This is a genomic window from Phaeobacter sp. B1627, from assembly GCF_006265095.1.
GTDB lineage: Bacteria > Pseudomonadota > Alphaproteobacteria > Rhodobacterales > Rhodobacteraceae > Epibacterium.
The window spans coordinates 285,510-331,940 of record NZ_VCNK01000001.1 but is presented as its reverse complement, the minus strand read 5'-3'; the positions used below and the strand labels follow the sequence as shown (position 1 = coordinate 331,940).

The following is a 46,431-nucleotide window of genomic DNA, read 5'->3' as shown; positions in this document are numbered from 1 at the left end:
GCCTGCGGCGCGGGTGTGCTCCCGTCCGGACCACGCTGCCCTGGCTATGCCAGAGAAGCGGGTCCCGTTGGGCCGGGCGCCGCGCCTTGGCGCGGCGCCCGGCCCAACGGGAGGAAGGGTTTTGTCAAAAACCAAGACGACGGGCGGGAGCTCCCCCGGTTCCTGCTGCTGCCGCAGGACAAGAGGCGTGCACAGCACGAGTGGCGTGCAGACGCACTTCATGCCAACCCGGCCCTCACCACCTGCACAAGCAAGTCACGTTGCACGCGGCTCAGAGCGGCCCCGTCGTTCAGCGTCAGCTGCTCTGGGGGCCTGCCTGCTGCAATCTGCCGCCCTGCCGGACCATCTCCACCCGTTTGGCCACTCCGGTGCGATCATCGGTCTCTATGTAGACACCGGACAGGGTCGCGGCCTCGGTCGCCGGCGTGAACCGCCCCTTCGGCATGCCGGTCAGGAAACGGCGCATGGGTTCGGCCTTCTCCATCCCGATGACCGAATTGTAGTCACCACACATGCCCGCATCCGTCAGATAGGCGGTGCCGCCTTCCAGAATTTGCGCGTCCCCCGTGGGAATATGGGTGTGGGTCCCCACCACCAAAGAGGCCTTTCCATTGCAGAAATGCCCCATTGCCATCTTCTCGGATGTGGCTTCGCAATGCATGTCGACAATGATGGCCTGCGCCAGCCCGCCTCTGGGATGGGATTTCAAGACGCTTTCAACCGCGCCGAACGGGTCGTCAAACGCCCGTTTCATGAAGACCTGCCCCAGAACCTGCAGCACGAGAACCTTCTGCCCGCCCCGCGCCGTGAACAGACGATGGCCGCGCCCCGGCGCGCCTTTTGCAAAATTCAGCGGGCGGATCACCCGGCTGTCCTGCTCGATATATTGCAGCATGTCCTTTTGATCGAAGGCGTGATCGCCCAGCGTGACACAATCGGCCCCCGCATCGAACAAGAGCTTGGCATGATCACCCGACAGCCCCATGCCGTTGGAGGCATTCTCGCCGTTCACCACGACAAAATCGAGCCGCCACTCCTCACGCAGGCGCGGCAGGGTTTCGGTGATGGCTGCACGTCCCGCGCGGCCCATGACATCGCCAAGAAACAAAATTCGCATGCTCACCGCAATAGGCCCTGCAAGGTCAGCCGACAAGACCGAAACAACGCGGCCGAACGCCGCGTCAGGGAGCGGGCCACAGACGGCGAGGGTCAGCGGAGGGCCGGCCAATAGCCGGGCGATGGTCAGTCAATCGTCAGGCACTGGAGGATCACGGCGAATGTCGCGACTTTCAGAACAGTCCCGCAGACATTGGGCAATTGGCGCAGCATTTCTGCTCCTGCCCCGGTCATATGGCGCAATTTTGAATAAACTGTTGTGCAATCCGCGAAACCCGGCAAGCTTCTGAAGTGTCAGCCTGCCGAGGCTGTGCCCCCTGTGCACCTTGCCGCTGCTGGCGAAAGAGAGACCATGACCAAGCCTATTTTGAATCTGGACCCCGACAGCCTGCTGCTGCCCACAGGTGAGGCCCGCGCCGCGGGGGGCGCCCTCGCCGCTGAATACCGGTCCCGTACACCGTTTCACTTCGGCGGATTTGACGGCTTCCTGCCGCCGGAAATTCTGGACCGGGTCCGCGCAGAGCTGAAACAGCTGCCCAAAGCCGAAAACAGCTTCGATCGTCCGCAGGAGCGGCTGAAGACCTCATATGTGCCCGAACGGCTGCCCACCTACACGCGGCAGCTGTTTTATGCGCTGAACTCGCGTCCTGTTCTGGCCTTCGTCGAAGAGCTGACCGGCATCAAGGGGCTGATCCCGGACCCGTATTTCGCGGGGGGCGGCGTGCATGTGGTGGCCAACGGCGGGCATCTCGATATCCACGCAGATTTCAACCACCACGCGGGCCTCAATCTGGAGCGGCGGGTCAACATGCTGATCTACCTCAACAAAGACTGGCGGGAGGACTATGGTGGTTCGTTCGAGGTCTGGGACGAGGACATGTCGTCAAAGCTGGGCAGCTACGTGCCGCTGTTCAACCGGATGTGCATGTTCTCCACCTCGTCAGACAGCTGGCATGGCAATCCGGAGCCGGTAAACCACCCGGACGGAGAGCCGCGCATGTCCATTGCCCTGTATTACTACACCGCAACCTGGGACAGCAGCCGCAAGTCGCACACCACCCTGTTCAAACCCCGACCCGGCAGCAAGGACCAGCGGGATCGTCAGGTCGCCCGCCGGGCACTGCTGCAGGATCTGCTGCCACCGGTCATCCATCGCAAGCTGGCGTGGAGACTGGAAAAGCTCGGGTTCTGAGCGCCCTGCCCCGCCCTGCCCGGCCAGAACCTGACTGAACCGGATTGAACCGACCTGAGCCGACTTGGGCAGAACTGGGCAGACCTGAGCCGAGACCTGATCCAACTGAGCCGTTTGCGGCCTGAGTGAGCGGGGTTGGGCCGTTCTGGGCCAGTCAGCCCCGCGCGGTGATGTCCAGAATCCGGCTCTCCGTCACGATCATGTCGAGCGGCTGATCGGTTGGCTCCAGCGGCAGGGAGCGGGCTTCCTGGGCGTCAAAGGCAAATCCGATGGCCAGGGTCGCGCGCCGGTTGCGCAATCCTTCGAGCGTGCGGTCATAAAAGCCGCCGCCATAGCCCAGCCGGTTGCCTGCGATGTCAAAGGCCACCAGCGGCACGATCAGGATTTCAGGCTCAAGGTAGTCATCCACCTGCGGCACTCTGGCGCCAAAGGGGCCGTCGCGCAGCGGGCCGTCCGGATGCCATCGGCTGAACCGGAGCGGCTGGCCCGCGCCCTGAATGACCGGAACCGCCACCGGGCCGTGGGCGGCGGCTTCGGCCATCACGGCACGGGGGTCGATTTCGGTGCGGATCGGCATGTACCCCGCCAGCGGAACGCCACGATAGCCGGCCAGAACCTCGGCCAGATGACCGGCCACCCCGGGGCGCTGGCTCTCAAAGGCGGCCTTGCGCCGCACGAAAGCCGCCTTGCGGGCGGCGGCCTTCGTCGCCAGCAGCGCCTCGGGGCTGTGTTCGCTGTCGTTCATGCCCTCTCCTCCTGTAGGTCATTGTCGGGATCCCGCGGATCAGACCAGCACCGCCCCCGCAAGTCCGAGAAAGGCGAAAAAGCCGACCACATCGGTCACGGTCGTCACAAAGGCCCCCGAGGCCAGGGCGGGATCGACGCCGATACGGTCGAGGATAACCGGGATCACGGTCCCCGCCAGCCCGGCCACGACCAGGTTGATCACCATTGCGGCACCGATCACCACCCCGAGCATCGGCGTGCCGAACCAGATGACGCCGATCCCCCCCATTACCACGGCAAAGATGGTGCCGTTGATCAGCCCCACCAGAACCTCGCGCCGGATCACCCGCCAGACGTTGGCCCCGGTCAGGTCGCGCGTGGCCAGAGCGCGCACCGCCACCGTCAGCGACTGGGTTCCCGCATTGCCGCCCATCGAGGCCACGATCGGCATCAGCACCGCCAAGGCCACAAAACCGGCGATTGTCTCGTCGAATTGCGCAATCACCAAAGAGGCCAGGATCGCCGTCACAAGGTTCACCGCCAGCCAGGGAAACCGCTGTTTGGTGGTCTCGCTGACCTTGTCCGACAGGCTGCCGTCGCCGACACCGGCCAGACGCAGGATGTCTTCTTCGTGTTCCTCGTCCAGAACGATCATCGCATCATCGATGGTGATCGCGCCCACCAGCCGCCCGTCGTCATCGACAACCGGCGCGGAGATCAGGTGATACTGGTTGAAGGCATAGGCCACATCTTCCTCGTCCTGATCTACCGGGATCACCTGAAAGGTATCCTCCAGCAGCTGCATCAGGGGGACCGTGCGGCGGGAGCTCATGAGACGTCCCAGGGTGACCTGCCCGACCGGGCGCACGCGGGGGTCGACCACCACTACATGGTAGAACTGCTCCGGCAGATCCTCGGCCGCGCGCATGTGGTCGATGGCCTGGCCGACGGTCCAGTGCTCCGGCGCCATCACCACTTCGCGTTGCATGAGACGGCCGGCGGAGTTTTCCGGATACCGCAGCGATTGCTCTACCGCGACACGGTCGGAATCCTCCAGCGCATCGAGGATGGCTTCCTGCTGCGGCTCTTCGAGATCTTCGAGCAGATCGACCACATCGTCGCTGTCGAGTTCGCGGACAGCCTCGGCGAGGACCTGCGGGTTGAGCGCCGCGATCACCTCTTCGCGGATGGAATCATCCAGTTCCGACAGGATGTCGCCGTCGAACTCGCGCCCGTAGAGCCGGATCAGTCGTCCGCGATCAAAGGCATTGACCTGTTCCAGAAGGTCCGCGATGTCCGCCGGGTGCAACGGATCCATCAGCGTGATCAGCGTTTCGCGGTCGTCACGATCCAGCGCAAAAAGGATCTGGGCCACCCGCTTGCGGTCCAGGTCATAGCCGTCCTCGGACACGACATCCACCTCGGGGGTCGTCTCGCCTGTCGTCATTCACAGCCCTCCCGTTTACCTGATCGACTACCGTACCGGAACCATATAGGGGAAAACAACGCTTGGTCAGCAATTTACCCCCGCCCTGCGGAGGCCTATCCTGTGTCCGAGTGATTTGACAACAGGTGTGATGCATTGATGGAACAAGATCTAATTCTCGCAGGCCGGGTGCTGTCGTTTGCGGCATCGCCCTTTGACGCAGGCGGTGTGGCGGCGGCCGTCGAAGACCATGAGGCCCTGGCCATCAGCGCGGGCAAGATCGCAGCGGTGGGCTCCCTTGCGGCGTTGACGGCTGCGAGACCGGAGGCGCCGGTGATCGACCATGGTGACAGGCTGATCCTGCCCGGTTTTGTGGATGCTCATGCGCATTACCCGCAGACTGCGATCATTGCCAGCTGGGGCAAGCGGCTGATTGACTGGCTCAACACCTATACGTTTCCCGAGGAAATGCGGTTTGGCGAGGCGGGCTACGCAGAGGAGATCGCCGCGCGCTATCTCGATCTGACCGCCGCCTGCGGCACCACGACCATGGCGAGCTATTGCACGATCCATCCCGAAAGCGTCGAGGCGCTGTTCACCGCGGCGCAGGCGCGCGGCCAAAGGGTGGTAGCGGGCAAGACCTGCATGGATCGAAACGCCCCCGAGGGGCTGCGCGACACCGCCCAAAGCGCCTATGACGACAGTGCCGCATTGCTGCACCGCTGGCATGGGGTGGACCGGATCAGCTATGCCATCACGCCCCGGTTTTCGCCCACCTCGACACCGGAACAGCTTGAGGCGCTGGGGGCGCTTTGGGCGGAACACCCCGATTGCCTGATGCAGACCCACCTGAGCGAGCAACTGGACGAGATCGAATGGATGCATCAGCTGTTTCCCGATGCGCGCGACTATCTGGACAGCTACGAGACCTTCGGCCTGTTGCGCGAGGGGGCGGTGTTCGGCCATGCGATCCACCTGCAACCGCGCGAAAAGGACCGGCTGCGCGAGGTCGGAGCCAGTCTCGTGCATTGTCCGACCTCCAACACGTTCATCGGGTCCGGCCTGTTCGACATGGGGGGGCTGATGGCGGCGGGCCACCGGATCGGGCTGGCCACCGATACGGGCGGCGGGTCCAGTTTTTCGATGCTGCGCACGATGGCCGCCGCCTATGAGGTGGCGCAGTTGAAGGGCACCGCGTTGCATGCGTCGCAATTGCTGTGGCTGGCCACCCAAGGCGCCGCCACCGCGCTGCATCTGGAGGACAAGGTGGGCAATCTGGCCGCGGGGATGGAGGCCGATCTGGTGGTGCTCGATCTGGCCTCCACCCCGGCCATTGCACAACGGGCGAGCCGGGCTACGGATCTGTGGGAGGCGGTGTTTCCCACCATCATGATGGGAGACGACCGCGCCATCGCCGAGGTCCGCATCGCCGGTCGCAAGGTCGTCTGAAACAGCAGGAGCTGGGCTGAGCGGGAGAGCGCCGCACGCGAGGGGGCTGGACTGAACGCACTGGACTGAACGCACTGGACCGGAGCGGACTGGGCCGGAACGCACTAGGCCAGTGCGAACTGGGCCGGAGCGGACGGACAGCCTCCTCGCCCCCCCCTTGCGCAGATCAGTCCCCGGTGGACAGCGCCCGTGCCATCGCGCCGTGGCGCTCGATCAGGCGGGGCAGATCGACGGTGGTCAGGTGCCCCTCCGCCACGACCCTCACCCCCTCGACCAGCAGATCATGCACTTGACGCGGCCCGGCCAGAACCAGAGCAGCCGGATCCCAACTGCCGCTGGAGGCCAGCCCGCCGACATCCCAGATGGCGATGTCCGCACGTTTTCCGACGGCTATCCGGCCACATTCGGGACGCCCCAGCACATCGGCTCCGCCCCGTGTCGCGATCTCGAGCGCCTCATAGGGGGACATGGCATCGGCCCCATGGGCCACCCGCTGCAGCAGCATGGCCTGCCGGGCCTCATCCCAGAGGCTGGCCATGTCATTGCTGGCAGAGCCATCCACCCCCAGCCCCACGTTCACCCCCGCATCCCGCATCTGACGCAGCGGGGCGATGCCGCTGCCGAGACGGCAATTCGAGCAGGGGCAATGGGCGACACCGGTGCGGGTTCTGGCAAAGAGATCAATCTCCTGCCCGTCGAGCTTCACGCAATGGGCATGCCAGACATCGCCCCCCGTCCAGCCCAGATCTTCTGCATATTGCCCGGGACGGCAGCCGAATTGCGACAGGCCATAGGCGATATCCTCGTCATTTTCCGCCAGATGGGTATGCAGCATGACCCCTTTGTCACGCGCCAGGACCGCCGTGTCGCGCATCAACTCGCGGCTCACCGAGAATGGCGAACACGGCGCAAGGCCGACGCGGCACATGGAGGCCTCGGCCGGATCGTGAAAGGCATCCACCACCCGGATCATATCATCGAGGATGTCGCTTTCGCGTTCGGTGAGACTGTCGGGCGGCAATCCCCCTGCGCTTTCGCCGATGCTCATCGCCCCGCGTGTCGGCTGGAACCGCAGGCCGACCTCTGCGGCGGCCTCGATGGTGTCATCGAGACGAGCGCCGTTGGGAAACAGGTACAGATGGTCCGAGCTGAGACTGCAGCCGGACAGAGCAAGCTCCGCCAGCCCCAGCTGCGTCGACACCCGCATATGCTCCGGCCCCAGCCGCGCCCAGATCGGATAGAGCACCCGCAGCCAGCCAAAGAGCAACGCATCCTGCCCGCCCGGCACGGCGCGGGTCAGGTTCTGAAACAGATGATGGTGGGTGTTGACCAACCCCGGCGTCACCACGCGGCCTGTGGCCTGCAGTACCTCTTCGCCCCCCTGCAGATCGGCCCCGATTTCGGCAATGACACCGGCGCGCACGCGGATATCAACCTCCGTCAGAACGCGCCGCCTATCGTCCATGGTGAGAACGGTCTGGGCATTCTTGATCAGGATATCGGGCTTGATCAGGAAATTGGGCATAGTTTCACACTCCGTCGCATGCCCGTTTCGGTATGTGGAGGTGAAACAGCACCGACAGAACAGGGGCAAAGGACTCGGTGCGGATATATGACTACCGATGACACCGACGCAGGACAAGACCGTGTTTGCAGAAATTACCGGCCAGGAGCCCCCGGCAGAGCCGTTTTCTGCAGCGCGGCCCCCGGCGGCGGATGCGGGATCAACCGCTGCCCAGAAGCGCCAGCGCCGATGCGTGAATGTCCGGGTTCGCCGCCGCCAGCACGCGCCCTCCCTCATGGGCAGGGCCGCCCTCCCAATTGGTCACAATGCCGCCCGCGGCCTCGATCACGGCCATGGGCCCCTGAATATCATAGGCGTTGAGGCCCGCTTCGATCACCAGATCCACAGTGCCCGCCGCCAGCAGGGCGTAGGCGTAGCAATCCATGCCGTATCGGGTCAATTTGACCCGCTCCGCGACCCGCTCGAACGCGGCGCGGTCGCTCTTGGTGCCGACTTCGGGAAAGGTGGTGAAGAGGATCGCGTCCTGCAGCGTTGCCGTCTTGCGTGTCGCCAGCCGGCTTGTGCCATGCGGCCCGGTCACCTGCGCGTGGTTGCGGGTGCCTTCGAACCGCTCCCCGATGTAGGGCTGATCGACGATGCCGAGGATGGGACCGGAGGCCTCGGACAGCGCGATCAAAACGCCCCATGTCGGGGTGCCGCTGATGAACCCCCGGGTGCCGTCGATCGGATCCAGAACCCAGGTGCGCCCACTTGTGCCGCTGGTCGGAGGGAACTCCTCGCCCAGAACACCGTCTTCGGGGCGCAGGCGGGCCAGCACGGCCCGCATCGCCTGCTCTGCGGCGCGGTCGGCCACGGTCACCGGATCGAAGCCATCGGCGAGCTTGTTGTCCGCCGCCATGCCGGCGCTGCGAAAATGCGGCAGGATCACCTCGCGTGCGGCATCAGCCACACGGCGCGCGACGTCAAGATCAGAGAGTATCATGAATGGCGGTCCCGGTCAGATCAGCATGTGTCATGCGCAGCGGGTGCCATGGGCGGCCCGGGCATTCAAGGTAAAATCCGCCAGAAAACCGCCAGAAGCCGGTCTGAGCCTCCATTGCGCGATCGAGTAGCCCTCGGAATTGGCGGCGGCACAACGGACAATGCCCGGCGTTCAACGCGCCGGGTCATCGGTCACACGACACATGTCCCATCACATGTCCCCTCGCAGATCCGATAGATCAGCCGCAGCGGCCGCCGGTGTCAGGAGGAGGCGTCAGGCGACCGAGATCTGCAGCCTCAGGCGACGTCGCTCAGCACGCGCGCCAGTTCAAACAAGCGGCGGCGTTGGTTTTCCGGGATCGCATAGTAGGACCGGACCAGATCCAGCGCTTCTTTGTCGCCCATCAGATCGGCAGGGACGCGCGCCTTGTCGGCGGCGATCTTGTCTTCTTCGTGCAGCCCCTCAAAGAAGAAGCTGACATTGACCCCAAGCGCGTCGGAAATGTCCCACAGACGGGAGGCGCTGACCCGGTTGGCACCGGTTTCGTATTTCTGGATTTGCTGGAATTTTATTCCAACCTTTTCCGCCAGTTGCTGCTGCGTCATGCCAATCAGCCAGCGGCGGTGACGGACGCGTTTTCCAACGTGAATATCGACGGGATGTGCCATGTATTTTCTCCAAATTGCGGTCTTTTCTTTGGACGGGCCGACAAAGCCACGCCTGTGAACCGCGTGCCGATGGCGCATGAACCGCCACCGGGGATCTGTTGTTTGAGGTCAGAAGTTTCGTATTGTGGAAAGTCTACGACCTTCTTGGTTGAATACAAGTAAAGGCGCACGCGCCTCACGGGCTGGCCATGGCAAATATCTGATTTAATGCATCAAAAATCAGCGCGAAACGCGCTACAGGCGCGTTTTCGAGGGCCTCACCAAAAATAGGGAGGCTCATTCCCCTACGTAACCCAGGCCATTTGACGGCCGAATCACAACGATGAACATTGGCGAGGAAATCACGTATGCTATCCTTTCGTATAGTTAATCACGGTTCTGAAGGCAAGCTTTTGGAAGTGGAAACTCCTGCTCCCGGCCCGGGCGAGGTGCTGCTGGAGATTCATGCCTGCGCGTTGAACTTTGCCGACCTGCTGATGGTGGAAGGCCGATATCAGGACACGCCCCCCCTGCCCTTCACCCCGGGACTTGAATGCGCGGGACGGATCGCAGCGCTGGGAGACGACATTTCAGATTTTCAAATCGGGGACCGTATCGCCGTTTTTGGTGGCCAGGGCGGGCTTGCGGACTTCGGGATCTTCGATGCGGCCCGTGCCATCCCTATCCCGGATGCGGTGTCCTACGACGTGGCTGCGGCCTCGATGATCGCCTATGGCACCAGCCTGCTGGCGCTGCAGCAGCAGGCCCGCCTGCAGCCCGGCGAGACGCTGCTGGTGACGGGGGCGGCCGGGGGTGTCGGGCTGACGGCGGTGGAGATCGGCAAATTGCTGGGGGCTACCGTGGTTGCACAGGCGAGAGGCGCCGACAAGCTGGCCATCGCCGAGGCCGCGGGTGCCGACCATCTGATCGACAGCTCAGAGGATCTGCGCCAGCGGCTGCGGGATCTGGGGGGGGCGGATGTGGTCTATGACGCGGTGGGCGGCGACACCTGGAAGGCGGCGTTTCGCGCCACAAACCCCGGCGGGCGGCTGCTACCAATCGGCTTTGCCGGGGGCGAGGTGCCGCAGATCCCGGCCAATCACCTGCTGGTCAAGAACCTGACGGTGATCGGCTTTTATCTGGGTGGCTTTGTGCAGCAGCGCCCCGACGTGGGACGCGCGACCTTTGATCTGTTGATGCGGTGGCTGGAGGAAGGTCGCATCACCCCTCACATCAGCCACCGCCTGCCGCTGAGCGAGACCGCACAGGGGCTGGAGCTGCTGCGCAGCCGCAAAGCCACAGGCAAGGTGATCATGCAACCCCGCGCTGGCCGCCAGAGCTAAGCATTTCGGTCCCGACCGCACGCAGCCCGGGCTGAGACAGACCCGCAAACCCTTGCCGGATGAGGTCGGCAAGGTGGTCCACATATTGCGCGCGTGCCCGCTCGGCCCCGTACAGGTTGATATGCTGGACCGGCAAACGCGGCAGACTGCCGTTGTGGTCGATCACCTGCTGATGGGTGGGCTGTGTCCCCTCCAGCAGAACCCCCACGGCGAGATCGGCGCTGATCGTCGCCTCGACCGTGCGGTCCGACTCGCTGTCGACAGCCATTTCCCAGACAATGCCCGCCTCATCCAGCGCCGCGGTCGCAACGCCGCGGAAAATGCAATTGCGGCAGAACCCGATCCGCAGCGGTCGTTGCCGCCAGGTGTGACCGTTCAGGGCTCCGATCCAGCGCAGAGGCATCTGGTGGATGGTTTCGCCGCCAGAGCCCGAGACACTTTCGGTCGTCACGATCAGATCGAATCGCCCCCGTTCGAAATCCGCCTTGAGATCGCGCGTGTTGGAGGTGCAGAGGTTCACCTTCACCCGAGGAAACTGCACGTTGAAGCGTTGCATCACCATCGGCACCACCGGATGCACCACATCATGGGGCACGCCCAGCGTCACCTCGCCCTCGAAGGCCTGATCCGTCAGGCGGGTGATGATCTCGTCGTTGAGGCTCAGCATCTTGCGGGCGAACCCCAGCAACTGCTCGCCCGAGGTCGTCAGGCCGATACTGCGGCCCGAGCGATCCAACAGCTCCACCCCGAGCATCTCCTCCAGGCGCTTGAGCTGCATCGAGACGGCAGACTGCGTCAGATGCAGAAACGACGCCGCGCGGGTCACCCCTCCGGTGTCGGCAACCGCCACAAAGGACCGCAGGGTGGTTATGTCCAAGTTCCGCATCATCACATCTCCTGATGGGTCAGTTCAATAACATTCGTTTTGAGAATGGCATAGGTTGCCCATATAGATCAATACCAGTGATGCAAAGGATCGCATCCATCACCAATTAAACTGAGGAGCCGTATCATGGCTGATAGTCTTTCCCGAAACATCCCACTGCGGCCCCGCCGCGCCTCCCTTGTTGCCGGTATTGTCCGGGCATTCTCGGTCCAGCGCCAGCGCCGCAAGCTGCTGACATTGGACGATCGACAGCTGAAAGACATCGGCCTGACCCGCCGGGATGTAGAGGCAGAAGCCCGCCGCCGGGTCTGGGACGCGCCGCAGCATTGGCAGGTGTAATGCCGCGCATGTTGGCTCTGCGCGCCCCCAATCGCCCCCCGGAACCGGCGCTTTTTACACAACAGCGCCGGTTCCAGTAAAATCCACGTCATCAACGGTGCTCTTTTACTTCGATTGCGAGACGGAACCACTTGAACCGAAGGGCACAAAAGCCGATATTTGGCACAACAGGCACGTCCGCCTCGCGGATATGCTCTGAGGGAGCTTTATAGACGGAGACCATGACGTATGGCACAGTTTGACACCATTCGATCTACAGTCGGCGCCCGCAGCGCCGAGATCGACGCGGGCCTGCGCGCCCACATGAACAAAGTCTACGGCACAATGTCCGTGGGCACACTTATCACTTTCCTCGCCGCCTGGGCGATCGCCGGTCTTTCGGTGACTTCTGATCCATCCGCTGCCGCCGCTCAGCTGAGCGCTGACAGCTACCTGACAAGCTTTGGCTATGCGATCTACGCCTCGCCGCTGAAGTGGGTGATCATGTTCGCACCGCTGGCCTTTGTCTTCTTCGGCTTTGGCGCCGCGATGAAGCGCCTGCCCGCCGCTGGCGTGCAGCTGGTCTTCTACGCCTTTGCCGCGCTGATGGGCCTGTCGATCTCTTCGATCTTCGTGGTCTTCACCGGTGAGAGCATCGCACAGGTGTTCCTGGTGACCTCCATCGCCTTTGCCGGCCTGTCGCTGGTCGGGTACACGACCAAGAAAGACCTCTCTGCGATGGGAACGTTCCTGATCATGGGCGTCATCGGTCTGGTTGTGGCCTCGGTGGTGAACATCTTCCTGCAATCTTCCGCCATGGGCTTTGCGATTTCGGTTCTCGGCGTGCTGATTTTCGCGGGCCTGACCGCCTATGACACGCAGAAGATCAAGACCACATACCTTGAGATGGCCCACACCGGCGATCAGGAATGGCTCGGCAAGGCGGCGATCATGGGCGCGCTGAACCTCTATCTGGACTTCATCAACATGTTCATGTTCTTGCTCCAGCTGCTTGGGAACCGCGAATAGACGCATATTTCCAAATAAACAGACAGCCGGGGCGGATCACTCAGATCCGCCCCTTTTCTTTTGCCCCGGTTCTTTTGCTCCGCTGTTCATTTGCCCTGCCCCAATGATCCGGGCGCCCCTTCTGCACGATGTCACCTGAGGATCTGCCGATGAAAATTACCCCGCTTGCCGCGACGGAGGCCGCTGTTCTTGTCCCATTGCTGCAGGATCTGCATGCGCTGCATGTGGCCCATCAGCCCGAGCGCTACCCGGCTGACCCCGATCCGCAAGAGCTGGCGCGCTGGATGCAGGATTGGCTGAGTACGCCAGGCACCACGGCATTGGTGGCCCGAAGCCCACAGAACGCGGTGATGGGCTATCTGGTCTATGAGATCGAAAACCGCCCGGCACTTCCGGTGCGGCTGGCAGAACGACGCGCGATGATTCACCATATTGCGGTGGCCCCGCCCTTCCGGCGCATTGGCGTCGGCAAAGCTCTGATGGATGTCACGAAGCGTCAGGCACTGGCAGATGGCGCCACGGTGATTGGGGTCACCTATGCGCCGTTCAACACCGCCTCCGCATCACTGATGCGGCGACTTGGGATTGAGCCGGTCCTGACCTATGCGGAATGGCGTCCCGTGCAGACCACGCGGACTGAACTCTGACCGCCCGAACGCCGGCGCGAAAACCCGCCCGAGAGCCCGCCTGCAACAACGACTGTCCCGGCGACCGGCGGGGGCGGGCGGGGTGGATTGTGCCGCCCCCGTGAAGCGGGTCTCAGAGGGTGACAACGCTGATGGCTGCCGGTGCCTCAAGGACAGGCAGTCCGTCACCCTCTCCGGTGTGAACAGCCGCCGCCGGAAGCATCAGTATCACCATCGACAATCCCAGTAGTTTCTTCATCTTGAGCACCCCATATCAACGCCCGCTTCACCTTTGTTGGTTTGCGGGCGCAATGTGGCGCTCATGTGCAGACAGATGGGCGTGGAGCCGAAGTTCCCGCAGGATTTTAGCAAAGTATGAACGGCCTCAGATGCCCGCCGGTCGTGCCGATTGGGGCGCGTGGCCCTGACCACGCCGCAGTAGGGCGCATCATCGCAGAGCTTTTGCTCAGGCAGTTCAGGCAGATCCGACGCGGCTCTGGCAGGTCCGCCCGCGTGGTGCGCGCAGGACCGGATCAGACATCCGGTGCGAGAAAGAACCGGTGCGAAAAAGAGCAGAGCCGAAAAAAAGAGCAGAGCCGAAAAAGAAAAGGGCCGCGACATTGCGCGACCCTGTTCGTAAAGATCAGTCCAAGAGGCCGGAAGGCTTACTTGATCTTGCCTTCTTTGTACTCAACATGCTTGCGCACAACCGGGTCATACTTCCGTACGACCATTTTTTCAGTCATGGTGCGAGCGTTCTTTTTGGTCACGTAGAAGTGGCCCGTGCCCGCGGTCGAGTTCAGGCGGATTTTGATGGTCGTCGGCTTCGCCATTGTGCTTCTCCTGCGTCCGAAAAGGCAGGGGCCTCTCGGGTCATAATTCCTATATGAGCGTGCGCTTTTACCTTCGTGACGGCGGGTGTCAATAGGATTCGCCGCGATAAATGCTCCGCTCGCTGAAATGGCGCCCCCGGCGGGCACGCCATGGTAATTTTGCACAGAGAGCCTGTAAGCCGGATCTTGTTCCCCCTGCCCCGTAGGACAGGGTTCGATGACCATTCTTCTGCGACGCCTGTTGCCAGTCGCCTCTAGCTGCCAACCCGGCCTCTCTCGGGTGAAACGTCCCTAGCGGCGGTATCGGGTTGCCCCGACCGGCCCGCGCGGAGGCCCTATTTGGCATTGCTCCCGGTGGGGCTTGCCGTGCCACCCCTGTTGCCAGCGGCGCGGTGGGCTCTTACCCCACCGTTTCATCCTGACCCTGCCGGTGCCTCCGTCGGCGAACCTCCGGAGCGGCAGGGCGGTTTGTTTTCTGTGGCGCTTTCCGTCGGGTTTCCCCGCCCGGGCGTTACCCGGCACCGTTGTTTCAGGGAGTCCGGACTTTCCTCGCACGTGACCGAAGCCCCGCACGCGGCCATCCGGCTCTCTGCGCGAGCGCCTGCCTACGCCCCGGACAGCGTGCCGTCAAGCAACAACCACGGCGGGGCGTGGTCGCGTCCGGTCCGAACTGCGCCAGCCCCTGCCCCCTGCGCGCCCCCCTGTGGGCGCTACTCCGCCAGCACCTGCAGATCCGCCGCGCAGAGCCCCCCCCGCCCCCAGGGCCGGTACCGCAGGCGCACGGCCTGCAGGAGCGTCGTGTCGTCCACATCCGCAGTGAACCCCCGTGCTCTGGCGAGCTGACGGAATTGATCGGATCGCAACCCGGTCGCGACAGGCGCAGCCGTCACGGCCCGCGCAAGACCACCCCTGGACAGCCGCGCCCAGTCGAAGCGCGGCCCCGGGTCCCATTTGCGCCCCGGTGCCATGTCGGAATGCCCGATGACCCCCTCGGGCGGAATATTCCAGCGCTGCATGATCTGCGGCAGCAGGGCCTCCAGCTTTCGCATCTGCGGCTCGGAGAACGGATGCGTGCCGCGATTGTCCAGCTCAATTCCGATTGAGCGAGAGTTGATATCGCCGCGCCCCGCCCATTCCCCGGCGCCCGCATGCCAGGCCCGCATATCCTCTGCCACCAACTGCACAAGACCGCCATCCGCACGGATCAGATAATGCGCCGACACTTCGAACTGCGGATCACACAGACGCTGCAGAGCGTCCCCCGCGCTCTCCATCGCGGTATAATGGAGAACAATCAGCTCGGGGCGCAGCCCGTCCCGCCGAGGCCCGAAATTCGGACTCGGATGCCAGAGAGGCTCAGCTGTGCGCATCTGTATCGTGCCTGTCTGCGAGTGGGCTACTGGCTTTGCGCCCGCACCGCCGCCCGGTAGGGGGCCGGGTTCCAGCCGCAGGCATAGCCGTCCCCGTCCGGGTCCAGCGCCTTGCGGTCCCGGGTCGGGCCGCCCATTTCCAGAAAGGCGATCTGAGCCAGATCGGGCGAGGCAAATTCGGCGCAGTTGCGCTGCGAGCGGGCCTGCAGGTTCAGGCCCGTCCGGCTGTAGATCCGCTGCCCTCGCGGATTCGAGGTCGACAGCGCGAACCGGACGACATTGGGCGACAGGTCCTGAGGCCGGTCCGGCACTGCGGTCGGGTTGACCACCTGATACTGGGCCCGCTGACGCTGCAGGCGTTCCGCGTCACTCTCAATGCTCTGGCGGGAGGAGACTGCCGCAAAATCATTCTCGTCCGAGATACCGGCGTTCCCCGCCAGAACCGGCGCAGGGTTTGAGGGGTTGGCCTCGACCGGGCGCTGGCCAGAGTTCTGCCCTGCGGCGGCAAGGGCTGCGGCCGCCTCCCGGGCAATGTCATCGCTGCCAGCCCCTGCAGAGGGCGTCCCCGCAGAGGGGCGCGGATCCTGCCAATTGGCATTCTGCGCGCCGCTTTCATCAGACAGGCGCACCGGCGGCACCAGAGGGTCCCCGTTCAGCGTGCGCCCGGGCTCGATTTCCGGCGGGGCATTGAACGGGCTGGTGTCATCGCCAACCCCGGCCGCGCTGTCGGGCACTTGCGGGGCGCAGGCCGCCAGCGTCAGCGCCGCCGCCGCTATCAGATATTTCAGGTTCTGCCGAAGATATTGCGCGTTCGTTGCCATTGTATGCACCTGTCTCTGCCCGTCGTTGCCTGTCGCTGCCCGTTTTCGCCGGTTTCTACCTGTCTTGGCGTTCACCGTTTCATTCTCTGAACCGCGCTGCAGGCCGCCCCGGACACCGTGCCGTGAACCGCGCTGTCCTTCTCACGATCAGACGCCGCCCCCCGTCGACGGGGGCCGACGGGGGCCAGTTCAGAGAATTGACGTTCTGCCCCGTTTTACCACCAGCGCGCCGGTTTGGCCACAAAGCCTGCGGATTGCTCCAGTGCATAGGCGGTATTGAGCAGATCGCCCTCATCCCAGGGTTTGCCAATCAACTGCAAGCCCAGCGGCAGGCCCTTTGCATCGAGGCCTGTCGGCACCGAAATCCCCGGCAGACCGGCGAGGTTCACGGTGATGGTGAAGACATCGTTCAGGTACATCTGCACCGGATCCGCGTCGTTCATTTCGCCAAGTCCGAAGGCCGCCGAGGGGGTGGTTGGCGTCAGGATCGCGTCGATCCCTGCGGCAAACACATCCTCGAAATCCTTCTTGATCAGCGTGCGCACCTTGCGGGCCCGGTTGTAGTAGGCGTCATAGAACCCGGCAGACAGCACATATGTACCGACCATCACCCGGCGCTGCACTTCGGCGCCAAATCCTTCGGCCCGGGTCTTTTCGTACATTTCGGTGATCCCATCGCCCGCATCGAGGCTGGCGCGATGGCCAAAGCGCACCCCGTCATAGCGGGCGAGGTTCGACGAGGCTTCCGCAGGGGCGATCACATAGTAGGCGGGCAAGGCGTATTTGGTGTGCGGCAAGGAAATATCGACGATGTCCGCGCCGGCGGATTTCAGCATCTCGGTGCCGTCGCGCCACAGCTTGGAGATCTCCGCAGGCATCCCGTCGATGCTGTATTCGCGCGGAATACCGATTTTCTTGCCCTTGATGTCGCCGGTCAGCATCGCTTCGAAGTTCGGCACCGCGAGATTGGCTGAGGTGGAATCCTTGGCGTCATAGCCGCACATGGCCTCCAGCATGATCGCCGCATCCCGGACGGATTTCGTCATCGGTCCGGCCTGATCGAGCGAGGAGGCGAAGGCCACGATGCCCCAGCGCGAGCAGCGCCCGTAGGTCGGCTTGATCCCGACAGTGCCGGTAAAGGCCGCAGGCTGACGGATGGAGCCGCCGGTGTCTGTGCCGGTGGCCGCGAGGCAAAGATCGGCGGCCACGGCCGCGGCGGAGCCACCGGAAGAGCCACCCGGCGTCAGCGGCGTGTCATCGTCGCTGCGGCGCCAGGGGCTGATCGCATCGCCATAGGCCGAGCTCTCGTTCGAGGAGCCCATGGCGAATTCATCCATGTTCAGCTTGCCGAGCATCACCGCACCGGCATCCTGCAATTGCTGCGAGACGGTGCTTTCATATTCCGGCTTGAAGCCCTTGAGGATGTTGGAGGCTGCCTGACTGTCGACGCCCTTGGTACAGAACAGGTCCTTGATACCGATCGGCAGGCCACACATTGCAGGCGCGTCGCCGGCGGCGAGGCGCGTGTCTGCGGCGCGGGCCCGCTCCAGCGCGAGTTCGGGTGTCCGGTGCACAAAGGCATTGAGCGCTCCGGCGGCATCTATGGCGGACAGGCAGCTTTCGGTCAGCTCGACCGAGGTGGTTTCGCCCTTGCGCAGCAGGTCACGGGCATCGGCGAGGCCGAGTTTGTTCAGATCGGACATGTCTTACTCCACAACCTTTGGCACGGCAAAGAACCCCTCGCGGGCGTCGGGCGCATTGGTCAGCACCTTCTCTTGCTGGTTGCCGTCGGTGACCACATCGGCCCGGCGCGCCAGACGCTGTGGCGTGACCGAGGTCATCGGCTCGACGCCATCAACATCCACTTCGTTCAGTTGCTCGATAAAGCCCAGGATGGTGTTGAATTCCTCTGCCAGCGCGGGCAGAGCGTCCTCTTCGACCTTGATCCGGGCCAGTTTCGCCACTTTCGCGGCGGTGCTTTGGTCAATCGACATGGAAACCCTCATCTCGTGTTGCATTGGCATGTACCGTCCACGCTCTCCCGCCGCAAGTCTGCCATGGGATTTCTGCAGAGTTGTGCATTCGGAAGCGTGGATTTCAACACGGACACGGACTCAGATTCAGATAGCTGTTCGGGCACGGCGCATGGCACAGAGGTGTTTCGCTTCGGGCTTCGCCCGAAGCGACCGGCGCGCCTTGCCTGCTGTGCAGGCAAGGCGCGCCGGGCCCAACCGCATGATGGGTCCCGCAAGGGGCACAAAGGCGGGCGGGAGCCCCTGCCCTTCGGCGGCCTTCGACCCCGCGCGTTCGAACTTCAGCAGACGACAGCCCATCGGCTGCGCCCCCTTTCAGCAGCCCTGCGTCCCATGCAAAGCCCAATGCCAACTGGCTATACTGCCAATATGATATGCGGCACCGCAGCCCCCAAGGGAAAACCCTCGCCCTGCCTGCAACGACGCAATAGCATTTTTCCGCACCGCTGATACGCTGCGGCAAATGCTATTTTCACATTTCACCGCGACTGCAAGGAGACGGAAGCAATGAAGCTGATTTGGTTGGGACACAGCGGGTTTCGCCTTGAAACTGGGTCCAGCGTCCTGCTGATTGATCCCTGGCTGACCGGCAACCCGATGCTGAACGAGAGCCAGCACGCGGCGGCCACTGCAGGGGCGACACATATCCTGCTGACCCATGCCCATTTCGACCACGTGGTCGATGTCCTTGCCCTCGCCAAACACCTGTCGATCCCGATCATTGGGCAGTACGATCTGATGGGATACTGGGCCGAGACCGAAGGGGTAGAGACCATCGGCTTCAACAAAGGCGGCACAATAGCCTTAGAGGACGCCCGGATCTCCATGGTGTCCGCCTCGCATTCAAACACATTCTCCACCCGCGACGGTCTGCGCACAGCGGGCAGCGAGGTCGGATATATGATCGCCACCGAAGGCCGTGTGATCTATCTCTCGGGCGACACCGACATCATGGCGGACATGGATTGGATGGGAGACTACTACAAACCCGATATCGGCATCCTCTCCGCGGGCGGGCATTTCACCATGGACATGAAAGCCGCAGCCTATGCCGCCAAGCGGTATTTTGCCTTCAAAACACTCATCCCCTGTCACTATCGGACGTTTCCGCTGCTGGAACAGTCGGCACAGGACTTGATTGACGGCCTCCCCGGCGTCAACGTCATCGAGCCACAGGTTATGAAAGAAATTGAACTCTGATGCCCGCCAATGACTTCACCACAACCGAATACGCCCGCAGACTGGAAAAGACCCGCAGCGCCATGGCGCAGAAAGGCCTCGAGACGCTGGTGATCTGCGATCCCTCGAACATGGCCTGGCTCACCGGCTACGACGGCTGGAGCTTTTACGTGCCGCAGGCCGTGATCCTGCACCGCGACGGCATGCCAATGTGGTGGGGACGCACACAGGACAAGCCGGGGGCCGCACTCACCACCTGGCTGGAGGCAGATCAACTGTTCGACTGGCCGGAGGAGCACGTCCAGCATCCCGACCATCACCCGTTTGACTCGCTCGTGGCGCTGTTGCGCGAACACGGCTGGACCGAGGCGATCGGGGTCGAGATGGACAACTATTATTTCTCGGCCCGAAGCTATCAGATCCTCGAGGCCGCCTTTGGCCGGGACGCTCTTGCTGACGCGACCGGCCTCGTCAACTGGCAGCGCGCCGTAAAGAGCGAACAGGAGCTGCAGCTGATGCGCAGTGCCGGTCGGTTGTCGGCCCATATGCACGGGGTGCTGCGCGCCGAATTCAACGAAGGGATCGCCAAGAACGCGCTGGTCGCGCGCGTGCAGGCCGCAGGCATCGAAGGCCTGCCGGATCTGCCCGGCGACTACCCGGCGATCGCACCAATCGCGCCATCGGGGATTGAGGCTTCGGCCTCGCATATCACCTGGAACGACCGGCCGCTGGCGCAGGGCGAAGCCACTTATTTCGAAATCTCGGGCTGCGTGCGGCGCTATCATTGCCCGATCAGCCGCACTTTGTTTCTGGGCAGCCCGCCCGAGGACATCCGGCGCGGCGAGGCGGCGATCCTGCAGGCGATCGAGGACACCTTTGCCGTCGCCAAACCGGGCGTCACCTGTGAAGATGTCGCCGCCTGCGTCTACGAGAGCTTCGGTCGGGCCGGGTATATCAAGGGCAACCGCACGGGGTATCCGGTGGGTCTCAGCTATCCGCCCGACTGGGGCGAGCGCACAATGTCCCTGCGTCCCGGCGATACAACCCGGCTGGAAGAGAACATGACGTTTCACCTGATGCCAGGCCTCTGGACACCGGATTGGGGCATGGCGATCACCGAGACATTCGTCGTCACGCCAAACGGCGGCGAGGCCCTGGCCGATGTTCCCCGCGAAATCGTGGTGAAATGAGTGGTGAAGGGCATTGAGCGCTGTCAGGAGGTGGGCAGGTGGACGGCAGGCATTCAGCAGGCGGCCGCCGCAGGCGCTCCCGCCTCCAAATCGGCTGAACAACTTAAATACCGAAGTCCCCGAGCCCCTGCGCCATCCCTGGTTTTCCGGCAGGTTTTCCAGCAGAGAAACCGTCGGTTGTTCTCCCGCCCGTCGGCACAGCTTTTGTAAAAGCCGCGCCTCCCGTTGGGGGCGGCGTCGCGCGCCCTTCGGGCGCGCGACGCCGGTCGCTTTGGGCAAAGCCCAAAGCGAAACACTTCAGGACAGATCCCTTCCGATCCGGCTCATGGCTTGCTCTGATCTGGCACCGTAAAAGACCTGCGCGCCTCCTCCGCAAGAGGGCGACAATAGCAGCCTGTCGCGTGATCATTCACCAGCCCCATCGCCTGCATGAAGGCAAAACAGGTGGTCGGGCCCACGAACTTCCATCCTCGTTTTTTCAGCTCTTTGGACAGGGCAACAGATTCCGCACAAGTGGAAACCGTCTGGGGTTCGGGCGGCTCCAATACCTCATAGCGCCAGAAAAATGCGGCCAGACTCCCCTCAGCGCGTTCCATTTCCACCGCACGGGCGGCATTGTTCAACGTCGCTTCGATCTTGCCGCGATGACGAATGATGCCCGCGTCCTGTAACAGGGCCGTCACCTGTTCTGCGCCATAGCCCGCCACCAGATGATAGTCGAAATTGTCAAAGGCGCGGCGAAAATTCTCCCGCTTTGCAAGGATGGTGCGCCAGCTCAGGCCCGACTGAAAACTCTCCAGACAGATCTTCTCAAACAGACGCCGGTCGTCGCCGACGGGAAAGCCCCATTCAGCGTCATGATAGGCATCGAACTCAGGCGCAGACCCGGACCACGCGCAGCGGGTTTTGCCATCGCGGCCTTTCACCGTCGCATTCATGACCGATGTCCAGTCTGAAAACCCCTGATCCGGCCCCTCGGGTGGGCACGGCCTGAAGGTGTAGTCTGTCTCATCCTGCAGTCCTCCTTTCATCTCATCATTTGCCGCTTTCCCGGGCCAGGCGGGGGTGCCGGGCCACCGACCCCCCCTCTTTCCCGGATCCAGTGCCGCAAAACCGGCAACATTGGACGAGACCCGAAAGGGCGAAACCGCCCTCCCCTGTGTCACCCGGGAGGAGGCGTCGTGTCAAAACCACGCGGATCCCTCGGCCCGCAACAATGCCGCTATCAGGTCCAGGTCCTGTCTCCTCTCGCGCCCCGCCCAGGCCACCGACCAGGCCATCGACAGGGCCGCCTTTGAAATTGCCCATCGCAGCAGCTCATCCGGGCGGCAGCCGAGCGCCGCAGACCACGCCCGCGCGCGGGTGGAAATCACCTCGGGGTCGACCGTATGAGCGGCGCAACCGCGCGGATGGCGAAAGGCATTTGCCAGCTCATATGCTGCGGGCCCGGCGATCCCTTTGGCATCAAAGGCGCGCATGCCCGCCTCCGTCCGAATGACATTGTCGTGGTGCAGGTCGCCATGCAGGCCGACAACAGGCCAGCGCCCGACCTCAAGATCCCTGATGCAGTCGCGTGCCACGGCCTGCGCGGCGATCCCTTCGGGCGATTGGAACCGACAGTCCGGAAGCGGCGCAAACAGCTGCTGCAGCGGCAGGAGGCCCGCCCCCGGCACCTTTCGGGACAACAGCAGGCGGGCAACCTCGGCCAGCGCCAGATCCCCGGTCGCGCAGTCGCCGCCGCGCGCCAGATCGCCGAGCGACGGCCCCTCAAGCCAGTCCATGACCACCGCATCCGTGGACGCGGCCAGGATCGTCACCGCAGGGGGCCCGTCGCAGTGCTGCAAATAGGCGACGCCCGCCGCCTCATTGCCCATGTCGCCGCCGGGGTACTGCTTCAGCGCCGCACGGCCACCGGCGATGCGCTCCACCTGCCAGATTTCCGCCTGGGGGGTCTTCGCCCGCAAGACAGGCGCCGACAGCCCGAACCGGTGCAGGAGATCCGGCGGCAGTTCCGGCGCCACATCTGGGGTCACATCCGGGGGCGCCACCTCTGTCATCGGCGGGACGCGAAGAACGCCCTCAGCATTGCCTCGGCCTCAGCGGCGGAAAACCCGTCATAGACCTCCGGCGCGTGATGCGACTGGGGATGGTCGAACACGCAGGCCCCATGGGCGACACCACCGGATTTCACATCGGACGCGCCGTAATACACCCGAGCAATGCGGGCCGCGGCAATTGCGGCGGCGCACATGGCGCAGGGTTCCAGCGTCACGTAGAGATCATGCCCGGGCAAGCGCTCGTTCTGGCGCGCCGCGCAGGCCTCGCGAATGACCAGCATCTCCGCATGCGCGGTAGGGTCCGACCGCTCTCTGGTACGGTTTCCCGCGCGCGCGACGATCCGGCCGGTCGGATCGACCAGAACGGCCCCGACCGGCACCTCCCCCCGGAGCGCCGCCGCTTGCGCCTCCTCAAGGGCCTCGGCCATGAAGGATCTGAACACCGTATTTACATCCCCATTTCCATCCCCACGACAACGCCGCCGCCCCCTGCGCAGATCCGCAGGGCTGATACAATGCACGCTTTCGCAATCTCCGGGAATAGGCTATGGCAGCGCCATGAGCAAGAAAACCCCTCCCGCCTCGATCAAGCGTACCGCCGCCAGCGGCCCCCGTCCAAAGACGAAACCGCCGGCCCGGCCGCGCGCGAGCACAGGCCCGCAGGCAAACAAGACCGATGACGCGCGGCCCTCTTCTGATGGTGCCCCCGACGGGGATCGTATCGCCAAGGTTCTGTCACGCGCGGGCGTTGCCTCCCGCCGCGAAGCCGAGCGGATGATCGCGGACGGGCGCGTGGTGGTGAACGGCAAGACCATCGAAAGCCCGGCCTTGAATGTGACCGAAGCGGACCGCATCAGTATCGATGGCAAACCCCTGCCCGCAGCCGAAGCCCCGCGCCTCTGGCTCTACCACAAACCCCTGGGCCTGGTGACGACCAATTCCGACGAAAAGGGCCGCAAGACGATTTTCGACGCGCTCCCCGAGGATCTGCCCCGGGTGATGACGGTTGGTCGTCTGGACATCAACTCCGAAGGCTTGCTGCTGCTGACCAACGACGGCGGCATCAAGCGCCAGCTGGAGCTGCCCTCGACCGGCTGGCTTCGCCGCTACCGGGTGCGGATCAATGGCCGACCTCAGGAAACCGACTTTGAACCGCTGCGCAAAGGTCTGGTGATCGATGGCGAGCGCTTTCAGCCGATGACCGTGACACTGGACCGCCAGCAGGGCGCCAATGCCTGGCTGACCATCGGCCTGCGCGAGGGGAAGAACCGCGAAATCCGGCGCGCGATCGAAGACATCGGCTATTCGGTGAACCGGCTGCTGCGGATTTCCTACGGCCCGTTCCAGCTGGGCACGCTCAAGGAAGGCGATGTCGAAGAGCTGAAATCCAGGGTGGTGCGCGACCAGCTTGGCCTCGCCGCGCCCGAAGGTGACGGCGAAGCGCGGAAGAAACCGCAACGCTCCAATCGCCAGACCCGCCACACATCCGGCCCGGGCGAGCATCGCGCTCCGGCTGGCAAGACTGGCAAGCGGTCGGGACAAACCACGGGACAGCGCACAGGTCAGGCCGCAGGACCGCAGGCAGGAAAGAGCACCGGCAAGAGCACCGGCAAGAGCACGCGCGCCCCGTCTGCACCCGCCGCACCCGGACGCCCCGGCGGACAGCGGCGCGACGGAAAAACCGGCCCCAAAGGCCCCCGTTTTGGCAAAAAACCGCAAAGGTGAGCCGCGTTACGCCGACTTCCCCCTAGAAGGACGGTCGGAAATCCCCTAGCCTTGCCTCAGTGAGTTATCTCCGGGGGCTATCGCGTTGCAAACAATCGCCTACGTCGCGTTGGTGATCCTGATGCTGGGCATCGGGACCGGCTGGATCGTCGGGGTCTGACGAAATGGCGCAACGCTATGGCGGGCAGCACAGCCCTCAGAACACCCGCAAGAACACCCGCAAAAACCGCTCCTCTGACGACGGTCTATCTGACGTCAGTCTCTCTGACAGCAGTTCCAGCTCCCGGCCGATGACGTCGCCCTCAAGGTTGGCCGTCGCGGCGCGGGTCAGCCCGGTTGGGTTGCGCGCGAATTTGATGTTCGTGCCGCCTGCGATTTTGCTGCTGACCTCGCTGGGCGCTGGTGCCGTCGGCCTGATCACCGGGCTGGTGGCGGCCGGGTTGTGGGCAAGCGCGGCCCTCCTGCTGCGCGAGGGGCTGAAAGCCCAATCGGCCTATGAGGCCCGCAAGGTTGCCCGCAGGCCCGCCCTGCCGCGCAAGATCCTTGCCGCCTTGCTGTGCGGGCTTGGTGGTGGCATCGGGGCATGGGCGAGTGAGCCCGGGGTCCTGACGGCCGCGTTTTATGGGATTGCCTGTTGCGGGCTTCATCTGGCCGCCTTTGGCCTCGATCCGCTGTCCGACAAGGGCGTTGAAGGGATCGATGCCTTCCAGAGCGCCCGCGTCGCGCGGGTCGTGGACGAGGCCGAGACCTTGATGGCCGCAATGAAAGACGCCGTCTTGCGCGCCAAGGACCGACAGGTCGAATTGCGGGTGGAGCAGTTTCAGGCGGTGGCCCGCGATCTCTGCCGCACGGTCGAGGAAGACCCCCGCGACCTGACCGCCGCGCGCAAGTATCTGACTGTCTACCTGATGGGTGCGCGGGACGCGACGATCAAATTTGCCGATATTCACGCCCGCAGCGGCGACGACCAGGCGCGCGCCGACTATCTGGCGCTGCTCGACGACCTGGAACAGAATTTTGCCGCCCGCAATCAAAAGCTCCTGCTTGAAGATCGCGGCGACCTCACCATCGAAATCGATGTTTTGCGCGCTCGTCTGGAGCGCGAAGGCGTCCAGCTGGACCGCCCCTCTTAAACCCGACAGGAAAGGCCTGGCCCATGTCCGAGACCATTCAAAAGAAAGCCGCCGAAGCCGAAGCACTGGTGAAGCAGGTGACCGATGTCGCCCTGCCCGAACCCAAAGGCGAGCTGGCCACGCTGGAGGCCGCAGATCCCGCCACATCCACCGCGATCAGAAGCCGCATTGGCGAGATCGACATGGGCGATACCAATTCCATCATTTCGTTCGGCTCGGCTGCGCAGGCGGAACTGCAGCAGATCAGCCAGGCGATGCTGACGGATGTGCGCAACAAGGACGTCGGCCCCGCAGGCGACTCGCTGCGCGATATCGTGTCAACGATCCGCGGTTTCTCGGTCTCTGAGCTGGACGTGCGCCGCAAGCCGACATTCTGGGAGCGCCTGCTGGGCCGCGCCGCGCCTTTCGCCAAGTTCACCGCCAAGTTCGAAAGCGTTCAGGGCCAGATCGACAAGATCACCGACAGCCTGCTGTCGCACGAGCACACGCTGCTCAAGGATATCAAATCGCTCGATCTTCTCTATGAGAAGACATTGGATTTCTACGACGAGCTGGCGCTTTATATCGCGGCCGGCGAGGCCAAGCTGGCAGAGCTTGATGCCAATGACATCCCCGCCATGGAGGCTGCCGTCGAGGCCGCACCGGAGGCGGACAAGGTGATCAAGGCGCAGGATCTGCGCGATCTGCGCGCCGCGCGCGATGATCTGGAACGCCGGGTGCACGACCTCAAGCTCACCCGCCAGGTCACCATGCAATCGCTGCCGTCGATCCGTCTGGTGCAGGAAAACGACAAATCGCTGGTCACCAAGATCAACTCGACCCTGGTCAACACCGTGCCGCTCTGGGAAACGCAGCTGGCGCAGGCCGTCACCATCCAGCGCTCTGCCGAGGCGGCCCATGCGGTCCGGGACGCCAACAACCTGACCAACGAACTGCTGACCTCCAATGCGGCCAATCTGCGGGAAAGCAACAAGGTCATCCGGCAGGAAATGGAGCGGGGTGTCTTTGACATCGAGGCCGTGAAACAGGCGAATGCGGACCTGATCGGCACCATCGAGGAATCGCTGCAGATCGCCGACGAAGGCAAGCGCAAGCGCCGCGAGGCCGAGGCCGATCTGAAGAAGATGGAGGCCGAACTGCGCGACACGCTGGCGTCGGCCAAGGCGCGCAAGGATGGGGTCGGCGATACCGCCGCGACCTCGGTCCCGGCCTGAACTGAGCTGGTTTGAGCACCGGTCCCGCCATGAGCAACCGCCCCGCCGCGGGTGTTGGCCTCTCACAAAAGCACATGGCGCGCCCCTTGGGTGCGCTGCTGATGCTGGGGATGTCAGTTGCGCTCAGCGGATGCCTTGCCATGGCCCCCGGTCCGAAAGAGACGCCGCGCCCGGCGCCGCGCCCGATCCAGCCGATCTACACCCCGTCGGTTGAGGCGCAGACCCTGACCAAATACTACGCCGATCTGGAACAGGATCTGCTGACCCGCGGATTGCTGCGCACGGATGGGGGCGGGCCGGAAACGCCCTACGATGCTGAGGATCTCGCCGAGAGGTTCGAAACCCTGGCATTTTACGACGAATATGCCGTTGCGCTGGATGGCGGGGCCGGCGGGCTTGGGCGCTGGCAGCAGCCGGTGCGGCTGGTCCCTGTTTTCGGCCCCTCGGTCCCCACCTCCCAGGCGCAGCGGGACCGGGCAACGCTTGAGAGCTATGCGGCCCGCCTGTCGCGGATTACCGGCCATCCGATCTCGGTCGGCAGCAGCGGCAATTTCACGGTGATCTTTGCGGGGGTTGATGATGCGGATTTTGTCGAGGCCCGTGTCCGGCAGCTGCTGCCGAACCTCAGCGCGTCTGATTTGGGGCTGTTCACCGCGCCGCCGCGCAAATTCTATTGTCTGGTGTCGGCAGGCGGGCCGCAACGCGATCCTCTGAACTACAGCAAGGGCGTGGCGCTGATCCGGGCCGAACAGCCCGATCTGATGCGCGACAGCTGCATCCACGAGGAAATCGCGCAAGGCTTGGGGCTGCGCAACGACAGCCCCCGCGCCCGCCCCTCCATTTTTAACGACGACGACGAATTTGCCTTGCTGACCAGCCACGACGAGAAGCTGCTGGAGATCCTCTATGATCCGCGGCTGCGGGTCGGCATGAGCGCCGCCGAGGCGCGGCCTTTGGTGCGCCGTATCGCCCAGGACGTCATGGGGCGGCTGACCCACTAAACTGCCGGCTGGCCGCGATTTCCCTTGTATCTCTTCATATTTATGTCGTCGTCTATGTCGCCGGCTGTTTGCCGGTCGGATGTTCACGGGCCACGCGCGCAGTCAGCCCCCCCGAGTGCGTCGCCTGCGGATAGGCCAGCGAAGAGACCGGGCGGGGAAAAACCGTCTGTTCTCGCCAAATTCGCAAGCCCCGCCCCCAAAGCTCTGGTTTCACGCCGCGCAGATTGCTACATCTGAGGAAACAGCCGCTGGAGGGCACGTTGGGTATTTTCGATTTTCTCAAAGGGGAATTCATCGACGTCATTCATTGGACCGATGATACCCGCGACACGATGGTCACACGGTTCGAACGCGAAGGCCATGCGATCAAATACGGTGCAAAGCTGACTGTGCGCGAGGGCCAGAGCGCGGTTTTTGTGCATGAGGGCCAGTTGGCAGACGTCTTCACCCCGGGTCTCTATCTGCTGGAAACCAACAACATGCCGGTGCTGACGACGCTTCAGCATTGGGATCACGGGTTTCAGTCGCCGTTCAAATCCGAGATCTATTTTGTCGCCACCACGCGGTTCAATGACCTCAAGTGGGGCACCAAGAACCCGATCATGTGCCGCGACCCGGAATTCGGCCCCGTGCGTCTGCGCGCCTTTGGCTCCTATTCGGTCCGGGTGGTCGATCCCGCCCGTTTCCTGACAGAGATTGTCGGGACCGACGGCGAATTCACCATGGATGAAATCTCCTATCAGATTCGCAACATCATCGTGCAGGAGTTTTCCCGCGCGATTGCGGCCTCCGGTATTCCGGTTTTGGACATGGCCGCCAATACCGCCGATCTGGGCAAGCTGGTTGCGGCCGAGATCGCCGCAACGGTTGCCGAATACGGCCTGGCGATCCCAGAGTTGTACGTGGAGAACATCTCGCTGCCGCCTGCGGTAGAAGAGGCGATGGACCGGCGCACCCAGATGGGGATCATCGGGGATCTCGGTCGCTACACCCAATTCAAGGCCGCCGAGGCCATGGAGGCGGCTGCACACGCCCCCAACAGCGGCATGGGCGCCGGGCTTGGCATGGGAATGGGGATGGCAATGGCACAGCAGATGGGTCACGCCCTGCAGGGAGGCGCAACCTCTCCGGCAGCGGGTCAGACCACCGGTCCCTGGGGCGCACGGCCCGCACCCGCTGCGTCGCAGACGGCACCGCAAGCGGCTCCGTTGGCACCACCGCCACCGCCTCTGGAACATGTCTGGCACATCGCCGAAAACGGCCAGACCAGCGGCCCCTTCTCCAAGGCCCGCCTTGGGCGCATGGCGCAAGACGGGGCGTTGAAACGCGACACCCACGTGTGGACCCCGGGTCAGGACGGCTGGATGCGCGCGGGCGACGTAACCGAACTGGCGCAACTGTTCACCATCCTGCCTCCGCCCCCGCCGCCGCCGGCTCCGTAGGGGCAAAGGGCTCTCTGTCACTCCGGGTCATTGCGCCCCCATTCCATACCATCCGTTTCGGTCCATAACACTGCGAGACCTGCATGACCTCCGACATGCCGCCCGTTCCGCCTGCTGACACAGTCTCTTTCGGCTCGGCCCCAGCCACCCGCGAGGATCACCGGTTTCCCTGCGACCAATGTGGTGCCGACTACCGATTTTCCCCCGCGCAGGGCGCGCTGATCTGTGACCATTGCGGTCATGAACAGCCCCTGTCGGACAGCCCATGGGGCGGCAGCGCGCTGAAAGAGATGGATTTCCTCTCTGCCCTGCGCGCACAGCTGCCCGAAGCGGAGATGGAGGTCACCCGCGTCTCCTCCTGTCCGAATTGCGCCGCCCAAGTGGAATTCGACCCCTCCGTGCATGCCCTCGAATGCCCGTTCTGCGCCACCCCGGTCGTCGCGGACACCGGAGAGAACCGGCATATCAAACCGAAAGGCGTGCTGCCGTTCCAGTTTGACGAACGCGCCGCGCATGATGCCATGGAACACTGGCTCGGTCGTTTGTGGTTCGCGCCCAATGGCCTGCGCGACTACGCCCGCCGCGGTCGCAAAATGGACGGGATCTACATCCCCTTCTGGACCTACGATGCGCAGACCCAAAGCCGCTACACCGGCCAGCGCGGGACCGAATACACCGTCAACCGCACGGTCATGGTCGATGGCAAGCCGCAGATACGGACCGAGATCAAGGTCCGCTGGTCCAACACCCGCGGCCGGGTCCAGCGCTTTTTCGATGACGTTCTGGTGCTCGCCTCCAACAGTCTGCCGCGCCGTCACACCGAGGGGCTGGAGCCATGGGATCTGTCGCAGCTGTCGCCCTATCAGCCGAAGTACCTGGCTGGCTTTCGCGCCGAGGCCTACACGATCGACCTCGAATCCGGGTTTGCCGATGCCCGGGCCAAGATGGACCGCGTCATCGAACGCGACATCCGGTTTGACATCGGCGGCGACCGCCAGCGGATCACTTCGGTTGATACGGACGTCAGCGCGGTCACCTTCAAACATATCCTGCTGCCGGTCTGGATGGCGGCCTATAAATATCGCGGCAAAAGCTATCGTTTTATCGTCAATGGCCAATCCGGCCGCGTCCAGGGAGAACGGCCCTATTCGGCGTGGAAAATAGCGGCTGCCGTCACGTTGGGGCTGATCGCGGCGGCCATCATCGCATATATCGCCAGTCAGAACTAAATAGCGACATCTGCTTGCCTTTTCGCGACTCCCCCGGCATGTTCGCCGCAATCCTTGGGGAGATGAATTTTGTCCAACAGCGCTTTGAGCGAGTTTGACCATCTGTTGAGCACAAGACACAGCTGTTGCGGTTTCGAACCCTACTCTGTGTCCCGCGCGATGATCGCACAGATCCTGCGCGCTGTGAGCTGTGGTTTTGAAAACCAGGCACATCCCGCATACGGGATCCGGCCCCTGCGGGCGGACCCGCGCGCGGCCATCGGACGGCAAGCTCATCAACTGGCGCGGGGAATGAACCCGCGCGGGAAGGGCATAGAATGCGCGCGCTTGTGCAACGTGTGAGTGAGGCCCGTGTCCGCGTTGGATCCGAGGTCATTGGCGAAATCGGGCCGGGTCTTTTGATTTTTGTCTGCGCCATGCAGGGCGACAGCAAAGCCGAGGCCGCCCAACTGGTCCACAAGATTTCCAGGCTGCGCATCTTCCGCGACGACGCCGGAAGAATGAACCGCTCGGTGGCTGACATCAAGGGCGCCGCGCTGGTGGTCAGTCAGTTCACACTGGCCGCCGATACAAAAAGCGGCACCCGACCTGGGTTTTCCAAAGCCGCACCCCCAACAGAAGGAGAACTGCTATATCGTTACTTTTGTGATCAAATGCGCCAAACCGAACTCCCGGTCGCCACTGGCGAATTTGGCGCAGACATGAAAGTTTCACTTGTGAATGACGGTCCTGTTACAATCTGGCTCGACACCGATGACCGCAAACCCAGGTCACAGTAGCCAAGGGACAGGCGCACTCACGCGCCCGCCGGATCGGGCCGTTGCCTCACATCGCCTGCTCAGGCAAACCCTGTGATCACAAAAGGAGCACAGGTTTTCTGGCAATATTTCTTGCCCCACACCGCCAAATCGGCAAATCTTGATTCACCATTCAAGAAAAACGGGGCTTACCCGTAACCTCGACAGGGAGACTACGAATGAACGATCATCTGAAACACCTCGCACGAGAAGCCGCGCTGGGTCGCATGGGCCGCCGCGAATTTATCGGACGCGCCGCAGCTCTGGGCATGACCGCATTGGGCGCCAGCTCTTTGCTTGCGACGGCTGCAAAAGCGGCAGGCGCGCAAAAGGGCGGCACGCTCCGTGTCGGTCTGCAGGGGGGATCCACGACCGACAGCCTTGATCCGGCTCTGGCCACGAACCAGGTCGCGCAATCCGTCATCCGCCTCTGGGGCGAACCGCTGGTCGAACTGTCCGGCGATGGCGGCATCGAGAGCAAGGTCGCCGAGAGCTATGAAGCCTCTGCGGATGCAAAGGTCTGGACCTTCAAGCTCCGCTCCGGCATCACATTCTCCAACGGTCAGCCGGTGACCGCCGCAGATGTGGTCGCAACGATGGACCGCCACTCCGGCGAGGACACCAAATCCGGTGCGCTCGGCATCATGCGCTCTATTGTCAGCGTGAAGGCCGAGGGCGACAGCATCGTCGTGGAGCTGGATACGCCGAACGCCGACCTGCCCTACCTGATGACCGACTACCACCTGATCATCCAGCCCAACGGCGGCAAGGACGACCCGTCGGCAGCCATTGGCACCGGCCCCTATGTTCTGAAATCCGTCGACATGGGCGTCCGCTTCGTGGCCGAAAAAAACCCGAACTACTGGGGTGACCTCGGCAATGCCGACACGATCGAATATGTTGTGATCAACGACAATACCGCCCGCGTGGCTGCGCTGCAGGCCGGTCAGGTGGATATGATCGACCGGGTGCCGCCGCGCACCGCGAAGCTGGTCGACCGTGCGCCCAATATCTCGGTGAAATCCGCGGCTGGCCCGGGTCACTATGTGTTCATCATGCATTGTGACACCGACCCGTTTGCCAACAACGATGTTCGCCTTGCCCTGAAATACGGCATCGACCGTCAGGACATGGTCGACAAGATCCTCAACGGCTATGGCACCATTGGCAACGATACGCCGATCAACGCCTCCTATCCTTTGTTCACGGAACTGGAACAGCGCGAATACGATCCGGACAAGGCAAAGTTCCACATGCAGAAATCGGGCTATGAGGGCTCCATCCTGCTGCGGACCTCGGACAACTCCTTCCCGGGTGCGCCGGATGCATCGGCCCTGTTCCAGCAGACCTGTGCCAGCGCCGGTATCGATCTGGAAATCAAACGCGAGCCCAACGATGGCTACTGGTCCGAAGTCTGGAACGCACAGCCGTTCTGCACCTCCTATTGGGGTGGCCGTCCGACGCAGGACCAGATGTTCACCACCGCCTATCTGTCGACTGCGGACTGGAACGACACCCGGTTCAAGAACGAACAGTTCGACCAGCTGCTGATCGCGGCACGGGGCGAGCTGGACACGGCGAAACGGACCCAGATGTATGCGGATATGTCCACCATGCTGCATAATGACGGCGGGTTGATCTGCCCGATGTTCAACGACTTTGTCGATGCCGTGTCGGACCGGATCGATGGCTGGGTCGATGACACCAAGGGCTATCCGCTGATGAACGGCTATGCCCCGATGAAGATGTGGGTCAAAGCCTGATATGAACTCCATCCTGAAACTGGTGGCTCAGCGCATTGCGCTGAGCCTGATGCTCCTGCTGATGATCTCCGTGCTGATTTTTGCGGGCACAATGATCCTGCCGGGCGATGTGGCTCAGTCGATCCTGGGACAATCCGCAACCCCCGAGGCGCTTGCGAATCTGCGCGCCGATCTGGGGTTGAACGATCCGCCGGTCACCCGCTACTTTCAGTGGCTCTTCGGAGCTTTGCAGGGTGATCTTGGCAACGCGCTGACCTCCGGTCAGGATATTACCTCTGCGATCAGTACCCGACTTTCGAACACTCTTTTCCTTGCCTTCTGGGCGGCGCTCATCGCGGTGCCGCTGGCGATCTTTCTCGGACTTCTTGCGGTGCGCTACAAGGACCGCTGGCCGGACAAGCTGATCTCCGGCGTGACACTGGCGTCGATCTCCATTCCCGAATTCCTGATCGGCTACGTACTGATGTATCTGATCGCGGTGAAGCTGCGGTGGTTTCCCTCCGTTGCGATGATCAATGACGGCATGAACCTGTGGCAAAAACTCAATTCAATCGCCCTGCCGGTCGCGGTTCTGACGCTGGTTGTTCTGGCGCATATGATGCGTATGACCCGTGCGGCGATCCTCAACGTGATGCAATCCGCCTATATTGAGACCGCCGAGCTGAAAGGCCTCTCGACGTTCAAGGTGATCTGGCGTCATGCCTTTCCCAACTCGATTGCCCCGATTGTGAACGTGGTGATGCTGAACCTTGCCTATCTGGTGGTCGGCGTCGTGGTGATCGAGGTGGTCTTTGTCTATCCGGGAATGGGTCAGTATCTGGTGGATCACGTGTCCAAACGTGATGTTCCGGTGGTGCAGGCCTGCGGGCTGATCTTTGCCGCCGTATATATCGGTCTCAACATGGTTGCCGATATTGTCTCGATCCTGTCGAACCCGCGCCTGAGGCATCCGAAATGAAGAATATTCCCATATCTGCTCTTGTGGGCCTGTTCTTTACGGGCCTTTATTTTCTGGCGGCGATCTTTGCGCCGCTGCTGGCGCCCTATGGCATGGCCGAAGTTGTCGGCGATGTCTGGGAACCCTCCAGCGCCGAATTCCTCCTCGGGACTGACAATATCGGCCGGGACCTGCTGTCGCGCATAATCTACGGCGGCCGCACCACGATATTTATCGCCACAGTGGCAACCATCCTGTCCTTTACCACCGGCTCCGTGCTGGGCATTTTTGCAGCCGTCGCAGGCGGCTGGGTGGATCAGGTGCTGTCGCGGTTCGTCGATCTTCTGATGTCGATCCCGACGCTGATTTTTGCACTGGTGGTCCTGTCGGTGACGCCGGTGACCGTGCCGATGCTGATCCTGGTGATGGGGCTCCTGGATTCCACCCGCGTGTTCCGTTTGGCCCGCGCGGTCGCGGTGGACATCGAGGTGATGGATTTTGTCGAGGCGGCCCGTCTGCGCGGAGAACGCACGGCCTGGATCATCTTTCGCGAGATCCTGCCAAACGCCCTGTCGCCGCTGGTTGCCGAAATGGGCCTGCGGTTCATTTTCATGGTGCTTTTCGTCTCCACCCTGTCGTTCCTGGGCCTTGGCGTGCAACCGCCAGAAGCGGATTGGGGCGGCATCGTGAAGGAAAACAAGGACGGCATCGTCTACGGCATTCCCGCCGCCCTGATCCCCGCCTTTGCCATCGCGACGCTTGCGATCTCGGTAAATCTGGTGGCCGATTGGGTCCTGAACCGCACCACTTCGCTGAAAGGAGGCCGGGGATGAGCGAGCCAATTCTGAAGGTCCGCAATCTGAAAATCGGCGCCACGGTCTATCCGCCCGGCGAGAAACCGCATGACATCGAGATCGTGCACGGGGTCAGTTTCGACCTTGAGCGCGGCAAGGTGCTGGGGCTGATCGGAGAATCCGGCGCCGGCAAATCCACCATCGGGCTGGCCTCGATGGCCTATGGCCGCGGCGGTGTGGAAATCACCGGCGGTGAGGTCTGGGTAAACGGGCGGGATATCCTGCAATCGCAGATGCACGATATCCGCAAACTGCGCGGCGGCGAAGTGACCTATGTCTCGCAATCCGCCGCAGCCTCGTTCAACCCGGCCAGAACCATCATGGAACAGGTCATCGAAGCCGCGGTGGAACAGGGCAAATTCTCCCGGCGCGATGCCGAGGCCCGCGCGCGCATTCTATTTGACAAACTGGGTCTGCCTGATCCGGAAAACATCGGCAGGCGCTATCCGCACCAGGTTTCAGGCGGTCAGTTGCAGCGCTGCATGACGGCGCTGGCGCTCTGCCCGGAGCCGGATCTGGTGGTCTTTGACGAGCCGACAACCGCGCTTGATGTGACCACGCAGATCGACGTGCTGATGGCGATCAAGGAAGCGATCCGCGATACCGGCGTGGCGGCGCTCTATATCACGCACGACCTCGCCGTGGTGGCTCAGGTGAGCGATGACATCATGGTTCTGCGCCATGGTGAGACCGTCGAATACGGCTCGGTCAATCAGATCATCAACGAACCGCAGGAAGAGTACACGCAGGCCTTGGTCTCCGTCCGCTCGATCGACCACGAAGAAAAGGCCCCGACCGAGGAGCCGGTTCTGTCGGTGCGCAACATCAGCGCGCGCTACAAGGGCACGAAATTCGATGTCCTGCACAGCGTCAATGTGGATCTCTACCCGGGCCAGACGCTGGCGGTGGTCGGTGAATCCGGCTCCGGAAAATCGACGCTGGCGCGGGTGATCACCGGGCTGCTGCCCCCGCGCGAGGGCGAGATCAGCTTTGCCGGGCGCACCCTGTCGGCGGATTTCAACACCCGTACACGCGAGGATCTGCGGGAATTGCAGATGATCTACCAGATGGCGGATGTTGCGATGAACCCCCGTCAGACGGTGGCGACAATCATTGGCCGCCCGCTGGAGTTCTACTTTGGACTGCGCGGCGCCAAGAAACGCCAGCGGATCATCGAGCTGCTCGACGAAATCGAGCTTGGTGAGGGGTTCATGGATCGCTACCCGGCAGAGCTGTCGGGGGGCCAGAAACAGCGGGTCTGCATTGCCAGAGCGCTGGCGGCAAAGCCCAAGGTGATCATTTGCGACGAGGTGACATCGGCGCTGGACCCTCTGGTGGCGGATGGCATCCTGAAACTGTTGCTCAATTTGCAGAAGATCGAGGATGTGGCCTATCTGTTCATCACCCACGATCTTGCGACGGTGCGGGCAATTTCGGACAATATTGCCGTCATGTACAAGGGCAAGGTGCAGCGATATGGCGCCAAGTCCCAGGTTCTGTCGCCACCGTTTGATGACTATACGGATCTGCTGCTCAGCTCGGTGCCCGAGATGAAAATCGGCTGGCTCGAAGAGGTTATCGCCCACCGCAAGATGGAAAGTGCCGGAAACTGAAGTCGCGCGCGGGGTCCGCCCGCTGGGCATGAAATCTGCAAATTCCCGGCGATTGTCATTTGGGCGACGCCGGGAATTTCACGTCCGGGGCGCGGGCACAGACGCGCGTCACTCCCGGGCGTCCGCAGCCCCTGTCACCGCCGAAAAAGGAGCCTTCCTCATGGAGCGAACCCTGAAGCGCAAAATGCTTTTGATCATTCTGGACGGCGTGCCCTGGCGCAATTTTCGCCGCCTGTTCGGCAATCTTGAAGGGTGGGTACAGTCGGGGGATGCGCAGATGTGGAAGCACCGGGCCGTGCTGCCATCGATCTCTGCCAGCTGCTATGCGTCGATCCACACCGGGGTGTCGCCGCAGGAGCATGGCTGCACCGGCAATGGCAATGTGTTTCGTCTGAAACAGGATGATGTCTTTTCGCAGGTGCGTAAGGCGGGGGGAAAGACGGGTGCGGTGGCCCACAGCTTCTGGTCGGAGTTCTTCAACCGGTCGCCTTTTGATTTCGTCCGCGACGTCGAATATGATGAGCCGGACAGTGCCACGATCACCCACGGCCGGTTTCATTCCATGACGGGCTACGGTCATGACAACCAGATGACGCCGTCGGACGTGGATCTGTTCGCCTCGCTCACCAATCTGTGCCAGCGCTTTGATCTCGATTACGGGATGCTGCACACCTGTACGCTCGACAGCATGGGGCACCGCTTTTTCCACGAAAGTGCCGAAATGGACAGGGCCTGCTTTATCATGGACGAGATGCTGGCGCCGTTTATTCCGCGCTGGCGGAGCATGGGCTATGAGGTGATCGTGACCGCAGATCACGGGCAGGACGAGCGGGGCCATCACGGTGGCCGCGGCCCGCTGCAACAGGAAACGGCCTTGTATTATTTCGGGGACGCCCAGGGGCCTGCGGCGGAGGATGTGATCGACCAGCTCCAGCTTGCGCCGACGATCCTTGACCGTCTTGGGGCCCCGATCGCCCCGACAATGAAGGCCCTGCCCTTTCTGCGGTGAGGCAACGGCCCGGGTCGGGTCGGCACCAGACTGCCAGATCCCTCATTGGATGCGGATCAATCGTCGTAGGGCCAGATCTCCTGTCCCAGGCCCTCAATCGCGAGGGTGATCCGTTCGAAACTGTCCCGCGCCCGCTGGGCACGATGGCGCGCGCGCAGATAGCCATGCACCAGCCCTGCCTCATTGATCCAATGCACCGGCGTGCCAGCAGCCTCCAGCACCTCTTTGTAGGCCTTGCAGTCGTCGCGGAGCGGATCGCAATCGGCCGAGAACATCACCGTCGGGGGGAGGCCGCTGAAATCGCTGTCCTGCAGGGGCGCATAGGTCGGATCTGACGTCGGCGGCGCGTCGCCCCCGGTCCGGACTCCCATATAGAAGGTGATATCCTCGCGGGTCAGCATCGGCGCCTGAGCGTGTTCCGTGTAGGATGGCAGGCTCGGGTTGCCGCCCAGTGCAGGATAGATCAATACCTGCCCCATCACCGCATCCTCCAGACGGCCCCGCGCATGATGCGCGACGCTGGCGCACAGGAGCGCCCCGGCGCTGTCGCCCGCCAGGACCACGCCACCGTCCTCATAGGTCTTTGCGATCCACTCCAGCACCGTCCATGCATCGTCAAACTGTGCCGGATGCGGATATTCCGGGGCCAGCCGGTAATCCACCGCAACCACGCGATAGCCGGTCTGCTCGCAGATTTCGCAACAGACATCATCGTGACTGTTCAGGTCCCCCACAACGAAGCCACCGCCATGGCAATACAGGACCGTGCGGGTCGGGTCGCCCGCCTCGTAGATCCGGACGGAGACATTGCCCACCGTACGCTCGGTCACGGCGACCACCTCGGGGCGCGGCGCGCGGAAGGCCGCTGCCATCTCGTTATAGGCCTGACGCTGATCCTCGACCGAGAAGGTGGCGGCCGTATCCGGATAATAGCCACCCGTCTCCCGGATGAACGACCAGGTTTCCTCGTCAATCAGCTTTTCATAGTCCATTGGGTCCGCCGCTGCTGCTGTCCGATATTGCATCAAAGCCTAGGACCGCAACACGGCAATGGAAACGGCAAAATGAAAAAAGCACGCCCTCACGGACGCGCTTTTTCCTTTGGTCTGCCCGGGACAGGTCAGAAGATCAGACTGCTGCCTCCCAAGGGCGTGTGAAGGAGCCGAGCACCTTGCCCACGTCGCTCTCCTGGCTGCCATTCATGGTCAACTGTGCCACCAGACCGCGTTTTTTGTCGTCGACCACCCGCGCGACCCGCGCATCCAGCCCGGCACTCTCCAATGCGGCGTCGTAGACACGAATGATCGCGTGGCGGCGCAGGTCGGGTTTGAACACTTTGCCGACGGCTGTTTTCGGCAGCTCATCGAGGATGGTCATATGCTTTGGAATCGCGGCCCGTTCGTGGATGTGGCGCTTGCAATAGGCCAGCAGCTCTTCCTCGGTGACGGTGGCCCCGGCGACCAGTTCGACAAAGGCACAGGGCAGCTCGCCCGAATGCGCATCCGGCTGCCCGATCGCCCCGGCAAAGGCCACCGCATCATGGCCCAGCAGCGCCTCTTCGATCTCTGCCGGGTCGATATTGTGGCCGCCCCGAATGATCAGATCCTTGGCCCGCCCGGTGATCCAGAGGTAGCCATCCCCATCGACCCGCCCCAGATCGCCCGTGCGCAGGTATTTCTCCTTGTAGTAGAGATCGATATTCTTGTCGCTCTCCGTATAGGTGTGACCGGGATAGACACCGGGCGTATGGACGCAGATCTCGCCGATCTCGTCCGGGCCGCATTCGATCAGCCCATCCGGTGTTCCCTTGATGATCCGGACGTCCGAATAGGGGAATGGAATGCCGATGGAGCCGACCTTCTTTTCGCCTTCAACGGGATTGCAGGACACCAGACAGGTTGCCTCTGTCAGCCCGTAGCCCTCGATCAGCCGGACCCCGGTGGCCTTTTCGAACCTGCGGAACAGTTCCAGCGGCAGCGGTGCGGAACCGGAGAACGCCGTCTTGACCGTCGAGATATCCGCATCCACCGGGCGCTGCATCTTGGCCGAAATCGCGGTCGGAACCGTGATGATGAAAGAGATTTTCCAGCGTTCGCAGAGCTTCCAGAAGTTGTCAAAGACGCCCTCGCCGCGATAGCCCTGCGGGGTCGGAAACACCACATGCGCCCCCGATGATACCGCAGCCATAACAATTACATGGCAGGCAAAGACGTGAAACAGCGGCAGCGGGCACATGATGTTGTCATGCTCGGTGAACAGCAGCGTGTCGCCGAGCCAGCCATTGTAGATCAACCCCTGATAGGTATGCTGTGCCACCTTCGGCATGCCGGTGGTGCCACCGGTGTGGAAGTAGCAGGCCACCCGATCCTCTGTCGCATCCGCAAAGGTCAGTTCGGTTGGCTGCTTGGCCAGTTCCTTGCGGAAACACATGTAGTCGGCATGCGCGTGGGCCTTGTTCACTTTCGGCCGGATCAACGGCACGATCCAGGATTTCGGCGGCGTCAGATACCGGTTCAGGTCGACCTCCAATACCGTTTTCACGGTCGGAGAATGCGCCACGGCCTCGGCCACCTTTTGCGCCACGTCCGTCTTTGGAAACGCCTTCAGGGTCACGACGACCTTTGCCTTTGTTTCCCGCAGGATGGAGGCAATCTGCTCGGGTTCCAACAGCGGGTTGATCGGATTGACGATCCCCGCCACCGCCCCGCCGAGCATGGTGATCAGCGTTTCATTCGCATTTGGCAGCACATAGGCCACCACATCGGTTTCGCCAATGCCAAGCGAGCGAAACAGGTTTGCCGCCTGCGTGGTCTTGTCTCTGACCTGACGCCAGGTCAGGGTTTCCGCCTTGTCCTTGGGACCGGAAAAGATCTGATAGCTGATCGCCCGGTTGTCGGGAAACTTTGCCGCCGTCCGGGACAGCATCTGATATAGCGTCGTGGGGACATCGCGATCCGCCCAGGACGATTCCTGTTCAATCGCCGCGACATCCGCGATCGTTGCAAAAGCCATTGATATCCTCCCTCGCTCGGCCTCACGGACCTTGCATTCTCCTGCCCGCCAAAATGATTGGATTTCACCATAGGTGCAAGCGACGTCGCCGCTTCACGTAGAGGAAGCCGGACTGTGACGCTACGCCATTTCCCGCAGAATTCCACGCGAAACTTGCGCGCCTGAGCACGGCTCAGGCGGTTTCAGCCGTCCCGCCGCCTCAGGCCACTGCGGCACCGTCGGTGAATTGCAGCCGCGCCAGCCGCGCATAGAGCCCGTCTTCGGCGACGAGACTGTCGTGGCTGCCGATTGCGACAATGCGGCCCTGATCCATCACCACAATACGATCCGCCTGTTTGACGGTGGCGAGGCGATGCGCCACGACGATGGTGGTCCGGTCGCGGCTCAGGTCCTCGAACGCGGCCTGAACGAGGCGTTCGCTCTCCGCATCCAGCGCCGAGGTGGCCTCGTCCAGCAGCAGCACCGGCGCATCGCGCAGGATCGCACGCGCGATGGCAATCCGCTGCTTCTGCCCCCCCGACAGCATCACCCCGCGTTCGCCCACATAGGCGTCATAGCCATCGGGCAGGTTCAGGATGAATTCATGCGCGGCGGCGGACCGGGCGGCGGCCTCGACCTCTGCATCTGTGGCATCAGGGCGGCCAAAGCGGATATTCTCGCGCGCGGTGGTGGCAAAGATGACAGGATCCTGCGGCACCAACGCGATGTGCTTGCGGAACTCATTGCGTGTCAGGGTGTTGAGAGGCACCCCATCAAGACGCACCTCACCGGATTGCGGGTCATAAAACCGTTGGATCATCTGAATGATGGTGGTCTTGCCTGCGCCTGAGGGGCCGACAAAGGCCACGGTCTCGCCCGGCCGGATGGTCAGATCAACCGCCGCCAGCGCCGAGGTTTCCGGTCGCGACGGATAGGTAAAGGACACCTTGTCAAAGGTGATTTCGCCACGCACCGGCTCGGGGAGGCGACGGGCGGCGTCAGGGCTGTTCGCCCCGTTCAGGCTGTTCAGGCTGTTCGAACTCTGGGGCGTTGCAATCGGGTCGAGGACCGTGTCTTCGGCCTGCAGCAGCTCGACCAGTCGCTCGGTGGCCCCCGCCGCCCGCTGCAGCTCGCTCCAGATTTCCGACAGCGCGGCGACCGAGCCGGCAACCATCACCGCATAGATCACGAATTGCACCAGCGCGCCTTCGGACATGCCACCAAAGCGCACATCATTGGCGCCAATCCACAACACGCCCACCACGCCGGAAAACACCAGGAAGATAACAATGACCGTCAGCCAGGCCCGGGTCTGGATCCGGCGAAGCGACACATCATAGGCGGTTTCGGTCATCTCGGCGAAACTCGCGCGGCTCAGTGCCTCATGGGTGAACGCCTGCACTGTCTGGACAGCGCCCAATGCCTCGCCCGCATTGCCCGAAGACGCGGCAATCCAGTCCTGATTCTCGCGGGAAATAACCCGCAGACGACGCCCCAGCACGAGAATCGGCACGATCACCGCGGGTACGATCAGCAAAACCAGCAAAGTCAGTTTGGCCGAGGTCAGCAGCATCAGAACAAGTCCGCCCGCAAATATCAGCAGGTTGCGCAACGCGACCGAGGCCGACGAGCCCAGCACGGATTGGATCAGCGTGGTGTCGGTGGTGATCCGGCTCAGCACCTCGCCGGTCATGATACGTTCGAAAAAGGCCGGGCTCATGCCGATGATGCGGTCGAACACCGCCTTGCGGATGTCTGCCACCACACGCTCGCCCAGCTTTGTCACCAACGCATAGCGCACACCGGTGCCCAGGGCGAGCAGAGCCGCCATCACCATGGCAGCGCCAAAATACTGGTTCAGCAGCTCGGCATCTGTGATGCGGAAATTATCCACCACCCGACGTACCGCAAGCGGCAGCGACAGGGACACGCCCGCCGTCAGGGTCAGCGCCATCAGCGCGGCGACGATCATTGCCCGATAGGGGCGCATGAATGGCCAGAGCGCCCTCAGCACGCCGATCCTGCGCGAGGCTTCGCGCTCTTCGTTGCTGCTGCCTGAGGTCTGCGCCGTGCGTCGTGCCATGAGAGCTCCTTTACCGGCCGGAAGAATTTGAAACTGTCTCCGGCACTGTCCCGGCAATTTCATGGCCTTGCCACAGGGTCAGGTCAAGGCTGCTTTGGTATGGTGCGGTGAGAACACGCACCCGGTCGCACGCGCCGAGGAGCACCGCAACAGCCTGAATTGGCAGATCTTTCGGGGACCGCTTCGGACGCAGGGGGGAGTTTGGAGCGGGTAGCGGGAATCGAACCCGCGCCTTAAGCTTGGAAGGCTCTTATGATACCATTTCACCATACCCGCGCCGTATCGTGTGATTTATGGGAAGGACATTTTGCCGTCAACCACATAAGAGAGTTTTTTTGCGTCTTCCCCGGAGACGGCCTGTCTGAATTCCGCTTTGTAATCCCGGCGGCCCCTTTTCAGGGACCCGCTGCCGCCCTAGGTTCACCCTATTCGATGCAACCCCCTAGCCAAGCGGTCCTGAATGCCCCTCGCCCCTCGCATTGCCCTGCTGACCTCCCATGGCCAGCCCTCTGCGCCTCCGCCGCCAGAGATACACCTCGCCGCGATCGCGGCCGCCGTGCAGGACCACCTGCCGGAGTGGCAGGTCCGATCGGCCACCCTTGCCTCGCGCGGGTTCCTCGAGAATGCGATGGCCGACGGAGCCGTGATCTATCCCTTCTTCATGGCCCGCGGCTGGTTCACCGGCAAGGTCCTGCCCCGGCGTCTTGAAGGTCAGCACTATCACATGGCGACCCCTTTCGGCCTTGATGCTGCATTGCCCGAAATGGCCGCCAAAGCCCTGGCGCAGGAGATTGCAACCCGTGGCTGGCAGCTGACGGAGACCGATATTCTGCTTGCTGCACATGGGTCTGCGCGCGGTCCCAAAGCCGCAGAAGCGGCCGAGAGTTTTGCCGCCAGCCTGCGTGCCATCCTGCCCGGCCTGCGCATCTCCACCGGATTTGTCGAACAGGCCCCCTTCATCAGCGAGGCCGCGCGTCCCCTTGGGGAACGCTCGCTCTGCCTGCCGTTTTTTGCCCAATCGGGGGCCCATGTGCGCGAAGATATCCCCGAAGCCCTGGCCGAGGCCGGGTTTCAGGGACAGTGCCTCCCGGTTCTCGGCGCCCTGCCCGGTGCGCCTGCTCTCATTGCCGGGGCTATTCGCCGGGCCGGGGAGGGTCTGGAACCTGCTGGAAGCGACAGGACATGAGGCCGGATAAGACGTGGCCCGATAAAACAGGAGCCTGACAAGACGGACGCCTGACAAGACGGGCCTGACAACAGGCTGTGGTGATCCCGGCCTCAGCCCTGCGGGATCTCATTCACCTTGGCGGGCACATGGTAGCCACGCTGCACCGCCGGGCGCGCGGCAATACGGCGATACCAGGCCCGCAGGTTCGGGTAGTCTGCTAGGTCGATCTGCTGCCACTCATAGCGTGAGGCCCAGGGCCAGCATGCCATGTCGGCAATCGAATACTCCCCGACGATATAGTCGCGCCCCTGCAGCCGCCGGTCCAGCACCCCATACAGCCTGCGGGCTTCTTCACTATACCGCGCCTCGGCGTAGGGGGATTTTCCGGCGTTGTATTTCAGGAAATGATGGGCCTGCCCCAGAATGGGGCCAAAGCCGGCCATCTGCCACATCAGCCATTCGAGGATTTCCAGACGATCCTCCTGCGGCATGAATTTTCCATATTTCTCCGCCAGATAGATCAGGATGGAGCCGGATTCCATCATCACAACCCCGGTGTCGCGATCGCGGATCGCCGGGATCTTGTTGTTGGGGCTGATCTCAAGGAACTTCGGATCGAACTGGGCCCCTGCGGTAATATCCACCGCATGCGCCTCGTAGGGCACCCCCAGCTCCTCCAGCAGGATAGACACCTTGCGCCCGTTCGGCGTGGTCCAGGTATAGAGGTCGATCATCAGGTCTCTCCGCAGCTTTTGGGCGCAGTTCAGGATGACGTGGCAAAGGCTGCCACGTCAATAAAGTTCAGGACGCCAAATTGGCCTCTCCCTCGGCGCGCACCTGCGAGAGGGACTGGTTCGGCGTCAAGGCTTCGGGGTCAACGATGATTTCGATCAGATAGCCGCCCTTGGCATCCCGCGCACGATCCAATGCCCCTGCAAAGGCCTCGGTGCTGACCACCCGCTCTCCGGCGATGCCAAACGCCGCCGCATAGGCCACGAAATCGGGGTTCACCAGCTTTGTCGCCATCACCTTGCCGGGATGGTGGCGTTCCTGATGCATGCGGATGGTGCCATACATACCGTTGTTGACCACCACATAGATCACATCCGCACCATGCTGCGCCGCCGTGGCCAGCTCCTGCGACGTCATCATGAAACAGCCATCCCCTGCCATCGCGACCACCGTGCGATCGGGGTGATGCAGCTTTGCGGCGACGGCCGCCGGCACGCCGTATCCCATGGAGCCGCTGGTCGGGGCCAGCTGCGTGCGATAGGCGCGGTGCTGATGGAACCGGTGCAACCACACGGTATAGTTCCCCGCCCCGTTGGTGTAGATCGTGTCCTGCGGCAGGGTCTCGCTCATATGGCGCACCACTTTGGCCATATTGACGGGGCCCGGGACCTCGGTCGGGGTCTGAAACGCAATATAGTCCTCGCGTTGTGTCCGCACCCAGTCTGCCCAACGGGAGCGGTCAGCCACCTCTATCCCCTCGGCCGCGTCAAAGAACACTTCCGGATCGGATTGGATGGACAGATCCGGCTGATAGACCTGGCCCAGCTCATCCGCGTCTGGGTGCACGTGCACAAATGTCATCTGCGGATGCGGGATATCGATCAGCGCATAGCCCTGTGTGGTCATCTCGCCCAGACGCGGACCAACCGCGATCAGCAGATCAACCTCTTCCCGCAAGCGTTTGCGAAGATTGGGAACTGGCGCGATTCCGACCGGCCCCACATAGCAGGCGTGGCCATTGTCCACATAGTCCTGGCTGCGGAACGACGTCGTGACCGGCAGACCAAGACGCGCCGCAAAGGCAAGCGCCTTTTGCGCGCAGCTTTCGCTCCAGCCCGGTCCCCCCACCATCATCATCGGTCGATCCGCCGCCGCGATCAGCTCCTGCAGCCGGGTCATGGACTGCGGCACCGGCGCCGCCTTGGCGCGCGCTGTCGGGCGCAGGTCGCCACAGCGCACCACATCGGTCAGCATATCCTCCGGCAGCGCCAGAACCACGGGCCCGGGCCGTCCGGATTGCGCCATCTTCCACGCACGGGCGATATATTCAGGAATGCGCGCCGCATCGTCGATCTGCGCCACCCATTTTGCCATCTGCCCGAACATGCGCCGATAATCAATTTCCTGAAAGGCCTCGCGGTCCACCATACCGCGTCCCACCTGTCCAATCAGCAGGATCATCGGTGTCGAATCCTGAAACGCCGTATGAACCCCGTTTGAGGCGTTGGTTGCCCCAGGTCCCCGCGTCACCGCACAAATGCCGGGCCGCCCTGTCAGCTTTCCATAGGCATCCGCCATATTGGCGGCGCCGGATTCGTGGCGACAGGTGATCACGTTGATGGCGTCCTGATGCGCATGAAGCCCGTCGAGCAACTCCAGATAGCTCTCCCCCGGCACGCAATAGATCGTGTCTGCGCCGAGCAGGCGAAGCTGATCCGCGAGGATCCTTCCCCCGCTGCGGGCGCCTGTGACGATAGGGTTCGTAATGTCGCTGGACATGAATTCGGTTTCCTCTCCTGAGCCGCGGCGATCATATCCAAAGCTCGGGCGAGGCCTAGACCTCCCCCACCTCAGTACCGCAGATTAACGGCTTGTTAGTCGATTTGACGCATCCTGCAATCAGGTTCCGTCATACTGACCACGATACTGCCGGTGACACGGCCCCTGATCGCATGTGGATAACTCGGCAGGGAGATGTGGATAAATCCGGTA

Annotated in this window: 42 protein-coding genes, 1 tRNA gene and 1 other RNA gene; 21 read left to right on the top strand and 23 right to left on the bottom strand. The window is 62.9% G+C overall.

The window, feature by feature from the left end; translation table 11 throughout:
• Positions 1-295: 295 nt before the first annotated feature.
• On the bottom strand, positions 296-1,117 hold the full coding sequence (locus FGE21_RS01450) for a TIGR00282 family metallophosphoesterase (RefSeq protein WP_139661024.1): 822 nt from the start codon (positions 1,115-1,117) through the stop codon (positions 296-298).
• Between the two features lie 351 nt (positions 1,118-1,468).
• Here FGE21_RS01450 and FGE21_RS01445 point away from each other — a divergent pair, with 351 nt between their 5' ends.
• Entirely contained in the window at positions 1,469-2,308 is an 840-nt protein-coding gene (locus FGE21_RS01445; RefSeq protein ID WP_139661023.1) for a 2OG-Fe(II) oxygenase, read from the top strand.
• Positions 2,309-2,462: 154 nt separating this feature from the next.
• On the opposite strand, the gene FGE21_RS01440 is transcribed toward FGE21_RS01445, so the two are convergent.
• Together FGE21_RS01440 and mgtE are read right to left on the bottom strand one after the other, a co-directional pair.
• Entirely contained in the window at positions 2,463-3,053 is a 591-nt protein-coding gene (locus FGE21_RS01440) for a 5-formyltetrahydrofolate cyclo-ligase (RefSeq protein ID WP_139661021.1), read from the bottom strand.
• 39 nt (positions 3,054-3,092) lie between these two features.
• Positions 3,093-4,481 carry a magnesium transporter gene (gene mgtE / locus FGE21_RS01435; RefSeq protein ID WP_139661019.1) on the bottom strand — a complete coding sequence of 463 codons (1,389 nt, stop codon included), beginning with the start codon at positions 4,479-4,481 and terminating at the stop codon, positions 3,093-3,095.
• 138 nt (positions 4,482-4,619) lie between these two features.
• Between mgtE and guaD the strand changes: the two genes are divergently transcribed.
• The gene (gene guaD / locus FGE21_RS01430) at positions 4,620-5,909 is read left to right on the top strand and encodes a guanine deaminase (RefSeq protein WP_139661018.1); all 1,290 of its coding nucleotides are present in this window, start codon (positions 4,620-4,622) and stop codon (positions 5,907-5,909) included.
• Between the two features lie 166 nt (positions 5,910-6,075).
• Here the strand turns inward: guaD and FGE21_RS01425 are convergent, their stop codons facing one another.
• The 3 genes from FGE21_RS01425 to FGE21_RS01415 all read right to left on the bottom strand — a co-directional run bounded on the left by FGE21_RS01425 (position 6,076) and on the right by FGE21_RS01415 (position 9,084).
• Complete coding sequence (locus FGE21_RS01425) at positions 6,076-7,434, bottom strand: 8-oxoguanine deaminase (RefSeq protein ID WP_139661016.1); 1,359 nt, start codon at positions 7,432-7,434, stop codon at positions 6,076-6,078.
• Positions 7,435-7,633: 199 nt separating this feature from the next.
• The gene (gene hisN, locus FGE21_RS01420; protein ID WP_139661014.1) at positions 7,634-8,416 is read right to left on the bottom strand and encodes a histidinol-phosphatase; all 783 of its coding nucleotides are present in this window, start codon (positions 8,414-8,416) and stop codon (positions 7,634-7,636) included.
• 296 nt (positions 8,417-8,712) lie between these two features.
• Positions 8,713-9,084, bottom strand: coding sequence for a helix-turn-helix domain-containing protein (locus FGE21_RS01415; protein WP_139661013.1), 372 nt, complete (start codon positions 9,082-9,084; stop codon positions 8,713-8,715).
• A 347-nt stretch (positions 9,085-9,431) separates the two neighbouring features.
• On the opposite strand from FGE21_RS01415, the gene FGE21_RS01410 reads away from it, so the two are divergent.
• Positions 9,432-10,406: an NADPH:quinone oxidoreductase family protein gene (locus tag FGE21_RS01410; protein WP_139661011.1), complete on the top strand. Its 975-nt coding sequence runs from the start codon at positions 9,432-9,434 to the stop codon at positions 10,404-10,406.
• On the opposite strand, the gene FGE21_RS01405 is transcribed toward FGE21_RS01410, so the two are convergent.
• A complete protein-coding gene (locus tag FGE21_RS01405; protein WP_139661010.1) occupies positions 10,375-11,295 on the bottom strand; it encodes a LysR family transcriptional regulator in 921 nt (306 codons plus the stop codon). The two genes, FGE21_RS01410 and FGE21_RS01405, sit on opposite strands and share 32 nt — an antisense overlap.
• A 123-nt stretch (positions 11,296-11,418) precedes the next feature.
• On the opposite strand from FGE21_RS01405, the gene FGE21_RS01400 reads away from it, so the two are divergent.
• The 3 genes from FGE21_RS01400 (at position 11,419) to FGE21_RS01390 (ending at position 13,286) form a co-directional block, all read left to right on the top strand.
• Entirely contained in the window at positions 11,419-11,631 is a 213-nt protein-coding gene (locus FGE21_RS01400) for a DUF1127 domain-containing protein (RefSeq protein ID WP_139661008.1), read from the top strand.
• A gap of 228 nt (positions 11,632-11,859) precedes the next feature.
• Positions 11,860-12,639, top strand: coding sequence for a Bax inhibitor-1/YccA family protein (locus tag FGE21_RS01395; RefSeq protein WP_139661007.1), 780 nt, complete (start codon positions 11,860-11,862; stop codon positions 12,637-12,639).
• Positions 12,640-12,788: 149 nt separating this feature from the next.
• Positions 12,789-13,286 carry a GNAT family N-acetyltransferase gene (locus FGE21_RS01390; protein ID WP_139661005.1) on the top strand — a complete coding sequence of 166 codons (498 nt, stop codon included), beginning with the start codon at positions 12,789-12,791 and terminating at the stop codon, positions 13,284-13,286.
• Positions 13,287-13,398: 112 nt separating this feature from the next.
• Here the strand turns inward: FGE21_RS01390 and FGE21_RS20265 are convergent, their stop codons facing one another.
• The 7 genes from FGE21_RS20265 to gatC form a co-directional block, all read right to left on the bottom strand.
• Entirely contained in the window at positions 13,399-13,524 is a 126-nt protein-coding gene (locus FGE21_RS20265; protein WP_255731214.1) for a hypothetical protein, read from the bottom strand.
• Positions 13,525-13,930: 406 nt separating this feature from the next.
• Positions 13,931-14,098, bottom strand: coding sequence for a 50S ribosomal protein L33 (gene rpmG / locus FGE21_RS01385; protein ID WP_007814563.1), 168 nt, complete (start codon positions 14,096-14,098; stop codon positions 13,931-13,933).
• 159 nt (positions 14,099-14,257) lie between these two features.
• An RNA gene (gene rnpB, locus FGE21_RS01380) (RNase P RNA component class A) lies at positions 14,258-14,691 on the bottom strand.
• Positions 14,692-14,808: 117 nt separating this feature from the next.
• Complete coding sequence (locus FGE21_RS01375; protein ID WP_139661004.1) at positions 14,809-15,468, bottom strand: N-acetylmuramoyl-L-alanine amidase; 660 nt, start codon at positions 15,466-15,468, stop codon at positions 14,809-14,811.
• Between the two features lie 26 nt (positions 15,469-15,494).
• Positions 15,495-16,289, bottom strand: coding sequence for a hypothetical protein (locus FGE21_RS01370; RefSeq protein ID WP_139661002.1), 795 nt, complete (start codon positions 16,287-16,289; stop codon positions 15,495-15,497).
• A 215-nt stretch (positions 16,290-16,504) separates the two neighbouring features.
• Entirely contained in the window at positions 16,505-17,992 is a 1,488-nt protein-coding gene (gatA, locus tag FGE21_RS01365) for an Asp-tRNA(Asn)/Glu-tRNA(Gln) amidotransferase subunit GatA (protein ID WP_139661001.1), read from the bottom strand.
• Between the two features lie 3 nt (positions 17,993-17,995).
• Complete coding sequence (gatC, locus tag FGE21_RS01360) at positions 17,996-18,283, bottom strand: Asp-tRNA(Asn)/Glu-tRNA(Gln) amidotransferase subunit GatC (protein WP_139660999.1); 288 nt, start codon at positions 18,281-18,283, stop codon at positions 17,996-17,998.
• Between the two features lie 546 nt (positions 18,284-18,829).
• On the opposite strand from gatC, the gene FGE21_RS01355 reads away from it, so the two are divergent.
• A complete protein-coding gene (locus FGE21_RS01355; RefSeq protein WP_139660998.1) occupies positions 18,830-19,522 on the top strand; it encodes a metal-dependent hydrolase in 693 nt (230 codons plus the stop codon).
• Positions 19,522-20,691, top strand: a complete 1,170-nt coding sequence (locus tag FGE21_RS01350) for a M24 family metallopeptidase (protein ID WP_139660996.1) — start codon at positions 19,522-19,524, stop codon at positions 20,689-20,691. Before FGE21_RS01355 ends, FGE21_RS01350 begins: the two co-directional genes overlap by 1 nt.
• 323 nt (positions 20,692-21,014) lie before the next feature.
• On the opposite strand, the gene FGE21_RS01345 is transcribed toward FGE21_RS01350, so the two are convergent.
• The 3 genes from FGE21_RS01345 to FGE21_RS01335 form a co-directional block, all read right to left on the bottom strand.
• A complete protein-coding gene (locus tag FGE21_RS01345) occupies positions 21,015-21,629 on the bottom strand; it encodes a DNA-3-methyladenine glycosylase I (protein WP_139661059.1) in 615 nt (204 codons plus the stop codon).
• A 246-nt stretch (positions 21,630-21,875) separates the two neighbouring features.
• Complete coding sequence (locus FGE21_RS01340; protein ID WP_255731213.1) at positions 21,876-22,724, bottom strand: aminoglycoside phosphotransferase family protein; 849 nt, start codon at positions 22,722-22,724, stop codon at positions 21,876-21,878.
• Between the two features lie 20 nt (positions 22,725-22,744).
• Positions 22,745-23,176, bottom strand: coding sequence for a nucleoside deaminase (locus FGE21_RS01335; RefSeq protein WP_139661057.1), 432 nt, complete (start codon positions 23,174-23,176; stop codon positions 22,745-22,747).
• Positions 23,177-23,306: 130 nt separating this feature from the next.
• On the opposite strand from FGE21_RS01335, the gene FGE21_RS01330 reads away from it, so the two are divergent.
• From FGE21_RS01330 to FGE21_RS01275, 12 genes are all read left to right on the top strand, one after another.
• Positions 23,307-24,473, top strand: coding sequence for a pseudouridine synthase (locus FGE21_RS01330; RefSeq protein WP_139660993.1), 1,167 nt, complete (start codon positions 23,307-23,309; stop codon positions 24,471-24,473).
• A gap of 164 nt (positions 24,474-24,637) precedes the next feature.
• The gene (locus FGE21_RS01325; RefSeq protein ID WP_139660991.1) at positions 24,638-25,606 is read left to right on the top strand and encodes a 5-bromo-4-chloroindolyl phosphate hydrolysis family protein; all 969 of its coding nucleotides are present in this window, start codon (positions 24,638-24,640) and stop codon (positions 25,604-25,606) included.
• 23 nt (positions 25,607-25,629) lie between these two features.
• Positions 25,630-26,820 (top strand): toxic anion resistance protein, encoded by a 1,191-nt coding sequence (locus FGE21_RS01320; protein WP_139660989.1) that lies wholly within the window; start codon positions 25,630-25,632, stop codon positions 26,818-26,820.
• A gap of 29 nt (positions 26,821-26,849) precedes the next feature.
• Entirely contained in the window at positions 26,850-27,821 is a 972-nt protein-coding gene (locus FGE21_RS01315; RefSeq protein ID WP_255731212.1) for a DUF2927 domain-containing protein, read from the top strand.
• A 260-nt stretch (positions 27,822-28,081) separates the two neighbouring features.
• Positions 28,082-29,263 carry an SPFH domain-containing protein gene (locus FGE21_RS01310; protein WP_139660988.1) on the top strand — a complete coding sequence of 394 codons (1,182 nt, stop codon included), beginning with the start codon at positions 28,082-28,084 and terminating at the stop codon, positions 29,261-29,263.
• 95 nt (positions 29,264-29,358) lie between these two features.
• Positions 29,359-30,492, top strand: a complete 1,134-nt coding sequence (locus tag FGE21_RS01305) for a TFIIB-type zinc finger domain-containing protein (RefSeq protein ID WP_139660986.1) — start codon at positions 29,359-29,361, stop codon at positions 30,490-30,492.
• Between the two features lie 317 nt (positions 30,493-30,809).
• Positions 30,810-31,271: a D-aminoacyl-tRNA deacylase gene (gene dtd / locus FGE21_RS01300; RefSeq protein WP_139660985.1), complete on the top strand. Its 462-nt coding sequence runs from the start codon at positions 30,810-30,812 to the stop codon at positions 31,269-31,271.
• A 197-nt stretch (positions 31,272-31,468) separates the two neighbouring features.
• Positions 31,469-33,052 carry an ABC transporter substrate-binding protein gene (locus tag FGE21_RS01295; protein ID WP_139660983.1) on the top strand — a complete coding sequence of 528 codons (1,584 nt, stop codon included), beginning with the start codon at positions 31,469-31,471 and terminating at the stop codon, positions 33,050-33,052.
• Position 33,053: 1 nt separating this feature from the next.
• The gene (locus tag FGE21_RS01290) at positions 33,054-34,010 is read left to right on the top strand and encodes an ABC transporter permease (protein WP_139660981.1); all 957 of its coding nucleotides are present in this window, start codon (positions 33,054-33,056) and stop codon (positions 34,008-34,010) included.
• The gene (locus FGE21_RS01285) at positions 34,007-34,822 is read left to right on the top strand and encodes an ABC transporter permease (protein WP_139660980.1); all 816 of its coding nucleotides are present in this window, start codon (positions 34,007-34,009) and stop codon (positions 34,820-34,822) included. The genes FGE21_RS01290 and FGE21_RS01285 overlap by 4 nt, the downstream gene beginning before the upstream one ends.
• Positions 34,819-36,456 (top strand): ABC transporter ATP-binding protein, encoded by a 1,638-nt coding sequence (locus tag FGE21_RS01280; protein ID WP_139660978.1) that lies wholly within the window; start codon positions 34,819-34,821, stop codon positions 36,454-36,456. Before FGE21_RS01285 ends, FGE21_RS01280 begins: the two co-directional genes overlap by 4 nt.
• Before the next feature lie 172 nt (positions 36,457-36,628).
• Positions 36,629-37,465, top strand: a complete 837-nt coding sequence (locus FGE21_RS01275) for an alkaline phosphatase family protein (RefSeq protein WP_139661054.1) — start codon at positions 36,629-36,631, stop codon at positions 37,463-37,465.
• Between the two features lie 56 nt (positions 37,466-37,521).
• On the opposite strand, the gene FGE21_RS01270 is transcribed toward FGE21_RS01275, so the two are convergent.
• From FGE21_RS01270 to FGE21_RS01255, 4 genes are all read right to left on the bottom strand, one after another.
• On the bottom strand, positions 37,522-38,457 hold the full coding sequence (locus tag FGE21_RS01270) for an alpha/beta hydrolase (protein WP_139660976.1): 936 nt from the start codon (positions 38,455-38,457) through the stop codon (positions 37,522-37,524).
• A gap of 136 nt (positions 38,458-38,593) precedes the next feature.
• Positions 38,594-40,477 (bottom strand): acyl-CoA synthetase, encoded by a 1,884-nt coding sequence (locus tag FGE21_RS01265; RefSeq protein ID WP_139660974.1) that lies wholly within the window; start codon positions 40,475-40,477, stop codon positions 38,594-38,596.
• Positions 40,478-40,676: 199 nt separating this feature from the next.
• A complete protein-coding gene (locus FGE21_RS01260; RefSeq protein ID WP_139660973.1) occupies positions 40,677-42,539 on the bottom strand; it encodes an ABC transporter transmembrane domain-containing protein in 1,863 nt (620 codons plus the stop codon).
• 202 nt (positions 42,540-42,741) lie between these two features.
• Positions 42,742-42,815: transfer RNA gene (locus FGE21_RS01255), tRNA-Gly, on the bottom strand.
• Positions 42,816-42,999: 184 nt separating this feature from the next.
• On the opposite strand from FGE21_RS01255, the gene FGE21_RS01250 reads away from it, so the two are divergent.
• The gene (locus FGE21_RS01250; RefSeq protein ID WP_139660971.1) at positions 43,000-43,725 is read left to right on the top strand and encodes a sirohydrochlorin chelatase; all 726 of its coding nucleotides are present in this window, start codon (positions 43,000-43,002) and stop codon (positions 43,723-43,725) included.
• 92 nt (positions 43,726-43,817) lie between these two features.
• On the opposite strand, the gene FGE21_RS01245 is transcribed toward FGE21_RS01250, so the two are convergent.
• Positions 43,818-44,441: a glutathione S-transferase family protein gene (locus FGE21_RS01245; RefSeq protein WP_139660970.1), complete on the bottom strand. Its 624-nt coding sequence runs from the start codon at positions 44,439-44,441 to the stop codon at positions 43,818-43,820.
• 67 nt (positions 44,442-44,508) lie between these two features.
• A complete protein-coding gene (locus tag FGE21_RS01240) occupies positions 44,509-46,218 on the bottom strand; it encodes a thiamine pyrophosphate-binding protein (RefSeq protein WP_139660968.1) in 1,710 nt (569 codons plus the stop codon).
• Positions 46,219-46,431 lie beyond the last annotated feature (213 nt).

Bases quoted from the DNA above. Each gene is read 5' to 3' on its own strand.
- FGE21_RS01450 (WP_139661024.1), bottom strand. From the start codon at position 1,117: ATGCGAATTTTGTTTCTTGGCGATGTCATGGGCCGCGCGGGACGTGCA.
- FGE21_RS01445 (WP_139661023.1), top strand. From the start codon at position 1,469: ATGACCAAGCCTATTTTGAATCTGGACCCCGACAGCCTGCTGCTGCCC.
- FGE21_RS01440 (WP_139661021.1), bottom strand. From the start codon at position 3,053: ATGAACGACAGCGAACACAGCCCCGAGGCGCTGCTGGCGACGAAGGCC.
- mgtE (WP_139661019.1), bottom strand. From the start codon at position 4,481: ATGACGACAGGCGAGACGACCCCCGAGGTGGATGTCGTGTCCGAGGAC.
- guaD (WP_139661018.1), top strand. From the start codon at position 4,620: ATGGAACAAGATCTAATTCTCGCAGGCCGGGTGCTGTCGTTTGCGGCA.
- FGE21_RS01425 (WP_139661016.1), bottom strand. From the start codon at position 7,434: ATGCCCAATTTCCTGATCAAGCCCGATATCCTGATCAAGAATGCCCAG.
- hisN (WP_139661014.1), bottom strand. From the start codon at position 8,416: ATGATACTCTCTGATCTTGACGTCGCGCGCCGTGTGGCTGATGCCGCA.
- FGE21_RS01415 (WP_139661013.1), bottom strand. From the start codon at position 9,084: ATGGCACATCCCGTCGATATTCACGTTGGAAAACGCGTCCGTCACCGC.
- FGE21_RS01410 (WP_139661011.1), top strand. From the start codon at position 9,432: ATGCTATCCTTTCGTATAGTTAATCACGGTTCTGAAGGCAAGCTTTTG.
- FGE21_RS01405 (WP_139661010.1), bottom strand. From the start codon at position 11,295: ATGATGCGGAACTTGGACATAACCACCCTGCGGTCCTTTGTGGCGGTT.
- FGE21_RS01400 (WP_139661008.1), top strand. From the start codon at position 11,419: ATGGCTGATAGTCTTTCCCGAAACATCCCACTGCGGCCCCGCCGCGCC.
- FGE21_RS01395 (WP_139661007.1), top strand. From the start codon at position 11,860: ATGGCACAGTTTGACACCATTCGATCTACAGTCGGCGCCCGCAGCGCC.
- FGE21_RS01390 (WP_139661005.1), top strand. From the start codon at position 12,789: ATGAAAATTACCCCGCTTGCCGCGACGGAGGCCGCTGTTCTTGTCCCA.
- FGE21_RS20265 (WP_255731214.1), bottom strand. From the start codon at position 13,524: ATGAAGAAACTACTGGGATTGTCGATGGTGATACTGATGCTTCCGGCG.
- rpmG (WP_007814563.1), bottom strand. From the start codon at position 14,098: ATGGCGAAGCCGACGACCATCAAAATCCGCCTGAACTCGACCGCGGGC.
- FGE21_RS01375 (WP_139661004.1), bottom strand. From the start codon at position 15,468: ATGCGCACAGCTGAGCCTCTCTGGCATCCGAGTCCGAATTTCGGGCCT.
- FGE21_RS01370 (WP_139661002.1), bottom strand. From the start codon at position 16,289: ATGGCAACGAACGCGCAATATCTTCGGCAGAACCTGAAATATCTGATA.
- gatA (WP_139661001.1), bottom strand. From the start codon at position 17,992: ATGTCCGATCTGAACAAACTCGGCCTCGCCGATGCCCGTGACCTGCTG.
- gatC (WP_139660999.1), bottom strand. From the start codon at position 18,283: ATGTCGATTGACCAAAGCACCGCCGCGAAAGTGGCGAAACTGGCCCGG.
- FGE21_RS01355 (WP_139660998.1), top strand. From the start codon at position 18,830: ATGAAGCTGATTTGGTTGGGACACAGCGGGTTTCGCCTTGAAACTGGG.
- FGE21_RS01350 (WP_139660996.1), top strand. From the start codon at position 19,522: ATGCCCGCCAATGACTTCACCACAACCGAATACGCCCGCAGACTGGAA.
- FGE21_RS01345 (WP_139661059.1), bottom strand. From the start codon at position 21,629: ATGAATGCGACGGTGAAAGGCCGCGATGGCAAAACCCGCTGCGCGTGG.
- FGE21_RS01335 (WP_139661057.1), bottom strand. From the start codon at position 23,176: ATGGCCGAGGCCCTTGAGGAGGCGCAAGCGGCGGCGCTCCGGGGGGAG.
- FGE21_RS01330 (WP_139660993.1), top strand. From the start codon at position 23,307: ATGAGCAAGAAAACCCCTCCCGCCTCGATCAAGCGTACCGCCGCCAGC.
- FGE21_RS01325 (WP_139660991.1), top strand. From the start codon at position 24,638: ATGGCGCAACGCTATGGCGGGCAGCACAGCCCTCAGAACACCCGCAAG.
- FGE21_RS01320 (WP_139660989.1), top strand. From the start codon at position 25,630: ATGTCCGAGACCATTCAAAAGAAAGCCGCCGAAGCCGAAGCACTGGTG.
- FGE21_RS01315 (WP_255731212.1), top strand. From the start codon at position 26,850: ATGAGCAACCGCCCCGCCGCGGGTGTTGGCCTCTCACAAAAGCACATG.
- FGE21_RS01305 (WP_139660986.1), top strand. From the start codon at position 29,359: ATGCCGCCCGTTCCGCCTGCTGACACAGTCTCTTTCGGCTCGGCCCCA.
- dtd (WP_139660985.1), top strand. From the start codon at position 30,810: ATGCGCGCGCTTGTGCAACGTGTGAGTGAGGCCCGTGTCCGCGTTGGA.
- FGE21_RS01295 (WP_139660983.1), top strand. From the start codon at position 31,469: ATGAACGATCATCTGAAACACCTCGCACGAGAAGCCGCGCTGGGTCGC.
- FGE21_RS01290 (WP_139660981.1), top strand. From the start codon at position 33,054: ATGAACTCCATCCTGAAACTGGTGGCTCAGCGCATTGCGCTGAGCCTG.
- FGE21_RS01285 (WP_139660980.1), top strand. From the start codon at position 34,007: ATGAAGAATATTCCCATATCTGCTCTTGTGGGCCTGTTCTTTACGGGC.
- FGE21_RS01280 (WP_139660978.1), top strand. From the start codon at position 34,819: ATGAGCGAGCCAATTCTGAAGGTCCGCAATCTGAAAATCGGCGCCACG.
- FGE21_RS01270 (WP_139660976.1), bottom strand. From the start codon at position 38,457: ATGGACTATGAAAAGCTGATTGACGAGGAAACCTGGTCGTTCATCCGG.
- FGE21_RS01265 (WP_139660974.1), bottom strand. From the start codon at position 40,477: ATGGCTTTTGCAACGATCGCGGATGTCGCGGCGATTGAACAGGAATCG.
- FGE21_RS01260 (WP_139660973.1), bottom strand. From the start codon at position 42,539: ATGGCACGACGCACGGCGCAGACCTCAGGCAGCAGCAACGAAGAGCGC.
- FGE21_RS01250 (WP_139660971.1), top strand. From the start codon at position 43,000: ATGCCCCTCGCCCCTCGCATTGCCCTGCTGACCTCCCATGGCCAGCCC.
- FGE21_RS01245 (WP_139660970.1), bottom strand. From the start codon at position 44,441: ATGATCGACCTCTATACCTGGACCACGCCGAACGGGCGCAAGGTGTCT.
- FGE21_RS01240 (WP_139660968.1), bottom strand. From the start codon at position 46,218: ATGTCCAGCGACATTACGAACCCTATCGTCACAGGCGCCCGCAGCGGG.